Here is a 57,671-nt window from a genome sequence, read left to right as displayed (position 1 = left end):
ATAATGACCTTCATAGAGCAATGGGATATCTACAATTACTAAAGGATGATGGGAACTTAGATAGGCGATTTGATCTTTTATCGCTTTTCGGATAAACGGATCTAATAGCTGATCAAGTTTTTGTCGTTTCTCCTTTGATGGAAAAACAATCATCCCAAGTTTCCCTCGATCTAGCTGACCATCAGACTGCAATATCTCTTGGCCAAACACGGACACAACCTTCCTCAGAGCAAGCGTTCCAAGCTCAACAGTTTCTCTAGCAATCACGTCACCATCGATCAAAGGAAATCCATGAGACTGAAAGACTTTGGCTGCCGTACTTTTGCCAGTAGCTATTCCGCCCGTCAAACCTAAAACAAAGCCTACTTTTCGATTTTCAGCCTTTGACAATTCGGACAATAGTGAGTCCCCCTTTGTGCCACTTTTATTTTCACGATCGGTGTCCCACAACGTATACATGGTTTGCCAGTTTGCTGATAGACATGCAGTGCGACTTGGAATCCGCCTGATTCTCCTAATGCATTCAAATAGCTGCGAATCGTGGTACCTCCGGCTTCTATTGCACGATTCAAAACATCAATGATCGATAGACGTAATTGTTCTATCTCTTTTGGACGTAATGTATTCGCCGGTTGTTCTGGATGAATCTTCGCTTCCCATAATGCTTCGTCTACATAAATATTACCTAGTCCCGTTACTAGACGTTGATCTAGCAGTAAAGGCTTGATTGCTTTGTGCGATTTTTTCAGTCCAGCTGCAAAATCTGCTAATAAAAAGCTGTCAGGCAATGGCTCAGGTCCTAATTTCATGATTCCTCGGTAAGTTGCACTTGCTCCTTTTTCGACAATTGTCATACGACCAAATTTTCGTACATCGTTGTAGCGAAGTTGGCTCCCGTCCTCAAAAAAGAAAAGTACATGCGTATGTTTATCGATTGGTGTATTTTCTTTCGTGAATTGATATTTTCCTTCCATTCGCAAGTGTGAGATCAGTTCATAATGATCGAGATGAAAAATCAAAAACTTCCCTCTACGTCCAATGGATTGGATGGTTTCGCCAACAAGAGAAGCCTCAAAGATGGGCGTCTCTGGATGCTCAATGATCTTGGGCCACAAGACCTGCACTTTCTGAATCGTTTTTCCTACTACTAACCGTTCCAATCCTTTACGAACGGTTTCTACTTCTGGTAATTCTGGCATTTTTTCTTTTCACCTTCATTATATTGCTCTGTCTTAAACAATGTTTATTTTGCTTCGTACCACGTTTTTCCCCAACTGCTGTCAGTGATCAGTGGTACATGGAGAGAAACAGCTTGTTCCATAACTTCCTTCACCAATTTATCTAATGATTCAAGTTCTTTTTCAGGTACCTCGAAGACAAGTTCATCATGAACTTGTAACAGCATCGTAGCTTGAAGACCTGTTTCTTTTAATCGTTTATCCAATTCAATCATCGCGATTTTCAAAATATCAGCAGCACTTCCTTGAATTGGTGTATTGATAGCTGTTCGTTCCGCAAAAGAACGGATATTGTAATTTCTTGAATTGATGTCTGGCAAATATCGTCGGCGGTGATACAGCGTTTCGACGTAGCCTTGATCTTTTGCTTCGCGTACGATTCTTTCCATATATTCTTTGACACCTGGGTATTTTTCAAAGTACGTATCGATGTATTGCTGTGCTGCTTTTCGGCTGATGCCTAAATTTTGTGAAAGTCCGTAATCAGAGATGCCATACACGATACCAAAATTCACTGCTTTTGCCTGCCGACGCATATTTGGTGTGACATCCTCTGCCTTTTCGATTCCAAATACGCGCATCGCTGTGCTGGCATGGATATCTTGACCTTCTAGGAAGGCAGCTTTCAAATGTTCATCATTTGAGATATGCGCAAGTACGCGTAACTCGATTTGTGAATAGTCAGAAGAATAAATCAACCAGTCTTTTTCTCTCGGAACAAATGCCTGACGTATCTTTCTCCCTTCATCTAATCGAATCGGGATGTTCTGCAAATTAGGATCAACAGAGCTTAATCGTCCTGTTTGGGTCAATGTCTGGACATAACGGGTATGCACTTTTCCATCTGATTGGATCACTTTCAGCAGTCCCTCGACATAGGTAGATTGAATTTTTGCGATTTGACGATAGGTTAGGATATCCTCTACGATTGGTGCTTGTTCACGAAGCTGTTCCAGTACATCTACGGCTGTGGAGTACCCAGTTTTTGTTTTTTTGATGACGGGTAATCCCATTTTTTCAAATAAGATCACTCCTAATTGCTTTGGTGAATTCAAATTGAATTCTTCGCCGGCTTCTTCGTAGATTTTTTGTTCGATCTCTCTTAAGCGAGCAGAAAACTCGCCCTTCATTTCTTGTAAGCGAGTCGCATCTACTTTGATCCCGCTTATTTCCATCTCTGCCAAAATGATAGACAATGGCAGTTCCATTTTCCGGAAAAGATCTTCTTGGTTTTTATCTGCCAGTTCTTGGCTCAATTTTGGTGTTAACGCATTGATTGCAGCTACTTTTCGCGCTAAATGAGCAAAAAAGAGTTCCTCTTCTTCTGGTAAACCTTTTTTCGCCCCTTTGCCGTATACAGTTTCATCTGATTGGATATCGTTGTATCCGTAATGTGCAGCTATTCCTTCGATATCTGTGCTTTTTTCATTCGTATCGAGAAGGTATGCACCTAGCAAGACATCAAAATCGATTCCTTTCGTTTTTCCAGTATAGCGATTTAAAGCAACATAAGTTCGTTTCGCATCATATACTTTTTTCAATCGGTTCGGATCAGTGATCCAAGAATGGAACGCTTGGTTTTCGAATACAGACAGATCATTCGTGACATAGATTTTCTTTTCTGTCCCCCACGCTACTCCGACGATTTCCTCTGTATGGTAATTGTCGCCCATCATTTCCACGTACAGTGCCATATCCGTAGTAAACATTTCCTCTTTAAATTCATGCACGACTTCAAATAAAATATCATCCATTTTTACTTCTTCTTCAACGATATTCAGTTTAGAAAGGAACTGATTGAAATCCATTTCTTTATAAAATGGAACGAGTTTATCGAGATTTTTCCCTTCATACTTCAATGAGTCGATAGAGACCTCCACAGGGGCTGAAGTATTGATGGTCGCCAATTTCTTCGATAAGAACGCTTGCTCTTTGTCATTTATCAGATTTTCTTTCATTTTGCTTTGCTTCATTTCATCAATATGCTCATAGATTCCTTCGACTGAGCCATATTGTTTCAATAGCTTGATAGCTGTTTTTTCTCCGATTTTAGTCACACCTGGGATATTGTCAGAGGCATCTCCGGCTAGTCCCTTCATGTCAATAATCTGTTTTGGTATCAATCCATCATATTTTTCCGCCACATGTTCTGGTGTATAACTTTCGATATCGCTGACACCTTTTACAGTGATATCCACTTTTACTTCTTTACTAGCTAATTGAGTCAAATCCCGATCACCGGAAAGTACGACGACATCAAATTGATTTTTATCTACTTTTTCTGCCAAAGTACCGATAATATCATCCGCTTCATAATTGGGCAATTCGTAATACTGTACACCTAATCCCGTCAACAAATCACGGATATATGGCATTTGTTCTTTGAATTCGCCTGGTGTTTTAGATCTTCCTCCTTTGTACTCCGCATACATTTCTGTCCGAAAGGTCGTTTTTCCTGCATCGAACGCAACCAGAACATGCGTCGGTTGCTCTTTTTGCATAACATTTTCAAACATCGTATTGAATGCATAGATTGCATTTGTATGAAGACCGTTTCTGTTTTTGAAACGTTCAAGGGAATTGTGCAGCGCAAAGAATGCGCGAAAAGCCACACTGTTCCCATCAACGAGTAATAATTTATTTTTTGTCATCTTCTTAACTCCTTACTGTAAAGTTCTTATTCATTCTAACAAAGAATCATGCGGAATGCGAAAAGAAAAAGCGGGACCATACCAAATATTTTGGTATAGCCCCAACTGATCAATTTTTTCCTTTTTAGTTGTTCCGTCCAAAGATTCTTAAAAACGCCAAGAACAAGTTGATAAAGTCTAAATACAGCTTCAATGCCATAAATACAGCAATGCCACTATGTGCTGTTCCATTTGTCTGGACATAGATATTACGAATGCTTTGGTTATCATAAGCTGTGATCCCTGCAAAGATGACGACTAAAAGCAGTGAGATGAACAGCTCAACTGCGCTACTTCTCAAAATGAAGATGTTCAAGACTAGTGCAATGATCACTCCGATCAAAGCAGCCTGTCCTGCTCTTCCGACCCCGCTAAGATCTCGTTTTGTTGTCACTCCGACAACAGACATCCCCATGAACATCAAGGTAGCTGTCAAGAAAGCTTGTGTTACTGTTCCAATATCGTAGAATGCAAGAGTAACTGCTAATGTTACGCCATTCAAAAGAGAGTAGGCAATGAATCCACCGATCGCTAAGCTCGGATTCTTTTGTGCTTTTACGCCTAGAACCATTACCAAAATCAGTTCAACGATCCACAGACCCATAAAGCCTAATGGAAAGTTATTGATAAAAGTTGCTAGTTGTAAAGGAAATACCCAAAGAGCCAAGTAAGAAGTGACTGCACTAAGGGCAAGCCCCATACCTAAAAAACCATAAACTTTTGCATAAAAACGATTGATGCCTGACATTGATGTACTTGGATTATTCATTTAATTCACCTTCACTTTCGATTGCTATTTCCAATTCAGGAACTTGTGGCGGTTGGACCATAACAACAGCATCCAACACACGATCTTCGTTCGTGTTTTCCGCTTCTACAGAAATCGTCACCACGTCCTTCATCTTATCTACTTTTATGACCTCAAACTGAAAAGTCAGTGTTTCATAATGGAAAACCGGTTCAATAAAATTGACAGAAAAATTGACAACATGTGATCCTGGTCCAGGAAGATGCTTTGAAATTGCACTTGTGATGATCCCCATCAGCATCACTGATGGAACGATTGGCTGATGATATTCTGTTTTTTGTGCAAAGTCATGTTGGATATACAAAGGATTTGCATCATTCGTCAATCCCAAATACAGCAAAAGCTGGTTATCTTCAATAGATTCTGTTAAAGATAACGAGTCGCCTTCCTCGATTTCATTTATTGTTTTTCCTAGTTTTCTCGGCTTACCTATGTTCAAGATAGAAACCCTCCAGTTTATTTTTAATCATACATTATTGTACCAAAAGCAGCGCAAAAGGCAAGTTCTGCTCCTTTGATTTAACAGATTCCTATAGTTTAAAGAGGTCGTGAAAAAGCTGTCCTGCATCAAGCAATAAGAACAGCCAAGAAAAACAGCTTCTCATGTTTTTGATTTGGTTAGGCTTATTACCGCAGATGCAAGCTTTTGAACGCCGTTTATCAAAAGTTGTAAAAAGGGAGCATGACAAGAATTTTGCCACTCTCCCTCTTTCTATTTTTATAAGGACACTGCAGTAATTGTATTACAGTACATTTTTCGTCGTGCTGCTTAAAAGTTTTTCATACGCTTGTTCAAATTTTTGAACATCTCCAGCACCCATGAAGATTACTACTGCATCATGATAATCTAATAATGGAGATACATTATTTTCTTTGATGACTTCTCCACCTTTTTTGATTTTCGCTCCAAGGTCTTCGATCTTAACGTTTCCTTGTTCTTCCCGAGCCGAACCAAAAATATCGCATAAGTAAACTTTATCAGCTAAATCAAGTGCTTCTGCAAATTCATCCATCAATGCAATCGTACGCGTAAACGTATGAGGTTGGAAAACTGCAATTATTTCTTTATCTGGATATTTTTGGCGTGCGCCATCAATGGTTGCTTTGATTTCTGCAGGGTGATGCGCATAATCATCGACTACGGTCATGTCTGCTACGATTTTTTCACTGAATCGACGTTTTACTCCTGGGAAAGTCAGCATTTCTTCCGCAACTTCTTTCAGATCCAGTTTTTCGAAATACGCGACTGCAATAACACCTAAAGCATTTAAAATATTGTGTTTGCCGAATGCCGGTACAGTGAAATGTCCAACAAATTCATCCCCATGATAGACATCAAAAGCAGAACCGGATGTTGTACGTTCGATGTTTCGTGCTTGGATATCATCATTTTCTGTGACACCATAATAATAAATCGGCACATCTGCTTCTAATTTGCGTAAATAAGCGTCGTCACCGTACGCAAAAATAGCTTTTTTCACTTGTCCAGCCATTGTTTGGAAAGCTGTAAATACATCGTCGATACTTGTATAATAATCCGGATGATCAAAATCGATGTTTGTCATGATCGCATAGTCTGGTGAATAGGCAAGGAAATGACGGCGATATTCACAGGCTTCAAATGAAAAGAATTCCGCTTGCGGATCACCATGCCCTGTTCCGTCTCCAATTAGATAACTTGTTGGACGAACACCACTCAATACATGAGAGAGCAGACCAGTCGTACTTGTTTTTCCGTGAGAACCGGTTACAGCGATACTCGTATAGTTTTGGATAAAATGACCAATAAAGTCGTGATAGCGAATCACTTCCAAACCTAATTCTTTTGCTCGCTGGATTTCTTCATGTGAATCAGGAAATGCATTTCCTGCAATAATCGTCATACCTGGTTTTACATTGTCTGCGTTAAATGGCAGAATCGTGATATTTGCTTTTTCTAAATCTCTTTGTGTAAAGAAATATTTTTCAATGTCTGATCCTTGGACATTTAAACCTTGTTCATGTAAAACAAGAGCCAAGGAGCTCATTCCTGAACCTTTGATACCAACAAAATGATACAATTTATTTTGATTTTCCATTTGAATCCTCTTCTCTTATCTATCGTCCATTCTTTTAGCTATTACATTCAACACGCTCCTCATTATCTTATAAACGATTGAAAATTTCAACCAAATTTATTTAGAAAGGAGGATTCGCCTGCTAAAAAGGTCATGTACGGGAAAAATCCGTTTTTATTGACTGTTTGATTCTTGTATAAGAAGACCAAACTTCTTCTGATATATCAATATGAGGAATAAAATCTTTTCCTTTCGGACCATAGCCATTCTCATCGTCGTGGAGTCGCTCCATTTCTCCTAACACCAGTGCATAGAAATATTCCTTCGGCCATTGATGGTTCAGTTCTTTTACTGTAAAGACGATCTCCTCAGAAAAGTGAAGGATTTCCGGCACAAATGGCACAGCATTTGCGAAAACAGTTTGTTCATTTTGCCATACTTTCTCAAAAGTTGCTCGAGTCCTGCGTTGCAGTGTCGGATCATTCATCAATAGGACTTTTTCTGGTACAGCATCTAAGGAATGAAGAATCTCCAGTGAAAAAGTGGCGTTCTCTCCAGAATTTGTAGACTTCGATTCTATCAGGAAAGCCTTATCGGGCAAATCATAGACTTCTTTTAGATACTGACGACAGATTTCACTTTCACTCATGCCTTCTTCAAAATGAAATCCTTGCTTTTCAAAATTCTCATAAAGGATCCTAGTCGCATGACCCACCCCGCCGACCAAAAACAAACGTTCTACTTGACCATTTACATACATTTGTGCTGCTTTATCAGCTAAGATAGGAAGACCGTTTCCAGCTAAAATAAGTGTAGGTGCCGACAATTTCTCAAAATCTTTCTCATCAGGTGCGGCTAAAAAGGCTAATAACTGATTCCAGTCTTTTAGATTTCTCTGCTCGTTTTTTTCCAAAAACTCTTCATCCTTTCATTTGATTTTTTATACTTCATTGAGGCTTTCTCTCTTTGTCTCAATCCATTTGATTTCCCCATGACATCTTCCACAACGATATTTGTGTACATCGATTCTTCTTTTGCGGCAGATCGTGGCAGAACAATCTTGGCATTGATAATATTCGATCTTTATCTGTTTCTTCGTCAAGGCTGGCGCATAGCGCAATCCTCCTGTTTTTTTCAAAAGATACTTGAAATCCATATCTTTATGACGATATCCTCTTCCAGTTAGATGCAGATGATAATGGCAAAGTTCATGTTTGATGATTCCTGCAATTGTTTCTTTGTCTGACTCTTCAAACAGCTTTACATTAAAATCTAAATGATGATCGTTTAAATGATAGCGCCCGCCAGTTGTACGCAAGCGTGGATTGAACATTGCTTGGTGCTTGAAAGGACGCTGGAAGCTTTTTAATGATATCTCTTCTACTAACTGCTGCAGTTCTTCTTGTGTCAATTTTTGTTACTCCTCATTGTTACTCTTCATAAGGGGAAAGCATCGTCAAACTGATTCTGCCTTTTTTCGTATCAACTTGCTCTATCCAAACCGTCACGATATCTCCGACTGACACGACGTCTGTTGGATGCTTGACAAATTTTTTGCTAAGTTTTGAGATATGGACAAGTCCGTCTTGTTTCACACCGATATCGACAAATGCGCCGAAGTCGATGACGTTACGGACCGTTCCAGTCAATTCCATACCTGGTTTCAAATCTTCCATACTCAACACATCTGTACGCAATAGGGGCGCTGGCATCTCATCACGCATATCTCGTCCAGGTTTTGTCAGCCCAGCTAAAATATCAGCTAACGTTTCTTCTCCGACTGATAAGCTTTCAGCCAGTTTCTCCGCGGATAACCGTGTCAATTTTTCTACTGCTTCTTCTGTCCCAAGCTCTTTTTCTGAAAGATGGACGGTCATTAATATGTCTTTCGCAATAGAATAACTTTCGGGATGGATACCGGTGTTGTCCAAAATGTTTTTCCCGCCAGGAACTCGCAAGAAGCCTATTGCTTGTTCATATGCTTTTGGTCCTAAACGTGGCACTTTTTTCAGCTGAGTTCGTGCAGTAAATTCTCCATTTTCTTCACGATAACTGACAATGTTTTGGGCAGTCGTTTTATTCAATCCTGATATATGCTGCAAGAGCTGTGGACTAGCCGTGTTCACATCCACGCCTACTTGGTTGACCGCTGTTTCCACGACAAAATCCAATTGTTCAGCCAAACGTTTTTGAGAAACATCATGTTGGTACTGTCCTACACCGACAGCTTTAGGATCGATCTTGACTAATTCAGCTAAAGGATCTTGCAGACGACGGGCAATAGAAACAGCACTTCTTTCTTCTACTTGTAGATGCGGGAATTCTTTTCGTGCAATTTCGCTAGCAGAGTAAACAGAAGCGCCAGCTTCATTGACAATGGCATAATAGGCTTTATGGTCGGCTGATTTCAATTGTTCAGCCACAAAAAGTTCTGATTCCCGACTGGCTGTTCCATTCCCGATAGCTACCATATCTACTTGATATTGATTGATCAATTGGATAAAAGCTGGACCAGCAGCTTCCCTTTTCGCTTGTGCTGCAGGTTTATGCGGATAAATGACTTCGATTGCCAAAACTTTTCCTGTCGCATCTACGACTGCTAGTTTACATCCAGTACGATAGGCCGGATCAAATCCCAGTACGACTTTACCTTTTAGCGGCGGTTGCAACAAAAGATTGCGAAGATTTTCTCCAAAAATAGCGATGGCTTGCTCATCCGCCTTTTCAGTCAATTCATTACGCAGTTCTCGCTCGATTGCCGGCTGTATAAAGCGTTTATAACTATCTTGATAGGCTTCTCTTACAAAGGAAAAAGAAGGTGAGGCAGGATTTTTCACTAATTGGCGATCCAAGTAAGCTAAAACTGCTGCTTCGTCTACTTGAAGGAATACTTTGAGAACCTCTTCTTTTTCTCCTCGATTAGTGGCCAATATCCGATGAGAAACCATTTTATGGACAGGTTCTGCAAAGTCATAATACATTTCATATACGCCTTTTTCATCTATTTTCTCATCCTTGACTTGGCTGACATACATGCCTTTGTTATACGTATAAGACCGAATCCAAGTCCGAAATTTTGCATTATCGCTGACTTGTTCAGCAATGATCTCATGCGCACCTTGCAACGCTTCTTCAGCAGAAGAGACTTCTTTTTCTTTATCGATATATTTTTCTGCTTCCGATTGCACCTCTCCATCTGTAAGCTGCATCAGCCACAGCGCGAGTGGCTCAAGTCCTTTTTCTTTAGCAATCGTTGCTTTTGTCCGTCGTTTCTGTTTGTATGGCCGATATAAATCTTCCACTTGTTGCATTTTTACGGATTGCGTGATTTCTGTTTCTAACTCAGGGGTCAGTTTCCCTTGTTCATCGATCAGCCGAATCACTTCGTTTTTTCGTTTTTCTAAGTTTTCAAGATATGCATACCGCTCTTCGATTTCACGAATCTGGACTTCATCAAGACTTCCCGTCATTTCTTTTCGATAACGCGCGATAAAAGGAACGGTGTTTCCTTCATTTAACAAATTAAGTACAGTCGTCAACTGCTTGGGACGATAGTCTGAAAGCTCTTTTTGTACAAGCTGAATGATTGTCTGGTTCAAATTTTCCGTCATTAAAATGCCTCTTTTCTGCTAAAAATTGCTTCTTTATTCTATCATACTTTTTATCATGGGTTAAACTGCTGAAAGAAACAATATTCTCTATACAAATAAAAAGAGCCGCAACAAAGTCGCAGCTCCTTCATTCTTTCCATTTGTCAGATTCCTTGCCAAGATCCTTCGTTGTTCTGATATTCAATGTCTTGAAGGATGCCTTCCTTGTCAAAAACAACCCCATGCAATGACCCTCCGAATACAGCCCCACCGTCCATTCCGATTTTATGATCCTGAATCCAGAGATCTGTTGTCTGCATATCTCCATGGAGCATTGGTGTAATCGTATGTCCAAATACAATTGTCTTACCTGTATTGTTTTTCCCTTCATGAAATGGTTCCCGTATCCAAATAAAATCGCTTGGACTTGTCTTACGCCAGTCTTTCTTTGTCAAATCCACTCCAGCATGGACAAACAGATAATTTTCCCATTCATAATACAAGGGGCGCTGGACTAAAAATTCAATCAGTTCTGGGTATCTCGATCGGATCATCATTGAGATTTCAGTCGGGGAGTATTCCTCCGACGCACCTGGGTGAAGTAGGCTTTCAAATGTTTCTTTTCCACCATTTCTGATATAAGGCGCATACCAGTCCTCCGGTGCTTGCAGAAATTGCAAAAAATATTCTTCGTGGTTGCCCCGGAGATAAATGGCTCCTGTTTCTTCGACTAATTGTTTTCCTAATAGAAAACATTCCTTTGTACGAGGTCCTCGATCATTGAGATCTCCTAATAAAACAAGCTGATGGATCGTCGGATCATAATAGTGAATAAGTTTTTCAAAAAGATCATATTTACCATGGACATCGCCAATAGCATAAATCAATGATTTCATGTGGATCACCATCCTCAACGATAGTATAGCGCATATTGGAAATGGTCGACAATCAAAACTATTGTTTTCTATTTATTTAAAGCTGCAAACCGCAGTTCTGCTTCTTCTGGAGAGATTCCATGGTCTTGAACATAGCGGTTGCGTGGATGTTTCGCACACTCTACGCTACATGCTCCTAAATGTTTTTCTTCATTTTCAATGGAAGCAAGAATCTGGCGATTGCACTCAGGATTGCTACAATTGATATATCGTTCACATGGTGTTCCGTCAAACCAGTCGCGACCGACGATTTGTTTATCTACTTGGTTGATATCGACAGCGATTCGTTCATCAAACACATACATCTTGCCGTCCCATAATTCTCCTTGGACTTCAGGATCCTTACCATAAGTAGCAATACCGCCATGCAGCTGTCCGACATCTTTGAATCCTTCACGGACAAGCCAACCAGAAAACTTCTCGCAACGAATACCACCAGTACAGTAGGTCACTACCCGTTTTTCCATAAATTCTTCTTTGTGCTCGCGAATCCAGTCTGGAAGCTCTCGAAAACTGCGTATATCTGGGCGTACGGCCCCTCGAAAATGCCCCAAGTCATATTCATAATCATTCCGTGCATCAATCACCACTGTCTGTTCGTCTAAAATAGCTTCTTTAAATTCTTGCGGTGAAAGATAAGCACCTGTCACTTGGTTTGGATCAATGTCCTCTTCTAGCTTTAAACTTACAAGCTCTGGACGGTATCTTACAAACATCTTCTTAAAGGCATGTCCTTCGCTTGGATCAATCTTGAACATCATATCAGCAAATCGAGGATCAGCTTTCATTGCTTCCATATAGGCAGTCGTGTTTTCAACGGTTCCAGACACAGTACCATTTATTCCTTCTTCAGCTACTAGAATACGACCTTTAAGATCCAAAGATTTGCAAAAGGCTAAATGATTTTTGGCAAATTCCTCTGGTTCTTCTATTTTTGTATAATTGTAATAAAGCAGTACTTGATAATCCATGTATTTCTTCCTTCCTTCTTTTCGTTCCTAAACAGTATAAAGAAGGCGTTCGCATTTGACGATTTATTTGCTTGTGTATAATTACGCATGTGATTTTTTTGTTTACATAATATTATTATTTGAATTAAAAAAACTTCGCTTTCCTGTTTTGCACAGAAAAACAAAGTCTTTGTTTCTATTATTTACCTGTAACCGCAAAGTAATTGCCATCAGGATCAGCAAAGTTGAAGACATATTCTTCTCCAAGCTGTACCATATCACCTAATGTGACTGATTGCGTCTGCATTTTTTTATATAATCCAAAGATATCTTTGCTGTAAAACATCAAAGATGGGGCACTAGTAGCTGTACCAGGTGAATGGGACTCAACAAACGCTCGATCATATAACACGAATGAGGTTTGACTGTCCTCAATCCCTACTTCAATTACAAGCGTCCCATCCATTTCTTGACGATCTTTTTCCGCAAAGCCAATTGCTCTCCAAAACGCTGCATTTTTTTCTACATCGTCCACATACAGCATGATTTTTATTTCATTTGTAAACATCTGTTTCCTCCTAAACGATCTGTTCTAACATCCCCAACTTTGTCAGTTTACCATAGGAAAATGGGAAAATCTACGAAAGCTCTCAACAGATTCATCCTACTTAAATACGCTTCTCTTTAATAATAAATTAAGTTGGTTGTTTTTGTTATTCCGACTTTCACTTTTCGGAATAAATATTTTGTACTTATATGGAATGAATAAAAAAACATACTAAGAGAGGAGAACCTCATTTATCAATGATGTTCCCCTCTAATCTTAGTATGTTTTTAACTATTCATTCACATCGATCACTTTTGAATCATCATTGATGACATCGCGATCTAAATCTTTGATGCGTGCACTTGTCACGATACCAGCTACCATGCTACCGCTGACGTTTACTGCTGTGCGTGCCATATCGATTAATGGTTCAACAGAGATAACTAACCCAACGATTGCTACTGGCAAGTTCATTGCCCCTAAAACGATCAGTGAAGCAAATGTTGCACCACCGCCGACTCCGGCTACACCAAAAGAGCTGATTGTTACAATCGCCACAAGCATCAAAATAAATTCCAAACTAAAGACATTCACTCCAGCCGCTGGTGCGACGATCGTTGCCAACATAGCTGGATAAACACCAGCACAGCCGTTTTGTCCAATAGATAAACCAAAACTTGCTGAGAAGTTAGCTGTTGCATCGTCTACTCCTAAAGCTTTTGTCTGAGTCTCGATGTTCAATGGCAAGGCTCCGGCACTTGAACGTGAAGTAAACGCAAAGCTCAATACTGGAAAAGCTTTTTTGAAATAGTTGATTGGATTGACTTTGGCACCAATCAAAATCAGTGAGTGGACAATTAAAACAGCCAGCAATGCTACGTAAGATGCAACGACAAATTTACCTAAATTGACGATAGCTGCAAAATCACTTGTTGCCAAAACGTTTGTCATCAAAGCAAATACCCCATATGGTGTCAAACGCAGAACAAGCGTCACAATCCGCATAATGATTTTATATAGACTGTCGACTAGATCTGAAAAGAATGCTGCTTCTTTTGGCGCTTTTCTTTTCACCCCTAGATAAGCGATACCGACAAAGGCTGCAAAAATAACGACTCCAATCGTACTAGTTGCACGGCTACCTGCTAAATCAGCAAATACGTTTTTAGGGATAAAGGATAAAATCTGCTGCGGAATCGATAAGTTTTCAACCGTTTCCTGACGTGTCGCCAATTCAGAGATCCGTGCTGTTTCTGCTGCTCCTTGTGTGAATTTAGCTCCTTGAAGACCGAACAGCATCGTTGAACCGATTCCGATCAATGCTGCAATAGCTGTTGTACCAAGTAAAGAAGTCAGTACAGTTGCACTGATTTTCCCCAGCTTTTCAGAAACTTTCATTTTTGTGAATGCACCAATGATCGAAATGAACACTAGAGGCATAACTAGCATTTGCAAGAATGATACATACCCTTGTCCTACGATCCCGATCCATTCTATTGATTGAGTAACGACTTTGTCTTCTACCCCAAAGATTAATTGAAGCAGACCGCCAAAGACGATACCAACTCCTAATGCTGTAAAGACGCGTGTTGAAAATTTTGTATGGCGCTTTTGCATACGATAGAACACATATAATAATGCCGCAAAAACTAGAACCACTAAAACTGTGATGAGTGTTGTCATTTTTATCCTCCTCATATTATTAATGACAAGTCCATCGAAGGAAGTAAAGGTTCCCGAGAATGATTCTTCAACCATCCTCCTGAAAAATTTTTTTCAGTGACTTTTATATTTTAGACGATTTTTATCGAAATGACATTCTTTTTGCTTACAATTAGTAATAAAAAAACATGCCTGTGATAGATTAAAACTATCGCAGGCATGTTTTTACTGTCTATTCTTGTTTTTCTGATTGAAAATTCAATTTTACCCCAGGCTGATCCAAGGCGATCTCTGTCACCTCATAAGACATCCGGCGTACGATATCGAATAAAGGTGCTACTAGTTCGTCCACTTCTTCTTGTGTGACATCATTTTGACCTTCAATTTTCCGATTGAGGATATGATTGATCTGACTCACACTTCCAGATAAAACATATGTATCAAACACTAAACGGAACTCTAAGCGTGCTCCTACGATGCTATGTTCTTTCGGATAGTTTTCGATCGTTTCTTTCAAAGGCGAGAAGCCCACTTTCAAATCTGTTTCTACTTCTTGGTTCGGTAATCTCATATCATAATGAAATGCTTCTACTACTTCTTTTTGTCTTCTGATTTCCATATAATTTTATCACTCCTTTATAAAAATTATAACATATCTCCTTTGTAAGGGGATACTATTTTTTTACGTTACTCTGCAAGGATAGGATTTCATTCAAATTTCCTACCACATAATCTGCAGGAATCTCTCCCAGAAAATGATCGATATCGTAAAGACAAGTAACGACTCCTGCGTTTTTCCCTGCTTCAATATCTAAACGGCGATCGCCGATCATCATCGTGTCTGTTCTTTCTAAATGAAAAGTCTCAATCAAATACTTTAAAGATGCTGGATCCGGTTTACGAGGAAAATCCTGATCAATCCCTACTACTTCCTCAATCAGATGGGCTAATTGATACTCTTTCAGCAGTTCCCATGTCGATTCTGTCAAACGGTGGGTCAAGATGAAGTGACGTCCTCCATTGATTTTTAGCCTTTCAAGTACTTGTTTCGTTTCTGGAAATGGACGGGAAGCTTCCTTGCTTTTTTTCTCATACCGATGAAACCATTCATTAAACTCATTGGCGTCCAAATTTGATTCATTGATCAAATAACTGGTGGAATATTTTTTCATTTTGAAGTAGATCTCTTTTTTGTCCATATTGATACCAAAATCTTTTAGAGCTTGCTGAGCACCATCTACCATTGCGGGATACGTATCAAACAATGTCCCATCAAAGTCCCATATATAATTTCTCACGTTTTTTGTTCCATTCCTTTGCTTCTTTTTTCTATCTTTCATTATAGATAAATACGTTGATTAAAGTATTGTTTTCTCTAGAATCGTCAAATCGTCTGTTAATGTATATTGGATTGGTTGTGCGTTCGGGATATCAATTGTATCCATTTGATCCTCAGGAACATTTTCTAAATATTTTGTCAGTGCTCGGATGCTATTCCCATGACCCACAACTAGTAAATCTTTCCGATCTTTCAGTTTTGGTGCTATTTGATCTTGCCACAAAGGAATGATCCGATTCACTGTCATTTCTAGACTTTCTCCGTACGGAATCAAATGTGGATCCAAATGATCATATCTGCGGTCAAATCGGTTTTCTGCGGTTAGCGGCGGAACTTCTGTATATCCTCTGCGCCATTTCTTTACTTGATCTTTTCCGTATATTTCTTTCATCTGATCCTTGTTTTTACCAACAAGATCCCCATAGTGCCGTTCATTCAGACGCCATGTTTTTACTATAGGAAGCCACAACTGCCCCATTTCTTCTAGTGCGACTTGACCGGTAAGAATCGCGCGTTTTAAAACAGAGGTGTAAACCGCATCGAATTGAAGACCGGCTTCATACATTTTTTGACCGGCTACTGCTGCTTGTTCTTTTCCTTTTTCTGTTAAGGCGACATCTAGCCACCCTGTCCAGTAATTTTCAAAATTTGCTTCGCTTTCGCCATGACGCAATAATACTAATTTCATTTTTTTCTCCCTTAAACATTCGTTTCGAATTTTATGCCACATGTTTTGCATGTCACGCGTATTCGTCCTTTTCCTCTAGGCGCACGCTGCTTTTGATGACAATTCGGGCACTCAAAAAAAGTATAGCTTTTTCGTTCCGTTTTAGCTTGCTTTTTGTTTCTCATCTGATGATATTTTTCTTTGACTTTATCAAAATATTCCAAATAACGTTGATTTTCATTTAGTCTAGGATAGATTTTTTTTGATAGAAAACGAAATAGCATCCATCCGAAAAAGACGATGAACAACAATTGCCCGATTCTAAATGGCAACCACCGACTTAGTAAACTAAAAAAAAGTGCGATAATCAATAGAATCCGATTCAATTGATCAAATTTTGCATATCTTCCCTGCATAAGTTTTTGATAGTTCTGCTGAAACCGTATCAGTCTTTCTAACCATGTTTGCATCCTATTATCTCCTCCATCATCTATCATTCATTATGACAAAAAAAACAAAAAAGAAAAAGCCTTAATTGGCCTTTTCCATTGCGACTTGATGAAGGACATTCCGATTTCTGGTAAAGTCGATCACAATCACTTTCTTTTTATCTTCTCTGTTGACTACACGGAATGTGTCCGTCAATGGCAAAAACAGCTTCTTAGATGGTAGCTGTTGCATACGTATAAATCGATGGATCATCGTAATCAATTGAGGGAATTGAATGGACGTATGAAGCAGATTTGGATATTTTTTCAACAGTTGAGTCGTTTTGATCAAATTCCGTTTTTTACTGATTACTTTTAAAAAGCTTTTTAGAATCTTTTGCTGACGTCTAAAAATAGAAAAAGAATTTTCATCATCTATTTGATAACGCATTTGTTTCTGTAGTTCTGCTGCAGTCAAATGAATCTTCCCATCATTCGTATCGATCATCAAACCTTCTGGGAATAGCTCAACGACTGCTCGATCCCAAGATTCGAGAGAAAGCTCGATATAATCTTTTACCGGTAATTCCAATTCTGCCTCAAAAAAGTGCAAAACAGCCGATAGTCCTTCTGCTTGATAAATTTCTCCTAATGTTAGTCCCTCTAGATGGAACTCTGGTGAAAAATGCAGCAATGTTTTATTTTCCTGCAATTGAACATATAGAAATGTAGACCGCTCAATCAGAGTATCTTTTAAAACAACTAAAAAATTCATTTTTCTCCCCCTTTTTTCATCATTTTTAAAATAGCATATTTTGAAAAGAATGTCTGATGCTTAGAGAAGAATTTCATAAAAATTTACTATTTCATAAGTATTCACGAAAAAAACCTAAACAAAAAAGCGGAAATAACGTTCATCCGCCTTCTTATTTAGGTATATTTTTTCTTCAAATGCTTGTCTATGATTCAGGACTTTCTCTATCGTTAGTTTCATCCAAAAGTTCCTGCATCCCGATAATTTCCCGATACTGATGAATCTTAGTGATACCAATTACTTTATCTACATCAATACTAAAACAAATCCCGTTACCTGGAACATCGATGTTGATGCCTTGACCAATCGCATCCATCACTTGATTCGTCAAACTATCTGGTACTAATGTCAAAACAACATCTTTTTCTGGCGAGATGTCCAAACCTAAAAATTTCCCTGAATCATGTACACCAGAACCACGACCATGCAAGATTGTACCGCCAGCTGCACCTGCTTCTTTTGAAAAGTCGATGACATCTTCACCTGTTCCTCCGTCCACGATCGTCACAATCATGTGAAGATTCAATGCTACAAGATCTTTCATTTGCTTCCCCCCAATTTTTGCAATCTTTCTTTTTCGATTCTGTCTTTTTCATCTTTTCGTTTATAAATATATCCTAGTACTAAAGTGGATAATATTGGTGTCAATGCAATCATTGCAACCACACCAAACCCATCAATGATCGGATCTCTTCCCTCAATTTGTGCAGCGATCGCCACGCTCATTGATAAAATAAATGTCGAACACATCGGACCCGTTGCTACTCCACCGTTGTCAAAAGCCATTGCTAAAAAGATCTTGTCCACTTTTCGTCCTAAAATAAATGCTAGCCCATATCCTGGAATCAAGAAATAATAAAGAGAGAATCCGACGAGCAAACGCCACATAGACAATCCTACTGCTGCGCCAATCCCAATCGAAATTACCATCAGCATGACTTTCGACCGGATCCTCCCTTCACTCAATTCTTCAACCTGTTTGACCATTACATGAATCGCCGGCTCAGCAAACCCTACTAGGAACCCCATCAAAAAGCCAAGTGGAACCAATATATAATTATAGGGCAATCCAGCGATCGTACTACCTAAATGCTGTCTTACCGGAACGTAAGCCATGTTGACTCCGTGCAGGAAAAGGATCAACCCAATAGTCGTTATCAAGAAGCCTTTCATAATGTCAAAGAAACGCTTCTTGCGCATACGAAAACTAATGATATTCATCAAAACAAATAGAATCACGATAGGTGCCACTGCTAAAATAACTTCCATAGTAACGATCTCGATACCATCTATCACTTGCTGCCAGAAATTCATTGGAAGATCACCCCCAAAATCATTACGGCAAGAATTGGCCCTAATGAAGCAATACCAACCATTCCAAAGCTGTCATTTTCATTTTTCTTTTGTTTGATCATACTAGTCATCCCTCCGGCAAGGGCCAAGATAAATGGAACAGTTACTGGACCAGTAGTCACTCCCCCCGAATCAAAAGCAATCGGCATGAATTCGGAACTGGTGAAGAACGAGGCGATCAAAACGCCTATGTAGCCTATAGCCATCAATTGATAATAGGATAGCTTGAATACGACCCGAAGCAGCGCAAAGGCTAGAAATACTCCAGTGCCGACGCTGACGATCCCAATCAGCAACACTCTGCCAATCTCTCCGTCAGATATATCATATACTTGTTGTCCCAAAACTTGGACGGAAGGTTCGGCAATCGTGATCACGATCCCGATAGCAAACCCCAAACTGACCAAAACAGCCAAACTTTTCTTTTTGATCATATATTTCCCTACTAGATCTCCGACTTCCATCATGGAATAGTCTGCCCCAAACAAAAAGAGCGTCATTCCGATCATCATGATAGCCGCACCTACCAAGAATGAAGCGAGGTCTTCTCCTTCTAACGGCGCAAAAACAAACGTTAAAATGACAATCAGGACGGTCATCGGCAATATGGCAGCAATCACTTCTTTAAAATTTTTTAGCATGTATCCTCCTCCTTTACTCTTTAAGTTTACCTTAAAATGAAAGAGTTTTCGAGTATAAACTTAAAACGTTATCATTTAATTTTTCTCAACATAAAATAACACACGTCCCAAAAGTATCTTTTTACTTGGAAAAGATGACTTTGTAGGGACGCACTTGCTGTTGTTTTTTATTTTACAGAGCCGATCATTCCTTGAACGAATTGCTTTTGCAAAACAAAAAATACGATGGCAGTTGGTAAAGTAGCAATGACTAATCCAGCCATGATCATTCCATAATCTGGCGTATAGGAAGCACCCATAGCAGATAAAACAAGCGGAACCGTCCGTTTATCAGGAGATTGCAAAGCCACTAAGGGCCATAAATAATTGTTCCAACTGCTCATGAATGTGATGATTGCTGCCGCTGCACAGGTATTTTTAGCCGTCGGCATATATACTCTAAAAAAAATACTTAGTTCTTTTAGACCGTCTAATCGAGCGGCTTCTACTAGATCTTTTGGAAAGGATTTAACATTTTGTCGGAAGAAGAAGATCAAAAAAGCAGTGCTGACAGATGGTAAGATTACAACTAAGAAACTATTGATTCCCAAAATCGTTCCGTTCAATTGTGAAAACATTCGATACAAAGGGATCATCAACGCCGCAAAAGGAACCATCATCGATAGCAGTAGAATATTGAAAATCAAGTCTTTTCGCTTGCTTTGATAAATCTCAAATCCATATCCTGCCATTGACGAAATCAGCAATGCAAACACAGTGGTCACTAAAGCGATCATTGCTGAATTCCAAAGGGAACGAGTAAAATTCAGTTCATTGGAAAACAAATTTTGAAAATTGATGATCAAGTTACTGCCAATCTTTATTTTTCCCGATGTGATATCCACGGGTGTATTCGTCATTCCCAGAATCATCCAGACAAAAGGGAAAATGGAAATAAATGATAGGATGCTTAATGCTGTATACTTTAATGCTGACCCAATTGCCGAACGAAGTCCTAAGGCTTGTTTTTTGACGTTGGGATGTTCGATCGGTTCTTTTTCTACCATGCTTTTCATCGACTCTCTCCTCCTACTTTCGTTTGGATTATCGACAATATCACAATAAAGGCAACAATAACAAAGGAAACTGCTGCCGCATATCCAAAATTAGGCGTGAATTTATAACTCAAATTATAGATGTATTGAGACAAGGTGGTCGTTGCATTTGCTGGACCCCCGCCAGTAATATTTTGTACTTCATCAAAAAGCTGCAATGTCCCGATCGTCGAAGTAATGGAAGTAAACAAAATGATCGGTTTTAAATTCGGGATCGTCACTTTGATAAACTGCTGCCATTTAGAAGCACCGTCAATAGATGCTGCTTCATAAATCTCCGAATCAATATTTTGCATGCCTGAAAGGAAAAAAATCATATTGTATCCAGTCCAACGCCAAGTGATCGAAAGAATGATCAGAACTTTCGCCCAAATTGGATGAGTCAGCCAGCCAATCGGTGTATCAATCATACCAATGCCCAACAACAAGTTGTTTACAAGGCCAGATTGAGAAAATAGACTTTTCATGATCAGAGAATAACTGACCATCGAAGTGATACACGGAAGAAAAATAGCTGTTCGAAACAACCCTTTATATTTCAGCTTTTTATCATTTAAGAGGTTGGAAATAAAAAGCGCTAGAAACAGCATGATTGGTACTTGAACTAGTAAATATAGGAACGTATTGAAAAAAGCTTTTTTAAAAGTAGCATCTGTCAGCATCCGCTGATAATTACCTAATCCGTTAAATCTCATATTGACAGGGGGACCACTTTGAAAAGACGTGATCAAAGCCAAAACCATCGGAATAAAAACCATGATCGATATCAAAATGACTGGCAAGATTAAAAAAGCATGCCCGTTTTTGAATAAATCTTTCTGCTTCATTCTTTTCCCTCCAATTCTATCATCGATTATTTAATTGAAAAGACAAGAAAGACAACGTCTGTAAGGCAGCCGCCATCTTTTTTGTCTTTTCGGTTGTCTGATGAAAAAGCAAAGAAATTTGCTTTTTTATCACCAATCAATTAGCCAACTGTGCTTCTACTTGTTTTTGTGTATCTGCTAGTACCTTGTCTGTCTCTTCTCCATTGATGATTCGATGAAGAGCTTCGGCTACGACTGCTTCAATTGCATAGGTCTCATGTCCGTAATTCACTTCTGGAATTTCTGATGTCCATTTGGAAAAATCATCAAAGACCTTTTGGCCACTGTAAAATTCTGAAGCTTCTTGATAAGCTTCTTGTTCATTTGCACTAAGCATCGTAGACACCAGTCCGATTTCTTTCGCAAGAGTGCCCATCAGTTCTTCATTCGATGCAAACGTTGCTTCGAGGAAATCTTTCGCTGATTCTTCTCCAGCTACTCCTTTGAGCACATACCAGCCAGCGCCGCCAAGGTTAGAAGCTTGCACTTTTTGTAAACTTTCTGGCAGTGCAGGTATTGGCGCAATCTTCCATTTTCCAGATTGGTCTTCTGCTCCTTGGATCGTTGAAGAATACCAAGCGCCAGTTGGGCTAGAAGCTACTGCTCCTGATTGTATCGCAGTTACTCCAGCATTCCAGTCAGAGGTTTGTTCGACTAGGTCTTCTTTCAAAAGAGTGGCAAATAATTCAAGACCATACTTTAAAGATGCATTGTCTTGGATCGTGACCGTCTCCCCGTCTTTGGACGTATACCATTCTCCCGCTTGTTGCATCATCATTCTTACTCGACCAAGATCAGAAGGATTGACTTCAGCGATTTTCTTTCCCGTCTTTTCTTTGACATCTCGCGCCACTTGAATATACTCGTCCCACCTCAGATTCTCCATGTCCTCTTCTGTATATCCTGCTTCAGCCATCAGATCCGTACGATAGAAGTTTGCTGTTACGCCCGAATCGAAAGGAACACCGTATATTTTTTCTCCTACTTTGTTTACCGCAAATTTATACGGTGCAAAATGATCTTCCTTTACAATAGCAGACAAATCAGCGAATGCATCTGGATAAGAAGTCAAATAGCCTTGTATCCTATAATCTTCAATCAAGACGATATTGGGCAATCCTTCTGTATTCCCGCCTGCTAAAGCGGTGTTCAGTTTCTGAACGATATCATCCTGAGACATCGTAACAACTTCTATCTCTGTTTCTTCGTTCTCATAAATTTTTTTTGCTTCATTCACTGCTTTGATATTGAATGTCTCATCCCACGCCCAAACAGTGACTTTTTCTTCGTTGCCTGCTGTGCTACTAGCACTTCCGCATCCTGTTAAGAAACCTGATGCTGCCGCTAAACAAACGACTCCAGCAATTAACTTTCTGATGTTCATTTTTATCCGCTCCTTTTCCATCCTTAGTTGTTTATGTTTGCTACATTCACCATACCAAAATTTGAAAACGGTTTCTTTATTATTCAGATACTTCAAAAATTTCTCCTAAAATAATAAAAAAATACAAATCAACTATGACAAAAGGAATAATCTTAGCATCTAGACCAAAGATCGAAAGGGTGGAGGTTTCTTTAAAATAAAAATATCCTTGCATTTTCTCCTAGAAATAAGTATTTTTAAATTACAAGACTATTCTTAAGGCGGGTAAAAAAATGCCAATACGCGTAATTCTTATCGATGATGAACAGACGATTTTAGACGGAATGAAACAGTTGATCAATTGGTCTGAGCACGGGTTTCAATTAATAGGAACTTTTTCCAGCCCGTTGAAAGCGCTTGACTTTTCTTTGGCACATGCAATCGATATCGTGGTCACAGATGTAATGATGCCTGAACTAAATGGGATCGAATTATCGCGGCTATTAAAACAGCAACAACCTGAAACACAGATTCTTATCCTCTCTAGCTATGATGAATTTGATATGGTTAAAGATTCTTTCAAATATGGCGTCGCTGATTATCTTTTAAAGCCTCGATTGAGTCCTGATTTTTTTCTAAATTCCTTAATTGCCGTTTCACAAAAAATCAAAAAAAAGCCCAACAAAAGCCCAATCACCGATCGTTATGAGCAGATCTGCGAGAATCTTTCACAGCAGATTGCTGGACAAACTCGTCCATTGCTTGACCCTCTTCTTTTTGAACACACCTTGTTTTTTCTGGTATATACCGAAAATCGGCCATTCAGTTCAAAACAAGGCTCTAAACAAAAACAGTCGATCATCCATTCGTTGATGGATAGCGACGATTCATTTACTATTTATCCCTTTTCTACCTTTTCGGAAGAATCCGGCTATGTGATCAATACTGATTCCAAAGATACGCTTAGGAAGTTTGTTCAAAAGTTTCGTCAAGAAATTTTTCCAGGTGATTTTTTTGTTGTTTCTGACTCTTTTGCAATCCAAGATATCAATGAAATATTCCAAGAAATCAGAAATTGTACCAAAGGACAACGTTTCTATCATAAGGGAAAGAACCTTGCTTATCAGCATGAACTTCTTCCGTTATCAACCAACCACGAGCAGCAAGCAAGTAGCTATTTAACAAAAATCGTTCATAAAGACTACGCTTTAGCTGTCAAAGAACTTGAGGGTTTCTTCACGAAAATATTGGAACAGCCTATTGATCCAGCTTATTTGAAACATGAGGCAATCAATCGTTTCTATGCATTACTCAATGCTTTGGCTGACGAATATGTTGGGAATGAAGAACTTTCTTTGCTCAAGATCGCCCTTCCTTCTTTATTAGCCGATGCTGAGTACTTGGAAGATTTTTCTATTCTTGTCAAAGAAACACTTGAGAAACTCACCCACTTTTCTGCAAATGCAATAAAAGACAATTTCGATATCTTGACTTTGATCTACGAGTTCGTCCAGGAAAATTATGAGAAAGAAATCAATTTACAACTTCTATCCGAAAAATATCATTTTTCATATAGCTATCTTTCAGCTATCTTTACTGAAAAATTTGGCATCAACTTTTCAAAATATCTAAAAAAAGTCCGTATTAGTAAAGCCAAGCTCTTTTTAACGGAAACACGGCTTACTTTGACGGAAATCTGTGAGAAAGTCGGCTATACCGAACTGGGTTATTTCTCCAGAGTTTTTAAAGAAGAGACAGGAATGACACCTTCTCAATACCGTAAAGGAACTTTTGTAAAATGAGAAAAAAAATCAAAGAGCATGAACTCTTTACCAACCTTCTGTTCATTTTGTTCATCGGTCTTTTTCTGCAGGCCATCGTCATCTCTTTGTTTATTTATCATCGATCAAGGGATGCCTATATCCAGCTGTTCAATCAATCGAATGATGTGGTACTAAAAAAGATCCAATCTGAATTTGAAGGCTTGAATGATGCAATCGAGAATACATTAGCCGCTTTTGATTCCAACCCAGCTGTCGAAAGCTATTTTTCCAATGGTCCAGTCCAACATATGGAACAGCTTCAGCAGCTAAGAACGATCCAAAAAATGAATGACTCTCTTTCAAAAATCCATCCAATGATCGATTACGATGTGTTGATCTTTGGAGAAAACGGAAGAACTTTTGTCGGAAACGACATGCTCACTGCCGTATCTGCCGATTCTTTTTTTCAATCTGCGATTGCCCAGAGAGTGAATGAACGTGCTGCTGATACACAAATGCTTTTTGTACAATACGGATTGACTCTTCGCGATAAGAAAGCACCCAGCGTCTTCTTTGTCAAAAAACTGAAAAACACATTGAATCACATTTACGGATATGCTGTTTTATCGATCTCATCTCAGCAACTAGCGAATCTTTTTCAATCTGTAGTGAATCCTGAGATATCGAAGATCTCCTTCATGAACGAAGAACAGACGATCATCGCATCAAATGAAGAAAATAGAATTGGGAGCCGATCAATGATTTTCAAAAAACTAACAGTAGGCGAAACAACGATTTCAAATGGACAGCAGTTGACCCGTCTTCCCCTGTACCGCCAGGATTGTACATTACTCAGTCAAGTCGATCTTCATTCTTTGTCTAACCAAATGGGCGTGATTTTCCCCATTATTTTGTATAATATCGTGACACTTGCTTTTGCTGGCTCATTGGCATTTATGTATTTGGATCGACACACAAAATCGATCTACCGCTTGATTGATTCGCTAAACTGGCTAGAGGAAGATGGCTTAAAAGCTACTGTTCCTGTACAAGGAAGCCATGAAGTCCAATTGCTAGGGAATACGATCAATCAATTGCTAAGTAATGCGCAGCATCATTATGAACAGACCATCCAAGACGAAAAGAAGAAACGTTCGCTTGAAATCCAAACTATGCAAGCACAGATACAGCCCCATTTCATTTATAATACGCTGACTAGCTTGAAATTTTTGATTTGGCAGAAAAAAACAGATGAAGCAGTTCAGGGATCGACAGTTTCATTACTTTACTAAGAAGTACGATTGGAAAAAAAGAAGAAGTGATTCCAGTCAAGGAAGAAATCAAAAGCGTACAAAGTTACATTGATCTTTTGAGTATGCGATATGGCGAAAGAATCTCGGCTAAAATAATGATTCCTGATGAACTGCAGACATTATCTATGCCGAATATGATCCTTCAACCAATTATCGAAAACGCCTATCTTCATGCTTTTCACAATAAAACGCAAGGATTCATCACGGTGTACGGCAAAACAAAAAATCAGCTTCTTTTATTCGAAGTGATTGATAACGGCGATGGCTTCGATACTGAAAATACCAAACAAAAAAATGATCATTTCTCAGGAATCGGCATCAGTCATGTAGATGAGCGGATACGCCTAATGTATGGAGATGCATATGGCATAACGATCCAATCAGTGATTGGGACAGGAACGACTGTAACGATTTGTCTCCCGCTTCTTCCTAAAAATCAATCAGAATAAGAATAGCCAAGCGCTGATTAATTTATTTTAAGTTAAATCAATCAGTATTCTTGACTTTCATCTACGCGTCTATTCTACTGTCAATACTGGATAACAGCCCAATATTTGACTTTTTCCTCCGAGCATCTTGATTTCTTGGAGCGCATTCTCTACTAATGCCATTGGGCGGTCCAATAACAAATCGATTACGAAAAAATATTCTCCCAAGCTAGTTTTCAATGGTCGGGATTCAATCTTACTTAAGTTGATCTCCCGCCAGCCAAAAGCTGCCAGCATTTTATGAAGCATCCCTGGCCGATTAGCAGGCAGTGTCAAGATGACACTCATCTTTACTGGAACTGGCTGCTGGCTGGTCATCTTTCGGTCACCGACGATCCAAAAACGTGTCTGGTTCAACTCATTATCTTGGATATTCACAGCTAAGATCTCCAATCCAACATGCTGTGCTGTTTCTAATGAAGCAATCGCTGCTGCGTCTTCTTTCGGATGTTCTGCTACATACATTGCTGCAGCAGTTGTTGATTCTGTTGCTACTAAAGGAACATTAGGATAATGCGTTTCTAAAAACTGTTGTGATTGTGCTAGTGCTTGGGGATGAGAAAGGATTTTTGTAATCTTTGTTGCTGCATTGCCTAAAAGCTGCTGCTTGATAGGAAGAACGATTTCACTTTTAACTTCGACTTCTGGATGTTTGGAAAGAAGATCGATTGTGTGATGAACAGATCCTTCCAATGAATTCTCTACAGGAACGACAGCCAGATCCACCTGTTTGCGAAACAAAGCGCGCAAACAAGCAGGAATCGAAGCATACGCAGTCAATTGTTCTGTAGGAAATAGCTGGCAAGCCGCCTGATAAGTGAACGAACTTTCTGGCCCTAGATAGCTGACATTCATATGCTTTTGATCCTCTCTATAATGGTATCGATGATCTTTTCTGGTGTTTCATTGGTCGTGTTGATTCGAAGTGTCGCGCTCTCTTCATACCAGGAAAGTCGTTGTGCCAATAAGGCTTTTATTTCTTCTCTTGTTTTTCCAAGAGCTAACGGTCGAATAGACGTTTTATCTTGTTGGATACGATCGATTAGACAATCTGCTTCTGCCTCTAAGTAAAGAACAATTGGCTGTGTTTGTAAAAATTGCCGATTGGCAGCACATTGGACGATTCCTCCACCAGTCGCGATAATTTTATCTTCATTTGACAGCTTTCTTAAAACCTTTGACTCCACTTTTCGAAAGCTGTTTTCACCGTAATAGTGAAAATATTCGGCAATCGACAATTGGATATGTTCCTCAATCTTTGTATCTAAATCTACATACTCTTTTTGTAAACGTTGAGCTAACCCTTTACCGATCGTTGTTTTTCCAGCGCCCATGAAACCAATCAGCAAAATGCTAGCCATGAGCTTCTCCTCCTGACACAAGTTCTGCTAAATCATCGAAAAATGCCGGATAAGAGATTGAAACGGCTTCGGCTCCTTCTAGTTCGCAAGGTCCATCAGCTATCAAAGCAGCTACTTGCAGCATCATCCCGATTCGATGATCGCCTCTGCTAGAAACTTTTGCGCCATGCAGAGGTGTTGGTCCATGGATGATCAAACCATCTGCTGTTGCTTTTATCTTTGCTCCCATTTTTTGCAATTCTTCTGCCACCGCATCAATTCTGTTGGTTTCTTTTACTTTTAATTCTTCTGCGTCTTTAATGATCGTGATTCCTTCTGCTTGAGTAGCCACTAAAGCTAGAATTGGCAGTTCATCAATCAGACGCGGAATGATTTCTCCACCAATCGTCGCTTTCTTCAAATGACTCGTCTTGACACTTAAATCAGCCGATTGGTTCTGTTTATTGTGATTCGTCTGGGTAATCGCTGCGCCCATCTCCTCCAACACATCTAAGATACCTGTCCTTGTTGGATTGACCCCGACATTTTTTAACAACAGCTGGCTTTCCGGAACAAGAAGTCCTGCTGCTAGAAAGAAAGCAGCTGATGAAATATCACCTGGAACAGTGATCTGCTGACCGGTTAATTTTTGCGGTCCTGTCACCATGATTGTTTTATCTTCCACTGTGATCCTTCCACCAAATTGACGAATCATTTCTTCCGTATGGTTACGGGAACGTTCTTTCTCAACGATTACGGATGTACCTTCTGCTTGTAGTGCCGCAAACAGCAAAGCAGATTTGACCTGTGCACTAGCTACAGGCATATTGTATCGGATAGGTGATAAAGAGTGGGTTCCTGTCACAGTGATTGGTAAACACTGGTCATTTTCATTTCCTTGCAAGTCAGCACCCATCTCGCGTAAAGGCTCCATTACTCGCCCCATTGGACGTTTAGACAATGAAGCGTCACCGAACAGAGTCGTTGTAAAAGGCTGACCAGCCAAAATACCCATCAATAAACGACTCGTCGTACCGGAGTTTCCCATGTCGATGGGTTCAGTTGGTGGGACAAAGGAGTGGCTACCGCGACCATGAATCTTGATCACCTCTTCCTCTTCTTCGATTTCGACGCCTAATTGTTGGAAGGCATGTAAAGTACTCAGACAATCTTCTGCGCGCAAAAAATTTTGTATAGTCGTCGTTCCCTCAGCAATTGCTCCAAACATGATGCTGCGATGAGAAATCGATTTATCTGCTGGTATCCTAACAGTCCCTCTTAATCCATGTATTTGTTGTAATAATCGCATTTATCCAGCCTCCTATTTGATCCAGCAATGATAACTGGTATTAGACATAATGGTTCTTTTTGCTTGTAACAAATCCTGTTGATTTTTGAAACTGATTTGCAGTATCCCTAAAATATCTTCTCGCGTCTCTTGGATCTTCAAATTAATCAAAGAAACTCCCGCTTTTCCGATCAGTCCAGTTACTTCTGCAATAACGCCAGGCACATCTGGCACATCGATAAATAAATCAAAAAAGGCAGGGATTGCGCCTTGCTTATGGATAGGCAACTGGTCTCGACTTTCTTTTGCCCGATTGAAAAAAGAAAAGATTTCCGATTGGTTCTCAGTCATGATCCATTCTGCTATTTGTGTCATTTCTTGCTGCCAATCTGCCAATCGTTCCAATAATATCTGCTTATTGCTCAACAAAATATCTGTCCACATGACAGGATCCGAGGAAGCGATCCTAGTGATATCTCGAAAGCCTCCTGCTGCTAGTTGTTTGGCTCGCGGATATTCTTGATTGAATTGTTCTGCCTGATTGACTAAACCAGCTGCCAGAATATGTGGAAAATGACTTAGCATTCCTGTTATACGGTCATGTTCTCCTGCTGTAAGAGTCACATATTTTGCTTTGGTTCCGCAAAATAGTTCTTGCAGTTTTTCAACATCTTTTTTCGTCTTTTCCGAAGGTGTAAAGATGTAATAGGCATTTTCAAATAGTTTAGCATCTGCTGCCTGTATACCTGATTTGTGAGAACCAGCCATTGGATGTCCACCGACAAACCGAAGATTTTTCTGCTCAGCGGATGTCACGACTTGCTGCTTCGTACTGCTGACATCCGTAATGATGACGTGATCAGACAAGTTGATTCTTTCAAGGACATCAAGATAAGCTAAGGTTGTACGGACGGGAACGGCTAATAAGATAACGTCTGCTTGTTCTGCACCTGTTTCAAAATCATTTGCAACGTAATCAACGATCTGCTGTTCTACTGCTTGCTCACGGGTTTTTGACTGACTATCCCAACCAACTACTATCAGTTCTGGATTGGTCTGACGAATACAAAGTGCCATAGAAGCACCAATCAGTCCAAGCCCCACGATAAAAACATGTTGTGCCATCTTATTTGCCCCCTTTTTAGTAATGTTTCAAGTAGTCACGGTACTCCTTCACTGCAGCTTTCAACTCAACAAGCGAATCACTTGGGAATTTTGACAATAGCTCTGTCGCTACAACAGTGGCTACAACATTTTCCGCAACGACACTAGCTGCAGGAACTGCTGTACTATCCGAACGTTCTACACTTGCTTTGTAAGGTTCTTTTGTATCGATATCAACACTTTGAAGTGGCTTGTACAATGTAGGGATGGGTTTCATGACCCCGCGGATAATAAGTGGTTCGCCATTGGTCATTCCGCCTTCGAAGCCGCCTAGATTATTGCTACGTCGGAAGTAGCCTCGTTCTTCTTCCCATAAGATCTCATCCATCACTTCTGATCCTGGTAATGATCCAGCAGTGAATCCGACCCCAAATTCAACTCCTTTAAAGGCATTGATACTAACCACAGCTTGCGCGATTTTGGCATCTAGCTTCGTGTCCCATTGTACATAGCTTCCTAATCCAGCTGGAACGCCTCCAACGAGCACTTCTACAATTCCTCCGATCGTGTCTCCATTTTTCTTTGTCTGATCGATCAGTTCTTTTATTCTTTGCTCGACTGCTGAATCAACAACCCGTACTTCTGATGCTTCAGAAATTTCTTTGATTTCTTGAATGGAGATATTTCCAGGTATTTCTGCTTGGATTCCACCAAGACAAATCACGTGTCCGGCTACGATGATGTCAAGTTCTTCCAGAATTTTCTTGGCAATTGCGCCGATTGCTACACGCATGGTCGTCTCTCTTGCAGAGGACCGTTCAAGCACATTCCGAAGATCTCGATGATGGTATTTCATACCGCCTACCAAATCCGCGTGTCCTGGACGCGGACGTGCAACTCGCCGCAGTGATCGGTCTTTTTCAGGTACTTCTGCTACAGACATGACAGTTGTCCAATTTTTCCAATCTTTATTTTCTACCACTAAAGTGACAGGTGAACCAATTGTTTTGCCGTGACGGATGCCAGACGTGATCCGAACACGGTCTTTTTCGATCTTCATCCTTCCTCCTCTGCCGTAACCAGTTTGTCTGCGAGCGAGTTCGTAATTGATTTCTTCTTCTGATAGAGGTAACCCTGCTGGTAGTCCTTCAATAATCGCTGTTAATTCTGGTCCATGGGATTCTCCCGCAGTCATATAACGCATCTTACAGTCCTCCTAAGTAATCTTTGAATGTCTCTGTGGGAACAGGTACGATTTTTGCTTGCCCAATCTTTTCTAGCAAGATGATATTCAATTTGCTTCCTCTTGCTTTCTTATCATGGGTTATCGCGTGGAATAATTCCTCTGGATGACTTAGATCGTAAGTAATCGGCAGGTGGAATTTTTGGAGTATCCTTTCTAATGCAGCTGTCGATCCAGTTGGAGACAAGCCGATTTTTTCTGCATGAGAAGTGATGGCTACCATTCCAATAGCTACTCCTTCTCCATGACTGACTACCCCATATCCTGCTGTATTTTCAATTGCATGGCCAATTGTGTGACCAAAATTTAAAATAAGTCGATTTCCTTGGTCAAAGACATCTTCTTCCACTACTTTTTGCTTGATTTTCAACGTAGCAGTGATGATTGGAACAGCATGCTCTAAAAGATCTTTTTCGTCTTTCAGCTCATTCAGCTGTTGCCAAAGCATTGCATCTGCTATAGCTGCTGATTTGATGATTTCAGCGATCCCTTCTCGTAAACGACGTACCGGCAAAGTCTTTAGAACCTCAGGATCAATCAATACGCCAGCTGGCTGGCTAAATGTTCCGACAAGGTTCTTCGCTTTGTTTGTATTGACTGCTGTCTTCCCACCGATACTAGAATCTACTTGTGCAAGTAGCGTAGTCGGAAGTTGAACAAAATGGATCCCACGCATGAACGTTGAGGCCACGAATGCGGCTAGATCACCCACCATTCCTCCACCAAGTGCAAGTATTCCATCGCTGCGGGTAAAATCATTATCTGCCAAAAAATCGTATAACTCAGCTGCTTGTTCCAAAGATTTACTGGTCTCACCCGCCGGTACGATTGAAAGGACTGGTTCAAAATCAGCTTGTCTCAATTGGAACATGATTTTTTCCGCATACAGTGGAGCAACGTTGGTATCAGTGATTACAGCTACTTTTTGAGGCTTCCAAATCGTTTGAAGCCATGATCCAGCCTGTTCTAGTGCACCTTCTTCAATATGAATATCGTATTTCTGGTTATCAACATGTACAGTAAGCATTCGTTTCACTTCTTTCTTTTAAAAAGCTGGCATTAATCGAGTGTTTGGATCTTTTCCATTGCTTCTTTCATGATCGTCACTTCTTTCATCATGCGTGAGTAAGTCTTTTCATTCAACGATTGGGGACCGTCTGACCAAGCATTTGCAGGATCAGGATGAATCTCTACGATCATGCCATCTGCCCCGCTTGCCACACCCGCACGGGCCATTGGTGGTACAAGATCCCAAATACCTGTACCATGACTTGGATCAACGATCACAGGGAAATGAGTTAATTTTTTCATCAATGGGACAGCACTTAAATCAAACGTATTACGTGTAGCTGTCTCGTAAGTCCGAATCCCACGTTCGATAAAAATGACAGGAGATTTGTCTTCGACTGCAATGTATTCTGCAGCATTAAGCCATTCATTGATCGTACCAGAAATCCCACGTTTCAATCCAACAGGTTTACCTATTTTGCCGACAGCAGATAGCAGTTTGAAATTTTGCATATTACGTGCGCCAATCTGTAGGATATCGCTGTACTCAGCCACCATGTCGATATGTCCTTCATCCATCACTTCAGTAATCACTTTCATTCCAAATTCATCAGCCGCTTGACGGATGTATTTCAATCCTTCTTCTTCTAAACCTTGGAAAGCATATGGAGAAGTACGTGGTTTGAAGGCACCACCTCGCAGAATTTTTGCGCCCCCGGCTTTAGCCATCCGCGCACATTCTCTGATTTGGTCTAATCCTTCGATAGAACAAGGACCAGCCATCGTCACAAAACTGCCGTCACCGATTTTTACTCCGTCTACATCCACGACTGTATTGCCAGGATGGAATTCTCGAGAAGTCAATTTGTATGTGTTCAAAATACGCACAGCATTTTCTACTCCTTCGTAGCGTGTAAATGCTCCTTCTTGTAAACTTCGCGTATCACCTTTTAGTCCAATCACTACTCGTTCTGTTCCTTGATCGATTGAGACTTTGAATCCTTCTTTTTCGATATGATCGACGACTTTTTTTACTTGTTCTTCCGTTGCTTCTTTTTTCATAATTACTATCATTGTTTTTCCCGCTTTCTTTTGTTTACTTATCTATCTTGGCTGATTTTCTCTACTTTTTCAAGGTGGTTTTACATAAATTCCGACTAAACGACCGTGTCCTATTGTTCTCATTTTCGCTCCTTCTTTCCTACTTATGAACCGGATAATCAACAAAAAAAGATGTCCCTGTAGGAAATTGCCTCTACAGTGAACATCTTCAACGAGCCTTAAAAAGCGCTGCAAAAATATAAAATAGCCACTATAGATGAATTTCTCTACGTGGCTGTAAGTCGTGTTTAAAAATCTTTAGCCATCATAGATACAAACTTGGTTTGTTTGTACCCACGAAGTCATGAATACAAACCTATCTAAAATAGCTAAAGTAATACGTATTCAGTTTTGTAAGTTTTCTAGATTTCATAAAAAATCGCTCCAAACTGATGTAAGAATTGTACCTAGTATAGACATAAAAAAATCGACTGTCAATCATTTTTGTGAAACTTTTTTTAATTTTCTGATAGTTAACTTTATTTTTCAGAAAAATAACAATTGGTTTCATTGAAGAAAATAGTCATGAACAAAAGATTCTGAGAACTTTTTTGCTCGCTTGTTCATGACGTATCTTGTTCATGACGTATAGAATAAAGCAGCTTTGTCTTGTAAACTCTGTTTTTCAAATAATAATCTAAAGATCGCTACTGGATAATAAAGCTGATTTCATGGTCCTCTTCGCCGCTGATGCGATAAGGTGACTCAACATCCGCTCCCCAGCTATTGATACCCCCGACTCCTCTTACTTTTGCAAAAATCGTAAGAACCGTTCGTCTTTCTGGCGGTAGTTCTTCTATATGTGTCGCCTGTTCCAGTTCTTCTGCTTTGAATGGTAAAGCGGAAAAAGCAAATGGCGTATCCTGCTGTTCAAATCGCAACGAAAAGTCTTCTTGATCTTTGTCCGTATTATCCAATGTTTGATTTCTTGTCAGTTCTATCCATTTCGTTTCCATATGCATACCGCATTCTTGGGGAACAAGATATGGAGGGATAGGGAGTCCTTCCACTTTATAAATACCTTCGATACCACCAGCCAGCCGATCCGGATATGTTTCCCCTGATAAACCCTCATACTCAAAGAATTTTGCTTTTGTTGGCATAATGAACCTTATACCCAATGCTGGTAATTCCGGCAACCCTTTTTGTCCAACATAATGCATTTTAACAAGCATTTTACCCTCTCCAGCAATTTGGTAGGAAATTGTCACTTGTGTTTTTGGTACTGTGTTGATTTCCAGTGTAAAAATGATTTCAACTGTTCCAGCGTATTCATTACTTGAATATTGATTATTTACTGGAGCAATCGGCAAATCGATCTTTTTATTGTCCACCAGTACTTCTATTTCTTTGACTTTTGGATACAATCCGGCTCCTAACCACATACCAGATTTAAATCCAAATCCGCTACCTCTGTCATTATCGGTCGTTGCCCGCCAAAAAACTGGAAGTGTTTCCCGGTATAGCCATTCTTTTCCGTTTTTATTGAGCGATTCTAGTCCGCCTCTTGTATAAGAAAAAATATAATGCGTATTCCCCGATTTGACACCTAATGTACAGTCGCCGAAGACGATTGCAACTTTTTCTGTCTCCATATGACTTTTATTTACTGTATTTTTCATAATAATATCTTACCTCCTGCATGGCGGGTTTTTCTTGTCCATCTGCAAAAACGATTCCATTCCCTGAGAATTCATAGTCACTTGGTTTATCGTCAAAGTCACCGCCATAGCGCATCACTTCTCTACCAGTGATTGGATCAGTCACTTGGATCGCCTGATCTTTAAAATCCCATATATAGCCTCCTTGGTACATTTCATAACGATCAAGCAACGTCATGTAAGAATCCATTCCACCTAACGAATTCCCCATGTCATGCATGTATTCACATAAGATGAACGGTTTTTCCGCTTTATTTTCAAGGTAGTCAACGATCTCTTCTGGTGGCGCATACATGCAGCTTTTTACATCTGAAATCGAATCTTCGAATGCTGGATTTGGAAAATTCCCTTCATAATGAACAAGTCGATCCGGGTCTACTTTTTTGAAGTAATCGTTCATTTGTCGAATGTTTTCTTCCGCATAGGATTCATTTCCAAGAGACCAAAAAAGAATGCTTGGATGGTTTTTTAATGTTTCGAAATTCGTTTTTGCCCGATCAAGAACAGCAGATTGCCACTGAGGTACTGCACCTGGCACGTTGTAAGAAGGCTCAAATGCACCCATTTTTTGCCATGAGCCATGGGATTCGAGGTTCGTTTCCGCCATCACGTGGATACCTGCTTGGTCGCATAAATAATACCAAGTGATCTGGTTGGGGTAATGAGATGTCCGTACGCCGTTGATCTTTGCATTTTTTATGATAGCCAAATCTTTTTCCATATCTTCTATAGTGATGGCGCGTCCTTTTTTTGGATGCCACTCATGTCGATTTACCCCGTTGATGATCATCCGTTTTCCATTGAAGTATATGATTTTATCTTTGATTTCGATTTTACGAAAACCGAAGGAATAGTTAATATACTCCGTTACTCTTTTTTCTTCGTCTATCGTCTCCAATTCAAGCTTATATAAATTGGGCTGAAAATGCCCCCACAATGCCACGTTTTCAAATCCATCGATCCGAATCGTCATTTGTTCTTTTAACGGATATTGCTGTTGATAGATTTCCTTCCCCTCAGGATCTAGTATCGCTACATTCAGCTGACTGTTTTTGGCTACTTGCTCAAAAGACAAATCTACTTCAAGTTTACCATTTTGACATTTGTCATCTAAGCGAGGTTTGATCCAAAGATCTTCTAAATGGTTTTGTCCTCGAGCAACTAAGAAGACCTCTCTGAAGATCCCAAAAAATCGGAAAAAGTCCTGATCTTCCAAGAATGCAGCTGTACTTCTTTTGTAAACCTCCACAGCTAGAATATTTTCTTCTTCCAAATAAGGTGTTAAATCAAATTCAGACGGAGTGAACGAATCTTCGGCATAGCCGATAAAATGACCATTCAACCAAAGGAACATTGCTTGTTCTACACCAGCAAAATGTATCGAGATTTGTTTTCCCTTTAGACCTTCTTCTAATCGAAAAGTCGTCAAATAGGACCCCACCGGATTGTCTTTAGCAGCTGAAAATATCCCTTCCGCCTCTTTCTCAGGGCTTGTCGTGAAAGGGGGACGGCGAAATACATGTCCCTCCCACGGATACATCGTATTGATGTAATGGATCTTGTCATAATTTGCTAATTCAATATGACTAGGAACAGTGATTTCATCAAAAGAACAGGCATCAAAATCTTTTTTATAAAATGTTTTTGGACGTACCGAAGGATTTGGCGAATAACAAAAACGCCATGTTCCATTTAAAGACTGTTTAAGGGATGATGTGGTTTCTACTTCTTCCCTTGTTGCATAGCAAACATGATCACTATGCGCATTTGATTGGTTCACTCTAAAAACTTGTGGATCATCTAACCATTTTATATTTGCTTTCATACTTTTTTCCTTCTCTCTCATAACTTTTTGAAATGAAGCAGCTCTGTTTGGAAATCACCTTGAAAATCAGGGAAGTAAAGTCCGACTGTCATCAATTCGGCCCCCGAAAATAGCCGCTTCGAGGTCTGTTCCTGATAAAGTGCCTCATCATCTAACCCCAACAGATATACTTCATGGAACGTTGGTTGAGCTGAAGCTAGTATCCTCCCTAAAAACACAATAGCTTCATCTTGTTTAGGAGACACAAACATCCATGCGACAATATTTTCTTCAAAAGGACTCGCCAAACGATAATAATGGCCGTACTGGATCACGGGACGAATCGTTTGATAGGATATAATTTGTTCTTTGACTTGCTTTTTTTCTTCAGGAGACAGCTTTGTCAAATCCAGTTCATAACCAAAAACAGCGCTCATAGCTGTTTCTCCTCTTGTTTTCAACGAAGTAGATCTGCCAGTCTGATGATTTGGTACAGCTGATACATGAGCCGTGATGGACGAAATCGGATAAGCAAGACTTGTTCCATATTGGATTTTCATACGCTCCACTGCATCCGTGTTATCACTTGTCCATGACTGCGGCATATAATAAATAAAACCAGCATCAAACCGCCCACCTCCACCAGAACAGCCTTCCCATAAGATTTCCGGATAATCAGCTGTCAAATGTTCGAGTAGTTCATAAAGCCCAAGCATATAACGATGCGCTACTTCTCCTTGTCTAAGTGGGTCAAGGGTAATCGAATAGATATCTGAAAGCGAACGATTCATATCCCATTTGATGTAGTCAAGAGGAATCGTGTCTAAAATCTTTCTCATTTGTTTCTCAATCGTCTGCCGAACATCTAACCTTGTAAAATCCAGTACATGTTGTGATCTGGAAGCAGAAGGCATTCTACCTGGCACCTGCATAAGAAAATCAGGATGTGTTCGATACAGTTCAGAATCAATGGAGATCATTTCTGGTTCAAACCATAAACCAAATTTCAATCCTTTGCTATGAGCATAATCTGCTATTTCACGTAATCCATTTGTCAACTTGCCTTTATACTCGAACCAGTCTCCTAATGAAGAATTGTCCGCATCTCTTTTTCCAAACCAGCCATCATCTAATACGAACATTTCGATGCCTAGCTCCTTTGCTTCATCAATGATCGCCTTGATTTTTTCACTATTGAAGTCAAAGTAAGTGGCTTCCCAGTTATTGACAAGAATCGGCCGTTCAGCAAATTGATGACGACCTCTTGCGATTCTTTCACGTAGCAACTCATGGTGGATCTGACTCATTTTGTTCAATCCCTGACTTGAGTAAGAAAGGATCATTTCAGGTGTTTGAAAAGACTGATTTGCATTCAATTCCCACGAAAAACAATGGCTGTTGATCCCACCGACGACTCTCAATTGATTGATCTGATCTTTTTCAAGTTCGAAAGAATGGTTGCCGGAATAAACAAATTGAAGTCCAATCGCTTCTCCAGTATTTTCTGTCGTATGATGATGAACTAAAGCAATAAAGTTATTCATATGGTGACTGCTCGTTCCTCGACGGCTTTCAAATACTTTTGTTCCAGATAAAAGAGATTGCCGTGAGATCTGTCTTTCATTGACATGTGCTCCTGGCAAAGCAATGACTTCATCAAATCGCCTAGTATGGGCAAAATCTAACTGGAAACTAGCTGCTTTTTCTAGTTTGATTGTTTCTCTAGTTTCATTTCTTATCTTTACAGATCGTGTGATCACTGCTCTATCACTAAATATGGTATAGAACAAATCGAAATAAATCGCTGTTTCTCTATCCTTAAGTGAAATCACCAACGTTTGTGCCTCTGACTTGTCTAGCACATAAGTTTGAGGCAAGCCTTCGATGTCTGGCTTCCCATCTGTAATATAATGACTATCATATCTCAGATCCAGTAAGTCTGACCCATTCTTGCGCTGAATGATCGATGCGGGCGTTCGAAAGTCCATGCTGCCATGAGAAGAGTATTCTTGTGGTAGTGTATCTTTCGACAGAGACCGGTCAGGATTTAAGGGAATATTTCCTGAAAATCCACGATCTCTTCGGGGATAATTTTTATTGTCTTTGTACTGCTTGACTGGTTTGCCAAAATAAATATGCGCCAATACATTGCTCTCTTCTATCTTTATCAGATAAGAAAGAAATGTATTTCGTAAATGGAATACTCGGCTCTTTTCATCAAATAAGATGAAATTTTTTTCTGTTTTTTTATGGGTAATATCCATCATTTCACTCCCACCAAAACGGAAACCGTTTACTTTTTTTATAATTCCTGTATACTGTTTACTAAACAATTTTGTCAATAGAAATTTTTTGTTTTTTTGAGGAGTGTGTAAAAATGGTTGGAATTAGAGATGTCGCACGAAAGGCAAATGTCTCTCCTGCTACAGTTTCCCGCGTGTTGAATAACGATCAGACGATCCATGTGGCTCAGGCTACTCGGCAACGAATAGTAGAGGCAGCAGCTGCGTTGGATTATGATATCAGTACTCGAAAATATATCAAAAAGAGAATGCCTTCGATTGGTGTGATCTCTACGATCGGCAAAGCGAGCGAAGAACATGATATCTATTACAAACATTTGCGAGTAGGGATGGAAGAAGAAGCTCGACGTCTGCATTTAGGGATGAATCGAATCTATAATCTATCTGATAATCCTAAACAATGGGAAGATCTAGATCAGTTAGGTGCGGTGATCGTTGTTGGGACCGTTACGAAAGAATCGATTACCGCCTTATTAAAACAAAACATGCAAATAGTCGTCGTGGATAACCCTGACATCCAGCAAGAGGTCGATATGATTTATGCAGATCTTGAACGGATGACTAAAACCGTACTGGAATTGTTCTTAGAAAATGGCCATAAAAGAATAGCCTATATCGGGGGGTATAAAGTCGATATGGATGAACTGGGTGGGAAGCAGATTTCTATAAACGAAAAGAGAATGCGTGCCTATCAGCATTTTATGATCGATCATCACTTAGAAAAATATATGTCTTATCGTCTAGGTGGCTGGACAGAAAAACAAGGTGAGGGACTTGCGACTGATCTATTAGAAAATGAATCCCCTCTTCCTACTGCCATTCTTGTAGGGAGCGATCCAATGGCAATCGGTGTCTATCGGGCATTGAAACAAAAAAATATCCAAATTGGAGAAGAGATTGTTGTAGCAAGCTTTGATAATATCGAGACAATCGCAAACCTCTCCCCTGGCTTGACCAGTGTCCAAATCAATGCGAAATCAATTGGGCAAGCAGCTGTTCGAATGGCATTGGAGCGAATTGACGGAATACGGGACGAACCAATCATTTTGACTTATCCTGCACGATTGATTGTTCGGGAAAGTTTTATCCCAAGAACAAAAAGGTATTAAAAGAGAGGTTGTAAAAAGCCGCTTCGTTTCTTCATACTCAAAACTAAACGGCTTTTTCACAACCTCTTACTTATACTTATTCACAAAATCCAATGTCTGCTGGTAACAATTTTGCGATTCTTTTAGCGTGTAATCAAATTGGTATTCATGGGTAATCTCTTTTTTTGTATCTGTATAAAACAAGGATTGCACGGGTACCTTTAATTCTGTCAACCGATTTTCTAATGCTTGACCTTGCTCTTGGAAGGAGTAAGCATTTCCGTCAGTTATATACGTTGGCGGAAATTCCTTAGAAACATGGTCAGCCACACTAGCTTCTTTCAGTTGCTCGCTCGTTTTCCAATCTTTTGTTCCAATCAACGACCATGCAACGGTTTTGACGAAGAACTTCATAAATCGATCATCCGAATGTTGCTGTGCTGTTAGCTTTAAATCAACGGGTCCACAATAAGAAATGGTTCCTTTCAAACTATCTTTTGGAAGTACCTGTTTGATTTTCATCTGTTTGGCATACGCTTCATTTGTTTGTAGAGCTGCATATTGCAAAGCGATTTGTGCACCTGCACTATCGCCGCCAAAAAATAGTTGTTCCATGTCTAGCAGTTTGTCGTCGCCTTCAGCTAATAAATCTTTGACCAGCTCATTCACTTGAAGAACTTGATTAGGGTATTCTGAATCAGGCGCTAATTCATAATTCATCGCAACCACTGCGATGTTGGCATCTGATACTAATTTTGTCGCAAATTCCTTGACACCTGATTTATCTCCGCCGACGAACCCTCCACCATGTACCCAAAACAGAACAGGAACAGGTCCCTTGCTGTTTTTTGGATAGTAGATATCATACGTATTCTCTTTATAGTTGGACTCGTACGTCAAATCTGTTTTTTTCGCCACGTTTTTTTCTGCTTGATTGAACGTTTTCTGATCGGTGATTTGAACAGTATTTGAAAACATATGGTTGATCAAGAATGCTCCGGGTCTGGGGGAAAGCTGGAAGGCAAGAAAGATTGCAAACGCGATTCCAAGAATGATTCCGAAGAACCATCCGATAAATTTAAGAATTTTCTTTTTCATAAGTCTCCCTCAGAAATTAATATTAAGCATTCTGATTATACCATAGTGTTCTTTCCTAGCAAGCTCTCCTGCATGATTTAATTGTTCCCCCAAACTTCTTCTGCAATGCTTTTGACAAAAGCAATCTTTTCCCATTGTTCTTCTTCAGACAAAATATTTCCTTCTTCTGTTGAAGCAAATCCGCATTGAGGACTTAAGCACAAACGATCCAAAGGCAGATATCGTGTCGCTTCGTAGATCCGGTCAATCACTTGCTGGCGCTCTTCCAGTTCACCACTTTTCGTTGTGATCAAGCCTAATACAACTAATTTATCTTCGGAAACTTTCGCTAAAGGTGCAAAACTCCCAGCACGTTCACTATCGTATTCTAAATAATAGGCACGGACATTTTCTTGAGTAAATAATGGATCTGCTACGTCGTCATAGCCCCCCGATGCTGCCCAAGTAGAATGATAATTCCCGCGACAGACATGTGTATTGAGTGTTAAATCATCCGGCTGGTCAGCTAAGACTGCATTGTTGATCGTTAAATAAAGATTTGCTAGTTCCCGACGAACTTCTTTTTCATCTTTTCCCTCATCCATCGCAAACCCTTTAGGAAGTGGTGCAACTAATACTCCCCATGTACAATCATCTAGCTGGATCGTCCGCGCACCTGCTTCATATAAGTCGTCGATCACTTGACGATAAGCTGCGATGATATCTTTGATCAATGTTTGATTGTCTTCATAGACTTTTCGAACATGGGGTAATATATCCGGACGAAGTAGTTCCACTAAAATTTGAGCTGGAGCAGGAATTGTCTGTTTCACTTCGATGCCTTGACTTGTATGTGCCTGAGTGAATTTAAAATGTTCGACGAAAGGGTGGTTCGTACCAGAAATTTTCCCCGTCACAATCACTGTACCAGGACGTGTCTCTTCTCCATGAAAGAAATAGCCATGTTCAGGCACATAAAATTCCACGCCATTCAACCCATAAAAGAAGTCCAAGTGCCACCAGCTGCGACGGAACTCTCCATCAGTAACAGCTTTCAAACCAGCTCCTTCTTGTTTTTTTATCAATTCGATGATTGTTTCATCTTCTACTTTTCGAAGTTCTTCTTGTGTGATTTCCCCATCAGTAAAACGAGTCCTTGCCTCTTTCAATTTTTCAGGACGTAAAAAGCTCCCAACGATGTCATAGCGAAATGGTGATGTTGTTCGAATTGTCATAAAAAATCTCCTCCAATAATCATGTTTTAACAAAGCGTAAGAAGTTTTTCAAAAAAAGAAAAAGTACCCGCCTCTTTTGCCGTTGAACGACAAAAGGGACGAATACTTCGTGTTACCACCCTTATTTGCATTATTCTCACAAATAATGCCTCATCGGTACAGATTGTATACCCGGCGAGTTATCGGTCGCTTTACCGTTTAGATTGCGTGAACAATCAAAAAAACTCAGAGCTCATCTTCACTGACCAAACAATCCTTGCTCTCACCTACCAAGGTCTCTGTACTTATTTCCGATCAGCTACTCTTCTCTTCAACGCTTCATTATTTGCTAATTAATATCCCACTTTCGTTTCATTTTGTCAATCTTTTTTTAATAAAAAAATCGAGCGATTTCTCTCTCATTTCATTTTCATCCATTCAATCCACTTATCCTAAATATTTCTTTCCTATTTTTTCATTTCCATCCATGCATGATAATATTCAATTCTGATATTGTTTTCGTCCGTATTGGTCAATAGATATTGTCCGATTACTTCTCCTGTTTCCCACCCTTTTTCATGCATTGTTTCTCTGACTTCTAAGATATTATTACGTTCCTCATGGTTCATCTCAGATTTCAATAAAAACCGGCGATAAATAGTCGTATCTTTTTTCTTCCAAATCACATCTTGGGAAAATAAATGTATCTCACTGGGGTCGATAAAAAAGCCGTACATCGTTTGCGAACTGGAAGCTGGCATACTCATCATTCCAAAACTCGAATAGTTCGGTAGAAATTGTTTTATTTCCACAATATCCTCAAATTCCGTTGAGATCATACAGTCAAAAGGGATCTCTTCTATAGGAAATTCTTCCTCGTTTGTATCGATCATCAATTTCAACTGTTTTTTTCGCGCCCTTATCTCTTTCTGTTTTTGTTTCATTATCAATAGTTCTTTATGGATTCTTTTTTCTGTTTCATCAAGTGTCTCATATAACTCCGTCAGCGTTTTACCATATAAATTCTTCATCTGCTTGATCGGTATATCTAATTTTCTATAAAAAACAATATCATAAAGCATAAAGATATCGTCGATATCAAACAAGCGGTAATCATTCTCTTCCTGTCTGCTTGACTGGATCAGTCCCTGTTCATCCCAATAGCGAATCGTTGATTTTGGCAAATCAAACAGTTCCGATACTTGGCAGATCGTGTACATTTTTTTCATTTTTTCTCACCTCTTTTCCAGTTTATTCTTTTTTCTATTGACCTTCAAGCTACTTGAAGGTATAGAATCGAAAAGTATCAGGAAAAAGGAGGAATAATATGACTATCTTAAAAAAATTCTTACAGCAAAACAAAGGACTCGCTCTCCTTACCTTTGTGATGATCTGTTTACAAATCGCCGGTACATTAGGTGTACCAAAATTAGTAGCCAAACTGATCGACACAGGTATAGCAAGTGGCGAAGCCTCTGTTATCAAGAAAATCGGCGTTGAAATGCTACTTGTAGCATTTCTAGGAACAATCGCTGCAGTTGCCTCTAGTTACTTTTCAGCATTGGCATCCGCTCGGTTTGGTTTCCAGACACGGGAGAAATATTTCCGTAAATTCCAACAACTGTCAATGAAGGATATCAGCCGTTTCAGTTCTGGATCTCTTTTAACAAGAATGACGAATGATGTCGATAATGTCCAGCAAATGATTGTTTTATTTTGCCAAATGATTTTACCAGCACCAGTTATTTGCTTTTTCACCATCCTCATGATGTTTCGTTATTCTCTATTGCTTACATGGGTTACATTATTCTCTGTTGTTTTTTACGTATGGATCGTTTACCGACTGATGAAACTAGGAACGCCTTTATCTTTGAGTATCCAACCAAAAATGGATCGGATCACCATCACATTGAGAGAATTCTTTACGGGGATCAATATGATCCGTGCCTTTGATAATCAATCATATGAAGAAAAGCGAACGAATCAGACCTTTGCAGATTATGCTAGTCAAATGATCAAAGTGAACCGAATCTTTGCTTGGGTCACTCCAATTGCTTTTTTACTCATGGGAATCGTTTATGCTTCTATTTTGTGGTTTGGCGGAAATCTTGTGGCAGACGGGACGTTACAGATCGGGGTCGTGACCGCGGTAGTGGAATACTCTATGCTGACACTTGCTTATTTGATGATTGCAGCCATGGTACTGGTCATTATCCCTAAATCATTCGCCTCTTTACGACGGATAGAAGAAATACTCGAAGCAGAGATCGAAATTAAAGAAGAGACGATCCAAACAGTTGCTAAACCATCCTTTGATCAGACAAATGCAGCTGCTTTTGAACATGTCACATTCAAATATACTGAAACTTCTGATCCAGTTCTAGAAGATATTGATTTTACAATACCTAAAGGAAAAACAACGGCGATCGTTGGTGGGACCGGATCTGGAAAAAGTAGTTTAGCAAAACTTCTCTTGAGACTAAGTGATCCTACGGTAGGAAAAGTGACCCTTGGTGGTATTCCTCTTACTCAAATGACGCAGGAACAGATCCGCTCCCACATCAGTTATGTCCCTCAAAAAGCCTTCTTATTCAGCGGTGCGATCTTAAGCAACTTGCAGATGGGAAATGAACATGCTTCACCAGAAGAATTGGCTAAAGCGATCAAGGTCGCCCAATTAGAAGAACTAGTGGACACTCTTCCTTATGGATTAGATAGCTTTGTTGCTCAAGGTGGTTCTAATTACTCTGGCGGACAGAAACAGCGGATATGCATTGCTCGAGCATTGATCAAACCAGCAGAAATCTATATATTCGATGATAGTTTTTCCGCTTTAGATTATAAGACAGACGCAGCATTAAGGGCAGCACTCCATAAACACATGTCGGAGAAAACTCTCGTGATTGTTGCTCAACGGCTCAGTACGATCCAACAAGCAGATAACATCATTGTTTTAGATGAAGGAAAAATCGTAGGACAAGGTACTCATGAAGAACTATTGTCTAATTGTCAAACATATCAAGAGTTTGCCAAATCACAAGGAATATAGAAAGAAGGGATTCGATGGAAAAGAAAAAAACGTTGAACACACACGCTTTGATACGTTTTTGGAAAATGATCAAACCTGAACATAAATATTTTTACGGATTGTTTCTATGCAGTTTATTGGGCAACCTATTAGTTGTAGCCATGCCCCTGATCATGGGAATTGGGATTGATGATTTGTTGTCGCAAATAAGAAAAACAGGTATTGGACAGCTTACTTTCAGTGATATCAAACAGGCATTGCTGTTCCCTGTCTTATTGCTGATCGGCTGTTCAGTCCTAAGCAGTGTTGCTTCATTTATCCAAGAACGTACAATGGCAGCATTAAGCGAAAAGATCACATTGAGGGTACGAAAAGAAATCACAAAAAAATTCAAAACATTGCCGATGTCGTTTTTTGATAATCATCAAGTCGGCGACATCATCAGTCGGACGACTACCGGACTCAATCAGCTTTCTCAAGTGTTATTGACAGGTATCAATCAATTTTTCACTTCTGTGGTAACAATAGTTGCTGCTGGTCTAATGCTGTTTTATATCGAAAGCAAGCTTACTTTGCTCGTCTTATTACTGATCGTCGGAAGTTCAATTGTTACAACTAAAATTGCGAATAAAAACAAACAGATTTCTGAACAAAACCAATATGAACTAGGTGTCTTGAATAATCGGATGGAAGAAATCTTAGCTGGTAATCTAGTAGTCAAAACATTCAATCAGCAAGCTCGTGCAGAGGCTTCTATACATGAAGTAAACAAAAAACAATACAATGCTTTTAAACGTGCTCAATTTATGAACTTTGCCATCTATCCGGCAATCCGTTTCATCAATCAACTTGCCTTCATCATAAGTGCGGTATTCGGTGCTATACTCGTTCTTTCTGGCGGTGTGACGATTGGCTTCTTACAAGCTTACCTTCAGTACATCAATCAGATCTCTGAACCAATTTCCACTGCTTCTTATGTGATCAACTCGATCCAATCCGCAATGGCTGCAATCGAAAGGATCTTTGAAATATTAGATGAAACAGATGAAATTCCGGACCTACCAGAAGCAAAACTTTTGGAAGAACCGAAAGGAAAAATAGCTTTCAAAAATGTACAATTTGGTTACACATCAGATAAAATATTGATGAATCAAGTTGATTTTTCAGTAAAACCAAAACAAACTGTGGCGATTGTTGGCCCAACTGGTGCAGGAAAAACGACTTTAGTTAATCTGCTGATGCGTTTTTATGAACTGAATAAAGGAAAGATCGAATTTGACGGCTGCGATATTACTAAGCTTTCGCGTGGAGAACTACGCCGTTCTTTTGGGATGGTCTTACAAAATACCTGGCTGTTTGAAGGAACAGTGGCCGATAATATTGCCTATGGGAAAATGGATTCCACGAGAGAACAAATTATCGAAGCGGCTGAAATCGCGCAATGTGATCACTTTATTCGAACACTGCCAGAGGGATATGATACAATCATCTCTAGCGAAAATGGTACGTTATCTCAAGGACAGCAACAATTATTAACAATTGCACGGGTCATTTTGGCAAATCCCCCTGTCGTTATTTTAGATGAAGCAACTTCTAGTGTAGATACACGAACAGAAGCATTGATCCAGCAAGCAATGGAGTCTGTGACAAAAGACAGGACAAGTTTTGTCATTGCCCACCGTTTGTCAACGATTGAAAATGCAGATATGATCCTTGTAATGAAAAACGGCGATATCGTCGAAAAAGGAACGCATTCTGAATTACTCCAAGCACCAACGCTTTATGCTAGCCTTTATAATAGTCAATTTCAGGTAGCATAGCCAAAAGAGCGTGGGACAAAAGTAAAGAACACTTTTGTCTCACGCTCTAAACACGTATAAAAGGCGGAAGCAATTCTGATGGCTTTCATGAGTTTTTTTAACGTAGCTTTTCTAAATGCAGCTACGTTTCTTGTTTCTTTTGTCATCATGACTTTTTTCACCCCTCATTTTCAACGACTTTTTCATGAACAGCCGTTTGAATTACCAAAAAACGTGGAGTAAAGCGGCATTTTGTTCACTCTTTCTTTGTCTTTTTTAGGTTATATTATTGTCAAGAACATGAAACGAAGTATAGGAGGATTTAAATAGTGAAAGGATGTGGAACGATCATCAAGATCATCGTTCCACATCCTTTTTTAACCATATTAATTATTAAAGATCTTAGGGCCTTTTCTCATGTTTTTACGATCATTTTTAGGTGTTTCCATTTGTTTGGATCGACCTCCACCTTGTTTCTTTTTGATCAATTCTTTCATTTTTTCTTTTTGGTCCATTTTTATTCTCCTTTAACGAATGAAGCGACTAATTCGATATGATGGGTTTGTGGGAAAAGATCTACAGGCTGAACTTTCTTCACGGCATAACCTGCTTCTGCAAATAACTTAGCATCTCTTGCAAAAGTTGCCGGATTACATGAGATATAGACGATTCGTTCTGGTGACATTTCGATTGCTGATTCAATAAAATGATGATCTAATCCTTTTCTTGGAGGGTCAACTACGATCACAGATGGTTTGATTCCTTTTTCTTGCCATTTTTTCATGACTTTTTCTGCTTTTCCGACTTCATAATAAACATTTTCGATTTTATTATTTAAAGCATTGAATTGTGCATCTTCAATTGCTTCTGGAATAACTTCCATCCCATACACCTTATCCACTTTGTCTGCTAAAGACAAGCCAATCGTACCTATTCCTGAATAAGCGTCAATCACAATGTCTTTTTTATCTAACTCAGCAAACTTGATGGCTGTTTGGTACAGATACTCTGCTTGTTGAGTATTTACTTGATAAAATGACTTTGCTGAGATTCGATAGGTTTTTCCTAATAGCTGATCTTCGATATAGTCTCTGCCATATAAAACTTTTTCTTTGTCTCCTAAAATCACATTTGTTTTTTCTTCATTGATATTTTGGATGACCGAAACCACTTCTGGCAATTCTTCATGAATGGCTTCAGCAATTTCCTTGGATTTAAAGAATTTTTCTTTACGAGTAACTAAAACGACCATCATTTCATGGGAATAATGACCACGACGTATAATGATGTGACGAAGCTGTCCTTCATTTTTTTCTTCATTATATCCTCGTACTTGGAACCGTTGCAAGATATCTCTGACTACTTTGATTGCTTGATCGATGACAGGATCTTGGATATAAAAATCTTCGATAGGGACTAGATCATGGCTATTCTTTTTGTAAAAACCGGTGGCTAACTGTCCATCGATACGGCGAACAGGGATCTGTGCTTTATTACGGTAGCCGAATGGTTCTGCCATTCCGACAGTTGGAAGTACAGGAATTTCTGACATCTTAGCAATCTTCGCCATTACATGCTCTACTTGTTTTTGTTTGAAAACAAGCTGTTGTTCATACTTCAAATGGGCTAAAGGTGCGATACCTGTGCGAAGTAGTGCATTGTTTTCTACAGGCTGGCGATCAGGAGATTGTGTAATAAATGTTTCGACTTTCCCATATCCAAACTTATTGCCCGCTTTCACTACTAGTATTTCTACTTCTTCTCTAGGAAGTGCATTTTCGATAAATAATGGATAACCATCGATTTTTGCTACCCCCATTCCTTCATAACTCAAGTCGACGATTTCGACTGTATATCGTTCGTTTTTCTTTACTATTTGCTGTTCTGTCATATTTTGCTCCTTTAAGCCTATTTTTCAATCCTACTGAACTCTACTATAAATCAGTTAATTACACAACTAAAACCGGCACTGACCTTACTACGTTCAGCACCGGCTTTTGATTAATTCTTTTGATTAGGTGTTTCGTCTGCTATTTTTCCGTCACCGTCGATATCTTCATCCGTTAAACGTTCGACTTCTTTTACGAATTCTTTGCTGACAACCTCTAATTCTTCTTCATCTGTGCCTGTGATTGCTTCATCAGGAATCTGATCGGTATTGGCAAAGAACTCAATGTGCTGATGAAGATTTTGGAAATGCATCGGTGCTTCCCCGCCATATTCACCATCTAAGTTGATCATTACTGGTCGATTGATATCATCTTCTGTTTCGACGAACAAACTGCTTGTTTTGGTATAGATTACTCTTGGATCATCGACATGTCGACCGCCATTCAGCATGAGTGCCGCAATATGCAAGATCTCAAAGATATTTGCTGTCTTTACAATGATCAAAGAAAACTTGCCATCATCCAATTTGGCATCTGGCGCGATCTGTTCGAATCCTCCAACAGAGTTCGTCAGCCCTAGGAAAAACATTGAAGCATTTCCGATATATTCCCCTTCATCATACTTCAAGCGCATTTTGATTGGCTTTACTCGAGGTAGCATCTCTGCTCCTTTCGCAAGGTAGGCAAGATAACCAAAAATACTCTTTAGTTCTGATGGAACTTCATAAGTCAATTCTGTCAAATAGCCGCCTGCAGCGATATTGATGAAGTAACTGCTATCAGAAAGACCGATGTCCATTTTTACGGTTTGGTGTTTTTTTATTACTTCTGCTGCTGCTTTAATATTATCTCTAGGAATTTTTAATGCTCGAGCATAGTCGTTCGTCGTACCGGCTGGGATAATGGCCATTTTAGGACGGTGTTCAAGCGGAGCGATCCCATTGACCACTTCGTTGATCGTTCCGTCGCCCCCAGCTGCCACTACTAGATCAAAACCTAGTTCTGCAACTCTGCGTGCTTCATTCTTGGCTGAATCAGGTTCTGGTGTAGTGGCATAGGCGCTAGCTTCAAATCCTGCTTCTTCTAATGCCTGCAGGATATCCGCCAAATTTTTTTTCAATAATTCTTTTCCCGAGGTAGGGTTATAAATTACGCGTGCTTTTTTCATTTTCAGCCTCTAGCGTTTCGCTAATTCATCTTTAAGCAGCTTGTTCACGACACCAGGATTTGCTTGCCCTTTAGTTGCTTTCATGATTTGACCGACTAGGAAGCCAACCGCACGATCTTTTCCATTTTTGAAATCATCGACAGATTGTTGATTGTTATCCAAGATTTCATTAATGATTGGAAGAAGTTTGCTAGGATCAGATAATTGTACCCAACCATTTTTCTCAACAACTTCTTGCGCTTCTCCGCCATTTGTGATCAATTCACGGAAGACTTTTTTGGCGATTTTTGAGCTGATCGTTCCATCGGCGATCAAACGAATCATTCCTGCTAAGTTCTCAGGTGTCAATTTTGTCTCAGCTAATTCCAGTTTCTCACTGTTTAAGTAAGCAGAAACTTCACCCATCAACCAGTTAGATGCTTGCTTGGCATCTGCACCATTTTCCAAAACAGCTTCAAAGAAATCAGACATTTCTTTTGTAAGTGTCAATACCATTGCGTCATACTCTGGAAGACCAAATTCACGGATATAGCGTTCGCGACGAGAAGCTGGCATCTCAGGTAAACTAGCTTTTACTTTTTGAATCCATTCGTCATCGATCACGAATTTCGGAATATCAGGCTCTGGGAAATAACGATAATCACTAGAACCCTCTTTCACACGCATCAAAACTGTTTTATTCGTTGTTTCGTCAAAACGGCGTGTTTCTTGTTGGATTTCTCCTCCTGAAAGAAGAACTTTTGCTTGACGTTTTTCTTCAAAAGCTAAACCTTTTTTCACGAAAGATAAAGAGTTCAAGTTTTTCAATTCTGCTTTCGTACCGAATTCTTCTTGTCCATAAGGGCGGAGAGAAATATTCGCATCACAACGCATAGACCCTTCTTCCATTTTCACATCGCTGACTTCTGTAAATTGGATGATTGAACGTAATGCTTCTAGATAAGCGTATGCTTCTTCTGGTGAACGCATATCAGCTTCAGAAACGATTTCGATCAAAGGTGTGCCTTGTCGGTTCAAATCAACGTAAGAATAGCCGCCGATACCATGCATGTTTTTCCCAGCATCTTCTTCTAAATGGACCCGTTCGATCCGGATTTTTTTCTTCTTGCCTTCTACTTCGATTTCGATCCATCCGTCATGACCGATTGGTTGATCAAATTGAGAAATTTGATATGCTTTCGGATTATCTGGGTAAAAGTAATTTTTCCGGTCAAAATGAGTATCTTTAGAGATTTCGCAGTTTAATGCCAAAGCGGCTTTCATCCCGAATTCCAGCGCAGCTTTGTTCATTACTGGCAGCACGCCTGGATAACCCCAGTCAATCACGTTTGTATTGCTGTTTGGTTCTGCACCAAAATGAGCTGGCGCTGGAGAGAAAATTTTTGAGTTGGTTTTCAACTCGACGTGGACTTCTAGTCCAATGACTGTTTCAAAATTCATTCGTCTTTCCCTCCTAAAATAGCTGGTTGTTGTGTGTGGAATTCTGTTGCTTGTTCAAACGCATATGCCGCTTGATACATCGTTTTTTCATCAAAATAATTACCGATGATCTGCAATCCAACTGGTAATCCTTCTGACAATCCTGCCGGTACAGACATACCTGGAAGTCCAGCCAAGTTGACAGGGATCGTTAAGATGTCACTCATGTACATCGTGATTGGATCGTTGATGTTCTCACCGATTCCGAATGCCACTGTTGGTGAAGATGGTCCGATGATCAAGTCATAATCTGCAAAGACTTTTTCAAAATCTCGTTTGATCAATGTACGGACTTGTCCTGCTTTTTTGAAGTAAGCGTCATAATAGCCCGCACTTAATGAGAATGTACCTAACATGATACGTCGTTTTACTTCTTCACCGAATCCTTCTGAACGTGAGTTGACATATACATCATCCAATGATTTCACGTTTTCAGAGCGATAACCATAGCGGATACCATCGAAACGCTGCAAGTTGGAACTTGCTTCTGATGAGGCAATGATATAATAAACAGCCACACCGTATTTTGAATGAGGTAAGCTGACTTCTTCCACAACAGCACCTAATGAACGGAATGTTTCTGCTGCTTTCAATACAGCTTCTTTTACGCCAGAGGCTACACCTTCGCCTAAGTATTCTTTAGGTAAAGCAATCTTCATTCCTTTGATGTCACCGGTCAGTCCCTCTGCAAAGTCAGGAACTGAAACGCCTGAAGAAGTACCGTCTTTTTCGTCATAACCACTGATAGCTGTCAATGCTAATGCGTTATCTTTCACCGTACGGGTCATTGGTCCGATTTGGTCAAGAGATGAAGCAAAGGCAATCAAGCCAAAACGTGAGACACGGCCATAAGTAGGTTTCATTCCTACAATGCCGTTGAAAGCTGCTGGCTGGCGGATACTTCCCCCCGTATCACTACCTAAGGAAACTGGGATTTGTCCAGCTGCTACTGCTGCTGCAGAACCACCGGAAGAGCCCCCAGGTACTTTTGTTTGGTCCCAAGCATTTTTTGTTTTCTTGAAATAAGAAGTTTCTGTACTTCCGCCCATAGCAAATTCATCCATGTTTAGTTTTCCAACAGGGATCATATCTGCTTGATAGATTTTATCCATGACCGTTGCATCATAAATTGGTTCAAAATTGTAAAGAATCTTAGATGCAGCGGTTGTCAAGATATCTTTTGTTACGATATTATCCTTGATCCCAATCGGAATTCCAGCAAGGATGTTGCTTTCATCAATACCTTTTTCATCTAAAGCTTTTGCCTGTTCCAATGCTTTTTCTTCATTCAATGTGATGAATGCTTCGATCTCAGGCTCTGTTTCTTTGATTCGTTCAAATGTTGCTTTTGTCAAATCTTGTACAGTGATTTCTTTCGATACAAGCATACGATGCAGTTCTTCTAGAGAACGATTGTGTATTTTTGTCATTATGCGCCAGCCTCCCCATTATCGATGATTGCGGGTACTTTGATAAAGCCGTCTTCTGTTTCCGGCACATTTTTCAATAATTCATCACGGTTCCATCCAGCTTGCGCCCGATCTTGTCGCATCACGTTTACTGTTTCGACAACATTCGACGTAAATGGAACACCTTCCGTATCTACTTCTTCCAGCATTTCCACCATATCGATGATTTTACCTAATTGGTCGGTAAAACTTGCAAGTTCTTCATCTGCGAACGCAAGTTTTGCTAATTTGGCAACGTGTTTCACTTGTTCTTCACTAATCGCCATACTACCCCTTCTTTCTAAACGAGTTAAAAACTTTGCTCTCTATTTTAACATAAGAGTGCTCTGTCTGAAATTATTTATTGAAATTTGTCTGAAAAAACTCAATATTTATTCTTTTGCTGAGTGGCTTTTAGCCAATGCTTCTGCCATTTGATCTTCTGTCCAAACTTCGATTCCTAATTCTTGTGCTTTGGTTAGCTTGCTGCCAGCATCTTCTCCTGCTACCACGATATCTGTTTTTTTCGATACGCTACCAGTCACTTTCCCGCCAAGATTTTCGATCGTCTCTTTTGCTTCTTCACGAGTCAATCGTGTTAGTTTACCAGTAAGGACTACTGTTTTTTCTTTAAAAGGCGACTCGACTTCTTGCAATTGGGTACTTCGAAGCCCTTTGTATTCGAAATTGACGCCTGCTTGTTTTAATTCATTCATCAATTCATGGACTTCTTCGTTACTAAAATAAGTGACTACACTGTCGGCAATGATATCACCGATCGTATCAAGCGCAATAATCGACTCATAGTCGCTTCTACTCAATGTCTCTAGATCACCGAAATGTTCTGCTAAAATTTTTGCTGCTTTCGCTCCGACATGTCGGATTCCTAACCCGAAAATCAACCGCTCGACCGAATTATCTTTGCTGTTGTCAATTGCTGTCAAAATATTATTTGCTGATTTTTCTTTTATTTTGTCCAACGTCAATAACTCTTCTTCTGTCAATTTATAAAGATCAGCAACATCTGCGACTAGTTTTTTGTCATACATCTGTTCAAGCACACGTGGGCCCAATCCGTCGATATTCATCGCATTTCTTGAGACAAAGTGGTTCAAGCCTTCTTTCATTTGAGCAGGGCATTTAGGATTGATGCACCGTAGCGCTACTTCTTCATCCAAATGGACAAGTTCACTTCCACAAACTGGGCAATGTGTAGGTAATTGGTATTCTTCGCTGTCTTTAGGTCGTTTATCCAACACGACTTGCGAAACTTCTGGAATGATATCTCCCGCTTTATAAATCAGAACTGTATCTTTTAAGCGGATATCCTTCAACTTGATATAATCCCCATTATGCAGACTGGCACGGCTTACTGTCGTTCCTGCTACTCGGACAGGCGTCATGATTGCCGTTGGTGTCACTACCCCCGTTCGTCCGACTGTCCATTCGATGTTTTCGATCAGTGTTTCAACTTCTTCTGGGGGAAACTTATAAGCTGTTGCCCATCGTGGTGCTTTGACAGTAAAGCCAAGTTGATCTTGCAACGAGAACTCATTCACTTTGATGACGATTCCATCAATCTCATAGGGCAAATCTACACGTTTATCATGATATTCCTCAATGTATGCCCATACTTCATCAATCGAATGACATAGACGTTTTTCCCGATTCGTGTGGAATCCTATTTTTTCTAGCTCTTCTAATGCATCATACTGTGTTTTTGCTTCCATAGGACCGAAATCAGCTACTGTGTATAAAAAAGTATCCAGATTTCTTTTCGCTGTGATTTTAGAATCTAACTGACGCAAGGAACCGGCTGCGGCATTCCGAGGATTCGCAAAGATATCTTTTCCCTCTGCTTCTCTGTCTTGATTCAATTGAACAAATGACCGTTTTGGCATGAAACATTCGCCTCTTACTTCGATGTTCATCGGTTCTTTTAATTTGATTGGGACTGATCGGACAGTCTTTAGGTTTTCAGTGATGTTTTCTCCTACAGTCCCATCCCCACGAGTCGCTCCTCTAACGAAGTTCCCATCTTCATAACGCAAAGAGACGGAAAGACCATCTATTTTTAGTTCGCAGCAATAGTCGACTACACGTCCCACTGCTTTTTGTACACGTTGATCAAAAGCTATCAGTTCTTCTTTGCTGAAAACGTCGTTCAAACTGTAAAGCGGAATATCATGAGTGACTTTTTCAAAACCTTCTAATACTTTTCCGCCTACTCGTTGAGTGGGAGAATCAGACGTGATCAAATCAGGATATTGTTCTTCGATTGCTACTAACTCTGCGTATTCTTTATCATAAACATAGTCTTCCACTGTTGGTTTATCTTCTACGTAGTATTCACGAGACCATTGGTTCAATCTTGTACGAAGTTCTTCTGCTCGTTTAGCAGCTTCGTCAATCGTCATTTCATGTTCCATCATTTACCCTCCACTACTAAGCTTTTTCAATTGGCGCAAAGGCAGCCAAAAGACGTTTTACTCCTTGACTTGGGAAAGCCACATCTAGTTCTAGATCCTTCGACGTCCCACTTACTCGGACGACTGTTCCTAGGCCCCATTTTTTGTGTTTGACTTTATCTCCAGGTTTCCAGCTGTTCTTTTCCCCTCCAGTGGCACTTTTAGAGGAAACAACCGCTGTCTCTGGCTGTTTATAGCTATATGCTGTTTTTTTTGCGAATACAGGTGTTTTTTTAGGCGTAGGACGCATGCCCTCGATTTCTAGCAATTCTTGATCGATTTCTTCTACAAAACGAGAAGGACGGTTATATTGCGTCCGTCCATATAATGTTCTGGAGAAAGCATTGGTTAAATACAACGCTTCTTCTGCTCGCGTGATTCCTACATAAGCGAGACGACGTTCTTCTTCCAGTTCGCTTTCTTCCATCAATGCTCGAGATAAAGGAAAAACACCTTCTTCTAGACCAATCAGGAATACAACTGGGAATTCTAATCCTTTGGCTGCATGCAACGTCATCAATGTCACTTGCGAAGCGTCTTCTTCTAAATTGTCAATGTCAGAAACAAGTGCCAGATCGTTCAAGAAGACCGTTAGTTTTTCTTCTGGTGCATCAGCATCTTCTTCATTTTGCTGTTCGAACTGCTTATCGAATTCTTGTGTGACCGTTAAAAATTCCTCCAGGTTTTCGATACGCGCTTGTGCTTCTAATGTATTTTGGATTTTTAAATCTTCCAGGTATCCGCTACGATCCAAAACCTCTTTCGTCAATTCTGTCACTGTCAAGTATGGGATCATCTGCGTGACTTCTTGAATCATCTCTCCAAATGAACCTAATTGCTGGCCTGCTTTTCCACCGATATTTGCCAGTTCCACATTTTGGGCTGCTTCAAGCAGTGGCCATTCATGGAGAGAAGCAAAACTGCGTAGTTTTTCGATAGATCCTGGTCCGATGCCTCGTTTGGGCGAATTAACGATACGCTCAAAACTGATTGAGTCTTGAGGATTTGCCAGCACATTTAAATACGCTAAAATATCTTTGATTTCTTTCCGATCGTAGAATTTGTGCCCTCCAACCATTTTATAAGGAATATTTGCTTTCAACAAGGTTTCTTCCATCGCACGAGATTGTGCGTTCGTCCGGTACAAAATGGCAAAGTCGCCGTAATTCCGATGATTGCTTCGAATCTCTTCTTGCATCCGGTCTACGATAAAACGGGTTTCGTCTCGTTCATTATCTGCACGATAGTAAGTGATCTTGTTTCCTTCTTTGTTTTCTGTCCACAAGTTTTTTGGTTTTCGATTGCTATTGTTTTCAATGACTTGGTTTGCCGCGCTAAGAATGTTTTTCGTGGAGCGATAGTTTTGTTCCAGCAAAATCACTGCAGCATCTGGATAATCTTTTTCGAAATCCAAGATGTTCTGCATATCTGCACCGCGCCAGCCGTAGATACTTTGATCTGCATCTCCCACTACGCATAGATTTCTAAATCTACCTGCCAATAAATTGACCAACGTATACTGTGCGTGGTTTGTATCTTGATACTCATCTACATG

At 39.8% G+C, this 57,671-nt stretch carries 50 protein-coding genes, 2 pseudogenes and 1 other annotated feature (1 of these 53 cut by a window edge); of the genes and pseudogenes, 6 read left to right on the top strand and 46 right to left on the bottom strand.

Features of this window, described 5'->3' with window-relative positions; genetic code table 11:
• The 24 genes from coaE to HMPREF2731_RS05460 form a co-directional block, all read right to left on the bottom strand.
• Positions 1–399: the 5' portion of a dephospho-CoA kinase gene (coaE, locus tag HMPREF2731_RS05575; protein ID WP_070872525.1), read on the bottom strand. 231 nt of this gene lie to the left of the window's left edge; only the first 399 of its 630 coding nucleotides appear in the window; the start codon lies at positions 397–399; its stop codon lies off the left edge, out of view.
• The gene (mutM, locus tag HMPREF2731_RS05570) at positions 363–1,199 is read right to left on the bottom strand and encodes a DNA-formamidopyrimidine glycosylase (RefSeq protein WP_070872523.1); all 837 of its coding nucleotides are present in this window, start codon (positions 1,197–1,199) and stop codon (positions 363–365) included. Before mutM ends, coaE begins: the two co-directional genes overlap by 37 nt.
• 44 nt (positions 1,200–1,243) lie before the next feature.
• Positions 1,244–3,889, bottom strand: a complete 2,646-nt coding sequence (polA, locus tag HMPREF2731_RS05565) for a DNA polymerase I (RefSeq protein ID WP_002309058.1) — start codon at positions 3,887–3,889, stop codon at positions 1,244–1,246.
• Between the two features lie 124 nt (positions 3,890–4,013).
• On the bottom strand, positions 4,014–4,697 hold the full coding sequence (locus tag HMPREF2731_RS05560) for a Bax inhibitor-1/YccA family protein (protein ID WP_002306560.1): 684 nt from the start codon (positions 4,695–4,697) through the stop codon (positions 4,014–4,016).
• Positions 4,690–5,175 (bottom strand): MaoC/PaaZ C-terminal domain-containing protein, encoded by a 486-nt coding sequence (locus HMPREF2731_RS05555; protein ID WP_002291977.1) that lies wholly within the window; start codon positions 5,173–5,175, stop codon positions 4,690–4,692. Before HMPREF2731_RS05555 ends, HMPREF2731_RS05560 begins: the two co-directional genes overlap by 8 nt.
• A 304-nt stretch (positions 5,176–5,479) precedes the next feature.
• Entirely contained in the window at positions 5,480–6,814 is a 1,335-nt protein-coding gene (gene murC, locus HMPREF2731_RS05550) for a UDP-N-acetylmuramate--L-alanine ligase (protein WP_002291978.1), read from the bottom strand.
• Positions 6,815–6,944: 130 nt separating this feature from the next.
• A complete protein-coding gene (locus HMPREF2731_RS05545; RefSeq protein WP_002336444.1) occupies positions 6,945–7,706 on the bottom strand; it encodes a YdcF family protein in 762 nt (253 codons plus the stop codon).
• Between the two features lie 27 nt (positions 7,707–7,733).
• Positions 7,734–8,204 carry a SprT family protein gene (locus tag HMPREF2731_RS05540; protein WP_002306555.1) on the bottom strand — a complete coding sequence of 157 codons (471 nt, stop codon included), beginning with the start codon at positions 8,202–8,204 and terminating at the stop codon, positions 7,734–7,736.
• Between the two features lie 19 nt (positions 8,205–8,223).
• On the bottom strand, positions 8,224–10,404 hold the full coding sequence (locus tag HMPREF2731_RS05535; protein ID WP_070872522.1) for a Tex family protein: 2,181 nt from the start codon (positions 10,402–10,404) through the stop codon (positions 8,224–8,226).
• 143 nt (positions 10,405–10,547) lie between these two features.
• Positions 10,548–11,279 (bottom strand): metallophosphoesterase family protein, encoded by a 732-nt coding sequence (locus tag HMPREF2731_RS05530; RefSeq protein WP_002291986.1) that lies wholly within the window; start codon positions 11,277–11,279, stop codon positions 10,548–10,550.
• A gap of 68 nt (positions 11,280–11,347) precedes the next feature.
• Positions 11,348–12,289, bottom strand: coding sequence for an oxygen-dependent tRNA uridine(34) hydroxylase TrhO (locus HMPREF2731_RS05525; RefSeq protein ID WP_070872520.1), 942 nt, complete (start codon positions 12,287–12,289; stop codon positions 11,348–11,350).
• Positions 12,290–12,467: 178 nt separating this feature from the next.
• Positions 12,468–12,836, bottom strand: a complete 369-nt coding sequence (locus HMPREF2731_RS05520) for a VOC family protein (protein WP_002291991.1) — start codon at positions 12,834–12,836, stop codon at positions 12,468–12,470.
• Between the two features lie 270 nt (positions 12,837–13,106).
• A complete protein-coding gene (locus tag HMPREF2731_RS05515) occupies positions 13,107–14,498 on the bottom strand; it encodes an L-cystine transporter (RefSeq protein ID WP_070872518.1) in 1,392 nt (463 codons plus the stop codon).
• 211 nt (positions 14,499–14,709) lie between these two features.
• A complete protein-coding gene (locus tag HMPREF2731_RS05510) occupies positions 14,710–15,096 on the bottom strand; it encodes a DUF1149 family protein (protein WP_002291995.1) in 387 nt (128 codons plus the stop codon).
• A 55-nt stretch (positions 15,097–15,151) separates the two neighbouring features.
• The gene (locus tag HMPREF2731_RS05505) at positions 15,152–15,775 is read right to left on the bottom strand and encodes an HAD-IA family hydrolase (protein ID WP_002306550.1); all 624 of its coding nucleotides are present in this window, start codon (positions 15,773–15,775) and stop codon (positions 15,152–15,154) included.
• Positions 15,776–15,835: 60 nt separating this feature from the next.
• Entirely contained in the window at positions 15,836–16,504 is a 669-nt protein-coding gene (locus tag HMPREF2731_RS05500; RefSeq protein ID WP_070872516.1) for a 2,3-bisphosphoglycerate-dependent phosphoglycerate mutase, read from the bottom strand.
• Positions 16,505–16,515: 11 nt separating this feature from the next.
• Complete coding sequence (locus tag HMPREF2731_RS05495; protein ID WP_070872514.1) at positions 16,516–16,953, bottom strand: hypothetical protein; 438 nt, start codon at positions 16,951–16,953, stop codon at positions 16,516–16,518.
• Between the two features lie 61 nt (positions 16,954–17,014).
• Positions 17,015–17,686, bottom strand: coding sequence for an LCP family protein (locus HMPREF2731_RS05490; protein ID WP_002292003.1), 672 nt, complete (start codon positions 17,684–17,686; stop codon positions 17,015–17,017).
• 184 nt (positions 17,687–17,870) lie between these two features.
• Complete coding sequence (locus HMPREF2731_RS05485; RefSeq protein WP_002313700.1) at positions 17,871–18,269, bottom strand: P-II family nitrogen regulator; 399 nt, start codon at positions 18,267–18,269, stop codon at positions 17,871–17,873.
• Positions 18,266–19,039 carry a DUF1538 domain-containing protein gene (locus tag HMPREF2731_RS05480; RefSeq protein WP_070872512.1) on the bottom strand — a complete coding sequence of 258 codons (774 nt, stop codon included), beginning with the start codon at positions 19,037–19,039 and terminating at the stop codon, positions 18,266–18,268. The genes HMPREF2731_RS05485 and HMPREF2731_RS05480 overlap by 4 nt, the downstream gene beginning before the upstream one ends.
• Positions 19,036–19,719: a DUF1538 domain-containing protein gene (locus HMPREF2731_RS05475; RefSeq protein ID WP_002292009.1), complete on the bottom strand. Its 684-nt coding sequence runs from the start codon at positions 19,717–19,719 to the stop codon at positions 19,036–19,038. The genes HMPREF2731_RS05480 and HMPREF2731_RS05475 overlap by 4 nt, the downstream gene beginning before the upstream one ends.
• 167 nt (positions 19,720–19,886) lie before the next feature.
• Complete coding sequence (locus tag HMPREF2731_RS05470; RefSeq protein WP_070872510.1) at positions 19,887–20,774, bottom strand: carbohydrate ABC transporter permease; 888 nt, start codon at positions 20,772–20,774, stop codon at positions 19,887–19,889.
• The gene (locus HMPREF2731_RS05465) at positions 20,771–21,640 is read right to left on the bottom strand and encodes a carbohydrate ABC transporter permease (RefSeq protein WP_002306540.1); all 870 of its coding nucleotides are present in this window, start codon (positions 21,638–21,640) and stop codon (positions 20,771–20,773) included. The genes HMPREF2731_RS05470 and HMPREF2731_RS05465 overlap by 4 nt, the downstream gene beginning before the upstream one ends.
• 136 nt (positions 21,641–21,776) lie before the next feature.
• A complete protein-coding gene (locus HMPREF2731_RS05460; protein WP_070872508.1) occupies positions 21,777–23,063 on the bottom strand; it encodes an ABC transporter substrate-binding protein in 1,287 nt (428 codons plus the stop codon).
• A gap of 272 nt (positions 23,064–23,335) precedes the next feature.
• Here HMPREF2731_RS05460 and HMPREF2731_RS15290 point away from each other — a divergent pair.
• The 3 genes and pseudogenes from HMPREF2731_RS15290 to HMPREF2731_RS05450 form a co-directional block, all read left to right on the top strand.
• A pseudogene (locus HMPREF2731_RS15290) lies at positions 23,336–23,596 on the top strand (response regulator); the annotation flags it as partial.
• A 318-nt stretch (positions 23,597–23,914) separates the two neighbouring features.
• Positions 23,915–24,844 (top strand): helix-turn-helix domain-containing protein, encoded by a 930-nt coding sequence (locus tag HMPREF2731_RS15285; RefSeq protein WP_025479417.1) that lies wholly within the window; start codon positions 23,915–23,917, stop codon positions 24,842–24,844.
• Positions 24,841–26,567, top strand: a pseudogene (locus HMPREF2731_RS05450) (sensor histidine kinase). The gene HMPREF2731_RS15285 and the pseudogene HMPREF2731_RS05450 overlap by 4 nt, the downstream one beginning before the upstream one ends.
• Before the next feature lie 69 nt (positions 26,568–26,636).
• Here the strand turns inward: HMPREF2731_RS05450 and pheA are convergent.
• The 10 genes from pheA to HMPREF2731_RS05400 form a co-directional block, all read right to left on the bottom strand.
• A complete protein-coding gene (gene pheA, locus HMPREF2731_RS05445; protein ID WP_002292021.1) occupies positions 26,637–27,461 on the bottom strand; it encodes a prephenate dehydratase in 825 nt (274 codons plus the stop codon).
• On the bottom strand, positions 27,458–27,967 hold the full coding sequence (locus HMPREF2731_RS05440) for a shikimate kinase (protein ID WP_002292022.1): 510 nt from the start codon (positions 27,965–27,967) through the stop codon (positions 27,458–27,460). Before HMPREF2731_RS05440 ends, pheA begins: the two co-directional genes overlap by 4 nt.
• A complete protein-coding gene (aroA, locus tag HMPREF2731_RS05435; protein ID WP_070872506.1) occupies positions 27,960–29,255 on the bottom strand; it encodes a 3-phosphoshikimate 1-carboxyvinyltransferase in 1,296 nt (431 codons plus the stop codon). The genes HMPREF2731_RS05440 and aroA overlap by 8 nt, the downstream gene beginning before the upstream one ends.
• 12 nt (positions 29,256–29,267) lie before the next feature.
• Positions 29,268–30,359, bottom strand: a complete 1,092-nt coding sequence (locus HMPREF2731_RS05430; RefSeq protein WP_070872504.1) for a prephenate dehydrogenase — start codon at positions 30,357–30,359, stop codon at positions 29,268–29,270.
• Positions 30,360–30,375: 16 nt separating this feature from the next.
• The gene (gene aroC / locus HMPREF2731_RS05425; protein ID WP_002292025.1) at positions 30,376–31,542 is read right to left on the bottom strand and encodes a chorismate synthase; all 1,167 of its coding nucleotides are present in this window, start codon (positions 31,540–31,542) and stop codon (positions 30,376–30,378) included.
• Between the two features lies 1 nt (position 31,543).
• A complete protein-coding gene (gene aroB, locus HMPREF2731_RS05420) occupies positions 31,544–32,608 on the bottom strand; it encodes a 3-dehydroquinate synthase (protein ID WP_070872503.1) in 1,065 nt (354 codons plus the stop codon).
• Positions 32,609–32,640: 32 nt separating this feature from the next.
• Positions 32,641–33,663 (bottom strand): 3-deoxy-7-phosphoheptulonate synthase, encoded by a 1,023-nt coding sequence (gene aroF / locus HMPREF2731_RS05415; protein ID WP_070872501.1) that lies wholly within the window; start codon positions 33,661–33,663, stop codon positions 32,641–32,643.
• 674 nt (positions 33,664–34,337) lie between these two features.
• Positions 34,338–35,312 (bottom strand): beta-galactosidase small subunit, encoded by a 975-nt coding sequence (locus HMPREF2731_RS05410; protein ID WP_070872498.1) that lies wholly within the window; start codon positions 35,310–35,312, stop codon positions 34,338–34,340.
• Positions 35,293–37,176 carry a glycoside hydrolase family 2 TIM barrel-domain containing protein gene (locus HMPREF2731_RS05405; RefSeq protein ID WP_025477234.1) on the bottom strand — a complete coding sequence of 628 codons (1,884 nt, stop codon included), beginning with the start codon at positions 37,174–37,176 and terminating at the stop codon, positions 35,293–35,295. Before HMPREF2731_RS05405 ends, HMPREF2731_RS05410 begins: the two co-directional genes overlap by 20 nt.
• 17 nt (positions 37,177–37,193) lie before the next feature.
• A complete protein-coding gene (locus HMPREF2731_RS05400; RefSeq protein ID WP_070872497.1) occupies positions 37,194–39,419 on the bottom strand; it encodes an alpha-galactosidase in 2,226 nt (741 codons plus the stop codon).
• Between the two features lie 113 nt (positions 39,420–39,532).
• Between HMPREF2731_RS05400 and HMPREF2731_RS05395 the strand changes: the two genes are divergently transcribed.
• Positions 39,533–40,567, top strand: a complete 1,035-nt coding sequence (locus HMPREF2731_RS05395; RefSeq protein WP_070872495.1) for a LacI family DNA-binding transcriptional regulator — start codon at positions 39,533–39,535, stop codon at positions 40,565–40,567.
• Between the two features lie 66 nt (positions 40,568–40,633).
• On the opposite strand, the gene HMPREF2731_RS05390 is transcribed toward HMPREF2731_RS05395, so the two are convergent.
• From HMPREF2731_RS05390 to HMPREF2731_RS05380, 3 genes are all read right to left on the bottom strand, one after another.
• Positions 40,634–41,644 carry an alpha/beta hydrolase gene (locus tag HMPREF2731_RS05390; RefSeq protein WP_002345957.1) on the bottom strand — a complete coding sequence of 337 codons (1,011 nt, stop codon included), beginning with the start codon at positions 41,642–41,644 and terminating at the stop codon, positions 40,634–40,636.
• 77 nt (positions 41,645–41,721) lie between these two features.
• Positions 41,722–42,858, bottom strand: coding sequence for a 5-methyltetrahydropteroyltriglutamate--homocysteine S-methyltransferase (locus tag HMPREF2731_RS05385; protein WP_002292037.1), 1,137 nt, complete (start codon positions 42,856–42,858; stop codon positions 41,722–41,724).
• Between the two features lie 91 nt (positions 42,859–42,949).
• Positions 42,950–43,181: a binding site (T-box leader), on the bottom strand.
• 123 nt (positions 43,182–43,304) lie between these two features.
• Positions 43,305–44,066: a MerR family transcriptional regulator gene (locus HMPREF2731_RS05380; protein WP_070872493.1), complete on the bottom strand. Its 762-nt coding sequence runs from the start codon at positions 44,064–44,066 to the stop codon at positions 43,305–43,307.
• A 98-nt stretch (positions 44,067–44,164) separates the two neighbouring features.
• On the opposite strand from HMPREF2731_RS05380, the gene HMPREF2731_RS05375 reads away from it, so the two are divergent.
• The gene (locus tag HMPREF2731_RS05375) at positions 44,165–45,886 is read left to right on the top strand and encodes an ABC transporter ATP-binding protein (protein WP_070872492.1); all 1,722 of its coding nucleotides are present in this window, start codon (positions 44,165–44,167) and stop codon (positions 45,884–45,886) included.
• Positions 45,887–45,900: 14 nt separating this feature from the next.
• Positions 45,901–47,685, top strand: a complete 1,785-nt coding sequence (locus HMPREF2731_RS05370) for an ABC transporter ATP-binding protein (protein WP_070872490.1) — start codon at positions 45,901–45,903, stop codon at positions 47,683–47,685.
• Here the strand turns inward: HMPREF2731_RS05370 and HMPREF2731_RS15045 are convergent.
• The 9 genes from HMPREF2731_RS15045 to HMPREF2731_RS05330 form a co-directional block, all read right to left on the bottom strand.
• Positions 47,673–47,834 (bottom strand): hypothetical protein, encoded by a 162-nt coding sequence (locus HMPREF2731_RS15045; protein ID WP_002306511.1) that lies wholly within the window; start codon positions 47,832–47,834, stop codon positions 47,673–47,675. The genes HMPREF2731_RS05370 and HMPREF2731_RS15045 overlap by 13 nt on opposite strands.
• Before the next feature lie 216 nt (positions 47,835–48,050).
• Complete coding sequence (locus HMPREF2731_RS15280) at positions 48,051–48,179, bottom strand: hypothetical protein (RefSeq protein ID WP_002292046.1); 129 nt, start codon at positions 48,177–48,179, stop codon at positions 48,051–48,053.
• A gap of 2 nt (positions 48,180–48,181) precedes the next feature.
• Complete coding sequence (gene rlmD, locus HMPREF2731_RS05360) at positions 48,182–49,555, bottom strand: 23S rRNA (uracil(1939)-C(5))-methyltransferase RlmD (RefSeq protein ID WP_070872489.1); 1,374 nt, start codon at positions 49,553–49,555, stop codon at positions 48,182–48,184.
• A gap of 110 nt (positions 49,556–49,665) precedes the next feature.
• Positions 49,666–50,721, bottom strand: a complete 1,056-nt coding sequence (locus tag HMPREF2731_RS05355; RefSeq protein WP_002292050.1) for a diacylglycerol kinase — start codon at positions 50,719–50,721, stop codon at positions 49,666–49,668.
• A gap of 9 nt (positions 50,722–50,730) precedes the next feature.
• Positions 50,731–52,161 (bottom strand): Asp-tRNA(Asn)/Glu-tRNA(Gln) amidotransferase subunit GatB, encoded by a 1,431-nt coding sequence (gene gatB, locus HMPREF2731_RS05350; protein WP_002297526.1) that lies wholly within the window; start codon positions 52,159–52,161, stop codon positions 50,731–50,733.
• Complete coding sequence (gatA, locus tag HMPREF2731_RS05345) at positions 52,158–53,630, bottom strand: Asp-tRNA(Asn)/Glu-tRNA(Gln) amidotransferase subunit GatA (RefSeq protein ID WP_002292053.1); 1,473 nt, start codon at positions 53,628–53,630, stop codon at positions 52,158–52,160. Before gatA ends, gatB begins: the two co-directional genes overlap by 4 nt.
• The gene (gene gatC / locus HMPREF2731_RS05340) at positions 53,630–53,935 is read right to left on the bottom strand and encodes an Asp-tRNA(Asn)/Glu-tRNA(Gln) amidotransferase subunit GatC (protein ID WP_002288477.1); all 306 of its coding nucleotides are present in this window, start codon (positions 53,933–53,935) and stop codon (positions 53,630–53,632) included. Before gatC ends, gatA begins: the two co-directional genes overlap by 1 nt.
• Before the next feature lie 105 nt (positions 53,936–54,040).
• The gene (ligA, locus tag HMPREF2731_RS05335) at positions 54,041–56,077 is read right to left on the bottom strand and encodes an NAD-dependent DNA ligase LigA (RefSeq protein WP_002306506.1); all 2,037 of its coding nucleotides are present in this window, start codon (positions 56,075–56,077) and stop codon (positions 54,041–54,043) included.
• Between the two features lie 16 nt (positions 56,078–56,093).
• The coding region (locus HMPREF2731_RS05330) for a 3'-5' exonuclease (RefSeq protein ID WP_070872487.1) at positions 56,094–57,671 on the bottom strand (1,578 nt) is incomplete at its 5' end.

This window comes from Enterococcus sp. HMSC072F02 (genome assembly GCF_001837725.1).
GTDB classification, from domain to species: Bacteria; Bacillota; Bacilli; order Lactobacillales; family Enterococcaceae; genus Enterococcus_B; species Enterococcus_B lactis.
This window is presented reverse-complemented; position numbering and strand designations above follow the sequence as displayed.

What these genes read in the sequence shown, in the direction of transcription:
- aroC (WP_002292025.1), bottom strand. Translation starts at nt 31,542, where the DNA reads ATGCGTTATATGACTGCGGGAGAATCCCATGGACCAGAATTAACAGCG.
- aroF (WP_070872501.1), bottom strand. Translation starts at nt 33,663, where the DNA reads ATGATAGTAATTATGAAAAAAGAAGCAACGGAAGAACAAGTAAAAAAA.
- HMPREF2731_RS05510 (WP_002291995.1), bottom strand. Translation starts at nt 15,096, where the DNA reads ATGGAAATCAGAAGACAAAAAGAAGTAGTAGAAGCATTTCATTATGAT.
- HMPREF2731_RS05380 (WP_070872493.1), bottom strand. Translation starts at nt 44,066, where the DNA reads ATGAAAAAAATGTACACGATCTGCCAAGTATCGGAACTGTTTGATTTG.
- HMPREF2731_RS05400 (WP_070872497.1), bottom strand. Translation starts at nt 39,419, where the DNA reads ATGGATATTACCCATAAAAAAACAGAAAAAAATTTCATCTTATTTGAT.
- HMPREF2731_RS05520 (WP_002291991.1), bottom strand. Translation starts at nt 12,836, where the DNA reads ATGTTTACAAATGAAATAAAAATCATGCTGTATGTGGACGATGTAGAA.
- murC (WP_002291978.1), bottom strand. Translation starts at nt 6,814, where the DNA reads ATGGAAAATCAAAATAAATTGTATCATTTTGTTGGTATCAAAGGTTCA.
- rlmD (WP_070872489.1), bottom strand. Translation starts at nt 49,555, where the DNA reads ATGACAGAACAGCAAATAGTAAAGAAAAACGAACGATATACAGTCGAA.
- gatC (WP_002288477.1), bottom strand. Translation starts at nt 53,935, where the DNA reads ATGGCGATTAGTGAAGAACAAGTGAAACACGTTGCCAAATTAGCAAAA.
- HMPREF2731_RS05395 (WP_070872495.1), top strand. Translation starts at nt 39,533, where the DNA reads ATGGTTGGAATTAGAGATGTCGCACGAAAGGCAAATGTCTCTCCTGCT.
- HMPREF2731_RS05490 (WP_002292003.1), bottom strand. Translation starts at nt 17,686, where the DNA reads ATGAATTTTTTAGTTGTTTTAAAAGATACTCTGATTGAGCGGTCTACA.
- HMPREF2731_RS05495 (WP_070872514.1), bottom strand. Translation starts at nt 16,953, where the DNA reads ATGCAAACATGGTTAGAAAGACTGATACGGTTTCAGCAGAACTATCAA.
- HMPREF2731_RS05390 (WP_002345957.1), bottom strand. Translation starts at nt 41,644, where the DNA reads ATGAAAAAGAAAATTCTTAAATTTATCGGATGGTTCTTCGGAATCATT.
- gatA (WP_002292053.1), bottom strand. Translation starts at nt 53,630, where the DNA reads ATGACAAAAATACACAATCGTTCTCTAGAAGAACTGCATCGTATGCTT.
- HMPREF2731_RS05410 (WP_070872498.1), bottom strand. Translation starts at nt 35,312, where the DNA reads ATGAAAAATACAGTAAATAAAAGTCATATGGAGACAGAAAAAGTTGCA.
- HMPREF2731_RS05530 (WP_002291986.1), bottom strand. Translation starts at nt 11,279, where the DNA reads ATGAAATCATTGATTTATGCTATTGGCGATGTCCATGGTAAATATGAT.
- HMPREF2731_RS05460 (WP_070872508.1), bottom strand. Translation starts at nt 23,063, where the DNA reads ATGAACATCAGAAAGTTAATTGCTGGAGTCGTTTGTTTAGCGGCAGCA.
- HMPREF2731_RS05535 (WP_070872522.1), bottom strand. Translation starts at nt 10,404, where the DNA reads ATGACGGAAAATTTGAACCAGACAATCATTCAGCTTGTACAAAAAGAG.
- HMPREF2731_RS05470 (WP_070872510.1), bottom strand. Translation starts at nt 20,774, where the DNA reads ATGAAAAGCATGGTAGAAAAAGAACCGATCGAACATCCCAACGTCAAA.
- HMPREF2731_RS05485 (WP_002313700.1), bottom strand. Translation starts at nt 18,269, where the DNA reads ATGAAAGATCTTGTAGCATTGAATCTTCACATGATTGTGACGATCGTG.
- HMPREF2731_RS05500 (WP_070872516.1), bottom strand. Translation starts at nt 16,504, where the DNA reads ATGAAATTAGTATTATTGCGTCATGGCGAAAGCGAAGCAAATTTTGAA.
- HMPREF2731_RS05475 (WP_002292009.1), bottom strand. Translation starts at nt 19,719, where the DNA reads ATGCTAAAAAATTTTAAAGAAGTGATTGCTGCCATATTGCCGATGACC.
- HMPREF2731_RS05355 (WP_002292050.1), bottom strand. Translation starts at nt 50,721, where the DNA reads ATGAAAAAAGCACGCGTAATTTATAACCCTACCTCGGGAAAAGAATTA.
- HMPREF2731_RS05375 (WP_070872492.1), top strand. Translation starts at nt 44,165, where the DNA reads ATGACTATCTTAAAAAAATTCTTACAGCAAAACAAAGGACTCGCTCTC.
- HMPREF2731_RS05405 (WP_025477234.1), bottom strand. Translation starts at nt 37,176, where the DNA reads ATGAAAGCAAATATAAAATGGTTAGATGATCCACAAGTTTTTAGAGTG.
- pheA (WP_002292021.1), bottom strand. Translation starts at nt 27,461, where the DNA reads ATGAATGTCAGCTATCTAGGGCCAGAAAGTTCGTTCACTTATCAGGCG.
- HMPREF2731_RS05385 (WP_002292037.1), bottom strand. Translation starts at nt 42,858, where the DNA reads ATGACAATTCGAACAACATCACCATTTCGCTATGACATCGTTGGGAGC.
- HMPREF2731_RS05480 (WP_070872512.1), bottom strand. Translation starts at nt 19,039, where the DNA reads ATGAATTTCTGGCAGCAAGTGATAGATGGTATCGAGATCGTTACTATG.
- HMPREF2731_RS15280 (WP_002292046.1), bottom strand. Translation starts at nt 48,179, where the DNA reads ATGGACCAAAAAGAAAAAATGAAAGAATTGATCAAAAAGAAACAAGGT.
- aroA (WP_070872506.1), bottom strand. Translation starts at nt 29,255, where the DNA reads ATGCGATTATTACAACAAATACATGGATTAAGAGGGACTGTTAGGATA.
- HMPREF2731_RS15285 (WP_025479417.1), top strand. Translation starts at nt 23,915, where the DNA reads ATGGATAGCGACGATTCATTTACTATTTATCCCTTTTCTACCTTTTCG.
- HMPREF2731_RS05465 (WP_002306540.1), bottom strand. Translation starts at nt 21,640, where the DNA reads ATGAAGCAGAAAGATTTATTCAAAAACGGGCATGCTTTTTTAATCTTG.
- mutM (WP_070872523.1), bottom strand. Translation starts at nt 1,199, where the DNA reads ATGCCAGAATTACCAGAAGTAGAAACCGTTCGTAAAGGATTGGAACGG.
- aroB (WP_070872503.1), bottom strand. Translation starts at nt 32,608, where the DNA reads ATGCTTACTGTACATGTTGATAACCAGAAATACGATATTCATATTGAA.
- ligA (WP_002306506.1), bottom strand. Translation starts at nt 56,077, where the DNA reads ATGGAACATGAAATGACGATTGACGAAGCTGCTAAACGAGCAGAAGAA.
- HMPREF2731_RS15045 (WP_002306511.1), bottom strand. Translation starts at nt 47,834, where the DNA reads ATGATGACAAAAGAAACAAGAAACGTAGCTGCATTTAGAAAAGCTACG.
- HMPREF2731_RS05370 (WP_070872490.1), top strand. Translation starts at nt 45,901, where the DNA reads ATGGAAAAGAAAAAAACGTTGAACACACACGCTTTGATACGTTTTTGG.
- HMPREF2731_RS05525 (WP_070872520.1), bottom strand. Translation starts at nt 12,289, where the DNA reads ATGGATTATCAAGTACTGCTTTATTACAATTATACAAAAATAGAAGAA.
- HMPREF2731_RS05430 (WP_070872504.1), bottom strand. Translation starts at nt 30,359, where the DNA reads ATGGCACAACATGTTTTTATCGTGGGGCTTGGACTGATTGGTGCTTCT.
- polA (WP_002309058.1), bottom strand. Translation starts at nt 3,889, where the DNA reads ATGACAAAAAATAAATTATTACTCGTTGATGGGAACAGTGTGGCTTTT.
- gatB (WP_002297526.1), bottom strand. Translation starts at nt 52,161, where the DNA reads ATGAATTTTGAAACAGTCATTGGACTAGAAGTCCACGTCGAGTTGAAA.
- HMPREF2731_RS05440 (WP_002292022.1), bottom strand. Translation starts at nt 27,967, where the DNA reads ATGGCTAGCATTTTGCTGATTGGTTTCATGGGCGCTGGAAAAACAACG.
- HMPREF2731_RS05515 (WP_070872518.1), bottom strand. Translation starts at nt 14,498, where the DNA reads ATGACAACACTCATCACAGTTTTAGTGGTTCTAGTTTTTGCGGCATTA.
- HMPREF2731_RS05560 (WP_002306560.1), bottom strand. Translation starts at nt 4,697, where the DNA reads ATGAATAATCCAAGTACATCAATGTCAGGCATCAATCGTTTTTATGCA.